General features: G+C 64.3%; 53 protein-coding genes and 2 pseudogenes (1 of these 55 only partly in view). 37 read left to right on the top strand and 18 right to left on the bottom strand.

Annotated elements, in window-relative coordinates; translation table 11 throughout:
• Both IVA96_RS05160 and IVA96_RS05155 read left to right on the top strand, forming a co-directional pair.
• A protein-coding gene (locus IVA96_RS05160) for a xanthine dehydrogenase family protein molybdopterin-binding subunit (protein WP_247415745.1) crosses the window boundary here: on the top strand, positions 1-1909 show its 3' portion. It extends 383 nt beyond the left edge of the window; only the last 1909 of its 2292 coding nucleotides appear in the window; its start codon lies beyond the left edge, outside the window; its stop codon occupies positions 1907-1909.
• Between the two features lie 59 nt (positions 1910-1968).
• A complete protein-coding gene (locus tag IVA96_RS05155; protein WP_247279544.1) occupies positions 1969-2433 on the top strand; it encodes an FKBP-type peptidyl-prolyl cis-trans isomerase in 465 nt (154 codons plus the stop codon).
• A 152-nt stretch (positions 2434-2585) separates the two neighbouring features.
• Here IVA96_RS05155 and IVA96_RS05150 read toward each other — a convergent pair whose 3' ends face one another.
• Positions 2586-2804 carry a CsbD family protein gene (locus IVA96_RS05150; RefSeq protein ID WP_247300961.1) on the bottom strand — a complete coding sequence of 73 codons (219 nt, stop codon included), beginning with the start codon at positions 2802-2804 and terminating at the stop codon, positions 2586-2588.
• Positions 2805-2931: 127 nt separating this feature from the next.
• Here IVA96_RS05150 and IVA96_RS05145 point away from each other — a divergent pair, with 127 nt between their 5' ends.
• The 3 genes from IVA96_RS05145 to IVA96_RS05135 all read left to right on the top strand — a co-directional run bounded on the left by IVA96_RS05145 (position 2932) and on the right by IVA96_RS05135 (position 4525).
• The gene (locus tag IVA96_RS05145; protein WP_247279546.1) at positions 2932-3444 is read left to right on the top strand and encodes a cupin domain-containing protein; all 513 of its coding nucleotides are present in this window, start codon (positions 2932-2934) and stop codon (positions 3442-3444) included.
• Positions 3445-3573: 129 nt separating this feature from the next.
• Positions 3574-4002, top strand: coding sequence for a VOC family protein (locus IVA96_RS05140; RefSeq protein ID WP_247415742.1), 429 nt, complete (start codon positions 3574-3576; stop codon positions 4000-4002).
• Between the two features lie 34 nt (positions 4003-4036).
• Entirely contained in the window at positions 4037-4525 is a 489-nt protein-coding gene (locus IVA96_RS05135; RefSeq protein ID WP_247415741.1) for a VOC family protein, read from the top strand.
• A 118-nt stretch (positions 4526-4643) separates the two neighbouring features.
• On the opposite strand, the gene IVA96_RS05130 is transcribed toward IVA96_RS05135, so the two are convergent.
• Positions 4644-5822, bottom strand: coding sequence for a hypothetical protein (locus IVA96_RS05130; protein WP_247415739.1), 1179 nt, complete (start codon positions 5820-5822; stop codon positions 4644-4646).
• A gap of 2 nt (positions 5823-5824) precedes the next feature.
• Positions 5825-6526: a FecR family protein gene (locus IVA96_RS05125; protein ID WP_249816463.1), complete on the bottom strand. Its 702-nt coding sequence runs from the start codon at positions 6524-6526 to the stop codon at positions 5825-5827.
• 199 nt (positions 6527-6725) lie between these two features.
• On the opposite strand from IVA96_RS05125, the gene IVA96_RS05120 reads away from it, so the two are divergent.
• Positions 6726-8006, top strand: a complete 1281-nt coding sequence (locus IVA96_RS05120; RefSeq protein WP_247415736.1) for a phospholipid carrier-dependent glycosyltransferase — start codon at positions 6726-6728, stop codon at positions 8004-8006.
• A gap of 57 nt (positions 8007-8063) precedes the next feature.
• Here IVA96_RS05120 and IVA96_RS05115 read toward each other — a convergent pair whose 3' ends face one another.
• Positions 8064-8702: an OmpA family protein gene (locus IVA96_RS05115; protein WP_247415734.1), complete on the bottom strand. Its 639-nt coding sequence runs from the start codon at positions 8700-8702 to the stop codon at positions 8064-8066.
• A gap of 373 nt (positions 8703-9075) precedes the next feature.
• On the opposite strand from IVA96_RS05115, the gene IVA96_RS05110 reads away from it, so the two are divergent.
• From IVA96_RS05110 to IVA96_RS05100, 3 genes are all read left to right on the top strand, one after another.
• Positions 9076-9312 (top strand): hypothetical protein, encoded by a 237-nt coding sequence (locus IVA96_RS05110; protein ID WP_247415731.1) that lies wholly within the window; start codon positions 9076-9078, stop codon positions 9310-9312.
• 119 nt (positions 9313-9431) lie between these two features.
• Positions 9432-9677, top strand: coding sequence for a hypothetical protein (locus IVA96_RS05105; RefSeq protein ID WP_247279554.1), 246 nt, complete (start codon positions 9432-9434; stop codon positions 9675-9677).
• Between the two features lie 104 nt (positions 9678-9781).
• A complete protein-coding gene (locus IVA96_RS05100; protein WP_247415729.1) occupies positions 9782-10948 on the top strand; it encodes a crosslink repair DNA glycosylase YcaQ family protein in 1167 nt (388 codons plus the stop codon).
• 3 nt (positions 10949-10951) lie between these two features.
• Here the strand turns inward: IVA96_RS05100 and IVA96_RS05095 are convergent, their stop codons facing one another.
• Together IVA96_RS05095 and IVA96_RS05090 are read right to left on the bottom strand one after the other, a co-directional pair.
• Positions 10952-11191 carry a zinc-binding dehydrogenase gene (locus tag IVA96_RS05095; protein ID WP_247415728.1) on the bottom strand — a complete coding sequence of 80 codons (240 nt, stop codon included), beginning with the start codon at positions 11189-11191 and terminating at the stop codon, positions 10952-10954.
• Between the two features lie 61 nt (positions 11192-11252).
• Positions 11253-12104: an oxidoreductase gene (locus tag IVA96_RS05090; protein WP_247415726.1), complete on the bottom strand. Its 852-nt coding sequence runs from the start codon at positions 12102-12104 to the stop codon at positions 11253-11255.
• Positions 12105-12145: 41 nt separating this feature from the next.
• Between IVA96_RS05090 and IVA96_RS05085 the strand changes: the two genes are divergently transcribed.
• Positions 12146-12772 (top strand): TetR/AcrR family transcriptional regulator, encoded by a 627-nt coding sequence (locus IVA96_RS05085; protein ID WP_247415723.1) that lies wholly within the window; start codon positions 12146-12148, stop codon positions 12770-12772.
• On the opposite strand, the gene IVA96_RS05080 is transcribed toward IVA96_RS05085, so the two are convergent.
• A complete protein-coding gene (locus IVA96_RS05080) occupies positions 12769-13203 on the bottom strand; it encodes a DUF2809 domain-containing protein (RefSeq protein ID WP_247415788.1) in 435 nt (144 codons plus the stop codon). The genes IVA96_RS05085 and IVA96_RS05080 overlap by 4 nt on opposite strands.
• 77 nt (positions 13204-13280) lie before the next feature.
• Here IVA96_RS05080 and IVA96_RS05075 point away from each other — a divergent pair, with 77 nt between their 5' ends.
• The 10 genes and pseudogenes from IVA96_RS05075 to IVA96_RS05030 all read left to right on the top strand — a co-directional run bounded on the left by IVA96_RS05075 (position 13281) and on the right by IVA96_RS05030 (position 27445).
• Positions 13281-14603: an MFS transporter gene (locus tag IVA96_RS05075; protein ID WP_247279559.1), complete on the top strand. Its 1323-nt coding sequence runs from the start codon at positions 13281-13283 to the stop codon at positions 14601-14603.
• Between the two features lie 280 nt (positions 14604-14883).
• Positions 14884-15990 carry an efflux RND transporter periplasmic adaptor subunit gene (locus IVA96_RS05070; RefSeq protein ID WP_247415721.1) on the top strand — a complete coding sequence of 369 codons (1107 nt, stop codon included), beginning with the start codon at positions 14884-14886 and terminating at the stop codon, positions 15988-15990.
• Between the two features lie 179 nt (positions 15991-16169).
• On the top strand, positions 16170-19307 hold the full coding sequence (locus IVA96_RS05065) for an efflux RND transporter permease subunit (RefSeq protein ID WP_247415719.1): 3138 nt from the start codon (positions 16170-16172) through the stop codon (positions 19305-19307).
• A gap of 34 nt (positions 19308-19341) precedes the next feature.
• Positions 19342-19941, top strand: a complete 600-nt coding sequence (locus IVA96_RS05060) for a TetR/AcrR family transcriptional regulator (protein WP_247415717.1) — start codon at positions 19342-19344, stop codon at positions 19939-19941.
• Positions 19942-20072: 131 nt separating this feature from the next.
• Complete coding sequence (locus tag IVA96_RS05055; protein ID WP_247415716.1) at positions 20073-20696, top strand: flavin reductase family protein; 624 nt, start codon at positions 20073-20075, stop codon at positions 20694-20696.
• A gap of 276 nt (positions 20697-20972) precedes the next feature.
• Positions 20973-23239: pseudogene (locus IVA96_RS05050) on the top strand (acyl-CoA dehydrogenase).
• Positions 23239-24522, top strand: coding sequence for an acetyl-CoA C-acetyltransferase (locus IVA96_RS05045; protein WP_247415714.1), 1284 nt, complete (start codon positions 23239-23241; stop codon positions 24520-24522). Before IVA96_RS05050 ends, IVA96_RS05045 begins: the two are co-directional and overlap by 1 nt.
• Positions 24523-24524: 2 nt before the next feature.
• The gene (locus IVA96_RS05040; protein WP_247415712.1) at positions 24525-26621 is read left to right on the top strand and encodes a 3-hydroxyacyl-CoA dehydrogenase NAD-binding domain-containing protein; all 2097 of its coding nucleotides are present in this window, start codon (positions 24525-24527) and stop codon (positions 26619-26621) included.
• Between the two features lie 7 nt (positions 26622-26628).
• Positions 26629-27039 carry an acyl-CoA thioesterase gene (locus IVA96_RS05035; protein WP_247332977.1) on the top strand — a complete coding sequence of 137 codons (411 nt, stop codon included), beginning with the start codon at positions 26629-26631 and terminating at the stop codon, positions 27037-27039.
• A gap of 214 nt (positions 27040-27253) precedes the next feature.
• Complete coding sequence (locus IVA96_RS05030; RefSeq protein ID WP_247415710.1) at positions 27254-27445, top strand: hypothetical protein; 192 nt, start codon at positions 27254-27256, stop codon at positions 27443-27445.
• Between the two features lie 229 nt (positions 27446-27674).
• Here IVA96_RS05030 and IVA96_RS05025 read toward each other — a convergent pair whose 3' ends face one another.
• Positions 27675-28127, bottom strand: a complete 453-nt coding sequence (locus IVA96_RS05025) for a nuclear transport factor 2 family protein (protein ID WP_247279569.1) — start codon at positions 28125-28127, stop codon at positions 27675-27677.
• 153 nt (positions 28128-28280) lie between these two features.
• Between IVA96_RS05025 and IVA96_RS05020 the strand changes: the two genes are divergently transcribed.
• Together IVA96_RS05020 and IVA96_RS05015 are read left to right on the top strand one after the other, a co-directional pair.
• Complete coding sequence (locus tag IVA96_RS05020) at positions 28281-28967, top strand: HAD-IA family hydrolase (RefSeq protein WP_247415708.1); 687 nt, start codon at positions 28281-28283, stop codon at positions 28965-28967.
• A gap of 87 nt (positions 28968-29054) precedes the next feature.
• Positions 29055-29903 (top strand): DeoR/GlpR family DNA-binding transcription regulator, encoded by an 849-nt coding sequence (locus tag IVA96_RS05015; protein WP_247300938.1) that lies wholly within the window; start codon positions 29055-29057, stop codon positions 29901-29903.
• On the opposite strand, the pseudogene IVA96_RS05010 reads toward IVA96_RS05015, so the two are convergent.
• Positions 29900-30019: pseudogene (locus tag IVA96_RS05010) on the bottom strand (VapC toxin family PIN domain ribonuclease); the annotation flags it as partial. The gene IVA96_RS05015 and the pseudogene IVA96_RS05010 sit on opposite strands and share 4 nt — an antisense overlap.
• Positions 30020-30183: 164 nt before the next feature.
• Between IVA96_RS05010 and glpD the strand changes: the two are divergent.
• The 7 genes from glpD (at position 30184) to IVA96_RS04975 (ending at position 37961) form a co-directional block, all read left to right on the top strand.
• A complete protein-coding gene (glpD, locus tag IVA96_RS05005) occupies positions 30184-31734 on the top strand; it encodes a glycerol-3-phosphate dehydrogenase (protein ID WP_247415706.1) in 1551 nt (516 codons plus the stop codon).
• Entirely contained in the window at positions 31731-32870 is a 1140-nt protein-coding gene (locus tag IVA96_RS05000; protein ID WP_247415702.1) for an ABC transporter ATP-binding protein, read from the top strand. The genes glpD and IVA96_RS05000 overlap by 4 nt, the downstream gene beginning before the upstream one ends.
• A gap of 12 nt (positions 32871-32882) precedes the next feature.
• On the top strand, positions 32883-33968 hold the full coding sequence (locus IVA96_RS04995; RefSeq protein ID WP_247415700.1) for an ABC transporter ATP-binding protein: 1086 nt from the start codon (positions 32883-32885) through the stop codon (positions 33966-33968).
• Positions 33968-34942 (top strand): sugar ABC transporter permease, encoded by a 975-nt coding sequence (locus IVA96_RS04990; protein WP_247415697.1) that lies wholly within the window; start codon positions 33968-33970, stop codon positions 34940-34942. Before IVA96_RS04995 ends, IVA96_RS04990 begins: the two co-directional genes overlap by 1 nt.
• Positions 34942-35748, top strand: a complete 807-nt coding sequence (locus IVA96_RS04985) for a carbohydrate ABC transporter permease (protein ID WP_247415694.1) — start codon at positions 34942-34944, stop codon at positions 35746-35748. Before IVA96_RS04990 ends, IVA96_RS04985 begins: the two co-directional genes overlap by 1 nt.
• Positions 35749-35758: 10 nt before the next feature.
• On the top strand, positions 35759-36088 hold the full coding sequence (locus IVA96_RS04980; RefSeq protein ID WP_247300933.1) for a DUF2160 domain-containing protein: 330 nt from the start codon (positions 35759-35761) through the stop codon (positions 36086-36088).
• Positions 36089-36218: 130 nt separating this feature from the next.
• Entirely contained in the window at positions 36219-37961 is a 1743-nt protein-coding gene (locus tag IVA96_RS04975; RefSeq protein ID WP_247415786.1) for an ABC transporter substrate-binding protein, read from the top strand.
• A gap of 224 nt (positions 37962-38185) precedes the next feature.
• Here IVA96_RS04975 and IVA96_RS04970 read toward each other — a convergent pair whose 3' ends face one another.
• From IVA96_RS04970 to IVA96_RS04960, 3 genes are all read right to left on the bottom strand, one after another.
• Positions 38186-39286, bottom strand: a complete 1101-nt coding sequence (locus IVA96_RS04970) for an alkene reductase (protein WP_247415691.1) — start codon at positions 39284-39286, stop codon at positions 38186-38188.
• 183 nt (positions 39287-39469) lie between these two features.
• Positions 39470-39973, bottom strand: coding sequence for a DUF1993 domain-containing protein (locus IVA96_RS04965; RefSeq protein ID WP_247415688.1), 504 nt, complete (start codon positions 39971-39973; stop codon positions 39470-39472).
• Between the two features lie 304 nt (positions 39974-40277).
• Positions 40278-41573, bottom strand: coding sequence for a lytic murein transglycosylase (locus tag IVA96_RS04960; protein ID WP_247415686.1), 1296 nt, complete (start codon positions 41571-41573; stop codon positions 40278-40280).
• A 184-nt stretch (positions 41574-41757) separates the two neighbouring features.
• On the opposite strand from IVA96_RS04960, the gene htpX reads away from it, so the two are divergent.
• Entirely contained in the window at positions 41758-42693 is a 936-nt protein-coding gene (gene htpX, locus IVA96_RS04955) for a zinc metalloprotease HtpX (protein ID WP_247415685.1), read from the top strand.
• 137 nt (positions 42694-42830) lie between these two features.
• Positions 42831-43472 (top strand): tetratricopeptide repeat protein, encoded by a 642-nt coding sequence (locus IVA96_RS04950; protein WP_247415682.1) that lies wholly within the window; start codon positions 42831-42833, stop codon positions 43470-43472.
• Positions 43473-43477: 5 nt separating this feature from the next.
• Here the strand turns inward: IVA96_RS04950 and IVA96_RS04945 are convergent, their stop codons facing one another.
• Entirely contained in the window at positions 43478-43831 is a 354-nt protein-coding gene (locus IVA96_RS04945; protein ID WP_247415680.1) for a hypothetical protein, read from the bottom strand.
• A 173-nt stretch (positions 43832-44004) separates the two neighbouring features.
• On the bottom strand, positions 44005-44811 hold the full coding sequence (locus IVA96_RS04940) for a hypothetical protein (protein ID WP_247415677.1): 807 nt from the start codon (positions 44809-44811) through the stop codon (positions 44005-44007).
• Between the two features lie 227 nt (positions 44812-45038).
• On the opposite strand from IVA96_RS04940, the gene IVA96_RS04935 reads away from it, so the two are divergent.
• The gene (locus IVA96_RS04935) at positions 45039-45332 is read left to right on the top strand and encodes an antibiotic biosynthesis monooxygenase (protein ID WP_247279589.1); all 294 of its coding nucleotides are present in this window, start codon (positions 45039-45041) and stop codon (positions 45330-45332) included.
• Positions 45333-45452: 120 nt separating this feature from the next.
• On the opposite strand, the gene IVA96_RS04930 is transcribed toward IVA96_RS04935, so the two are convergent.
• Complete coding sequence (locus IVA96_RS04930; RefSeq protein WP_247415675.1) at positions 45453-46916, bottom strand: short-chain fatty acyl-CoA regulator family protein; 1464 nt, start codon at positions 46914-46916, stop codon at positions 45453-45455.
• A gap of 225 nt (positions 46917-47141) precedes the next feature.
• Here IVA96_RS04930 and IVA96_RS04925 point away from each other — a divergent pair, with 225 nt between their 5' ends.
• The 3 genes from IVA96_RS04925 to IVA96_RS04915 all read left to right on the top strand — a co-directional run bounded on the left by IVA96_RS04925 (position 47142) and on the right by IVA96_RS04915 (position 49760).
• Entirely contained in the window at positions 47142-48773 is a 1632-nt protein-coding gene (locus IVA96_RS04925; RefSeq protein WP_247415673.1) for an isocitrate lyase, read from the top strand.
• A 29-nt stretch (positions 48774-48802) separates the two neighbouring features.
• Positions 48803-49012, top strand: coding sequence for a hypothetical protein (locus IVA96_RS04920; RefSeq protein ID WP_247279592.1), 210 nt, complete (start codon positions 48803-48805; stop codon positions 49010-49012).
• 196 nt (positions 49013-49208) lie between these two features.
• Positions 49209-49760 (top strand): hypothetical protein, encoded by a 552-nt coding sequence (locus tag IVA96_RS04915; RefSeq protein WP_247415671.1) that lies wholly within the window; start codon positions 49209-49211, stop codon positions 49758-49760.
• A 203-nt stretch (positions 49761-49963) separates the two neighbouring features.
• Here IVA96_RS04915 and IVA96_RS04910 read toward each other — a convergent pair whose 3' ends face one another.
• Positions 49964-50848, bottom strand: coding sequence for a metallophosphoesterase (locus IVA96_RS04910; RefSeq protein ID WP_247415668.1), 885 nt, complete (start codon positions 50846-50848; stop codon positions 49964-49966).
• A gap of 92 nt (positions 50849-50940) precedes the next feature.
• On the opposite strand from IVA96_RS04910, the gene IVA96_RS04905 reads away from it, so the two are divergent.
• Both IVA96_RS04905 and IVA96_RS04900 read left to right on the top strand, forming a co-directional pair.
• Complete coding sequence (locus IVA96_RS04905; protein ID WP_247415666.1) at positions 50941-51432, top strand: NUDIX domain-containing protein; 492 nt, start codon at positions 50941-50943, stop codon at positions 51430-51432.
• A gap of 149 nt (positions 51433-51581) precedes the next feature.
• Complete coding sequence (locus IVA96_RS04900) at positions 51582-52097, top strand: N-acetyltransferase (RefSeq protein ID WP_247415664.1); 516 nt, start codon at positions 51582-51584, stop codon at positions 52095-52097.
• A 117-nt stretch (positions 52098-52214) separates the two neighbouring features.
• Here IVA96_RS04900 and IVA96_RS04895 read toward each other — a convergent pair whose 3' ends face one another.
• Together IVA96_RS04895 and IVA96_RS04890 are read right to left on the bottom strand one after the other, a co-directional pair.
• Positions 52215-54581, bottom strand: coding sequence for a TonB-dependent receptor (locus IVA96_RS04895; RefSeq protein ID WP_247415662.1), 2367 nt, complete (start codon positions 54579-54581; stop codon positions 52215-52217).
• A 151-nt stretch (positions 54582-54732) separates the two neighbouring features.
• Positions 54733-55149 (bottom strand): DUF2946 family protein, encoded by a 417-nt coding sequence (locus tag IVA96_RS04890; protein WP_247415659.1) that lies wholly within the window; start codon positions 55147-55149, stop codon positions 54733-54735.
• Between the last annotated feature and the right edge of the window lie 315 nt (positions 55150-55464).

Raw genomic sequence — 55464 nt, 5'->3', positions numbered from 1 at the left:
CCGCGTCAAAGTCAGCTACACAGCCGCCGCGCCGAGCGCGACCTTCGACTCGCCCGGAACGACCATCGCGGCCGCGAAGGGACAGAATGCCCAATTCAAGGAAGACCCGAAGGTCGGCAACTTCGCAAAGGCGTTCGAAGAGGCCGAGGTCAAGCTGACCGCGTCCTACGACACCCCGACGCAGCATCACAATCCGATGGAGCTGTTCTCGACGAGCTGCGCCTGGATGGGCGACGAACTCGTCATCTACGAGCCGAGCCAATTCGTCTACGGCCTGAAATATGGCGTCGCCGAACAGCTCGGCATCGACGCCGACAAGGTCCGCGTGGTCAATCCCTATGTCGGCGGCGGCTTCGGCTCGCGCGGCTCGATGACGCCGCGCACCGCCATCATCGCCGCCATTGCGAAGCGCCTGAACCGGCCGATCAAGCTGGTCCCGACCCGCGACCAGGGCTTTACCATCACCACCTATCGCGCCGAGACCCGCCACGAGATCAAGCTGGGGGCGAGCCGTGATGGCAAGCTGCTGGCCTTAAAGCATGAGGGCGCCGAAATCTCTTCGCGCCCCGACGCCTATTGCGTCGGCGGCACCAAGACCACGACGCGGCTTTATGCCTGCCCGAATGTCGACAGCCTCGTCTCGATCGTGCGCGCGGACCGCAACACGCCCGGCTTCATGCGTTCTCCACCGGAGGTGCCGTATCTGTTTGCGCTGGAGAGCGCGATGGACGAGCTTGCGGTGAAATTGAACATGGATCCGGTCGAGCTCCGCCGTATCAATGGTACCACCGTTGAGCCGATTGGCGGCAAGCCCTACACGTCGCGCTCGCTGATGGCCTGTTTCGACGAGGCCGCCAAGGCGTTCGGCTGGGCGCAACGCTCGCCGCAGCCGAAATCGATGTCGGATGGCGACTGGCTGATCGGCTATGGCTGTGCCGCCACCTGCTATCCGACCCAGATGGGCCCGGCGGCCGCGCGCGTGCGCCTCCAGCGCGACGGCCGCACCCGGGTCGAGATCGCCGGCCACGAGATCGGGACCGGCGCCTACACTGTGATCGCCCAGACCGCCGCCGAGCGGCTCGGCGTGCCGCTCGAGAAGGTTGCGGTCTTCATCGGCGACAGCGATCTGCCGCCGGCGCCTGTTGCCGGGGGCTCGAATTCGACGGCCAGCACCTGCTCCGTGGTGATGACGGTCTGTGATCAGATCCGCCAGCGCCTGTTCAAGGCGGCGATGCCGAGCCAGAGCCTGACGGACAAGGCCAAGGAGACCGTGGGCATCGGCCAGACACCGGCCACACAGGCGGCGAAAGGTGACCGCCCGCTCGACCTCGAGAAGGCCTTCGACGCGCTCGGTGTCGGCGTCGTCGAGGAGTATGGCGAGTGGAAGCCGGATGCCGCGCCGCTGGATTCCTTCCGCGCCATGCACAGCGGGCAGGTGCGGCTCGTCGGCGGCCACGCCATGAAAGACCAGATCGCCTATGCGTTCGGTGCGGAGTTCGTCGAGGTCCGCGTCAACCGCTTCACGCACGAGATCCGCTGTCCTCGTCTGGTTGGTGCGTTCGCGGCAGGCCGCATCATGAATCCGCGCACCGCGCGCAGCCAGCTGATGGGCGGGCTGATCTGGGGCATGTCGTCGGCGCTGCTGGAGGCCACCGAGATCGACGAGCGCAACGCGCGCTACGTCAACGACAACTTCGCCGACTACCTCGTGCCCGTGAATGCGGACGTGCCCGGCGTTGAGGTCATCCTGCTCTCCGAGCAGGACGATCACATCAACCCGGCAGGCGTGAAGGGTCTCGGTGAGCTCGCCAATGTCGGCACCAATGCGGCGATCTGCAACGCGATCTATCACGCCACGGGCCAGCGCATCCGCAAGCTCCCGGTCCGGCTGGAAAATATCGAGGTGTAGGGGTGGAAACCTCACCGGCGTTGCGCTAGACACCTCCCGCCTCAAACGGAAGGTGCCTCATGCAGCGTTTCCAACGCGCGCTCCTCGCCCTGATGTCGGCGCTCGCGATCACCGTGATTGCCAGCGTGTCGCATTTCGTTTCCACCACGGCCTCGGCCCAGACCGCAGGAAAGACCATGACCACAGCTTCAGGCTTGCAGATCATCGACAGCGTCGCCGGCACTGGCGCTTCGCCCAAGGCGGGCCAGATCTGCGTGATGCACTATACCGGCTGGCTCTACGAGAACGGCCAGAAGGGCAAGAAATTCGACTCGTCCGTCGACCGCAACGAGCCGTTCGAATTCCCGATCGGCAAGGGCCGCGTCATTGCCGGCTGGGACGAGGGCGTCGCTTCGATGAAAGTCGGCGGCAAGCGCACGCTCATCATCCCGCCGCAACTCGGCTACGGCGCCCGCGGTGCCGGCGGCGTGATCCCGCCGAACGCGACGTTGATGTTCGACGTGGAATTGCTCGCGGTAAAGTGACGGCGCAGCCGTCATTCCGGGATGGTCCGAAGGAGCAGACCCGGAATCTCGAGATCTCGGGTTCGATGCTGCGGATCGCCCGGGATGGCTAAACAATGTAAACAAAAAGACCGGCCTTTCGGCCGGTCTTTTCGTTTTCAGGGATGCGCGCGCTACTCCGCGGCGCGCTTTGCCGCAGCGGCGGCACGATCCATTGCCTCCTTCGCGGCGTCCTTGGCATCGCCCATGGCCTGCTGGCCCTTGCCCTTCACTTCCTGGACTGCGCCTTCGCCCTTCATGCGATCGGAGCCAGTGGCTTCGCCGATGCCTTGCTTGGTCTTGCCGATTGCCTCGTTGGCATTGCCCTTGATCTTGTCGGTCGTGCTACCCATGAAACTCTCCTTCGGGTTTGCTCGCGACGACAACGTCTCATGACTATGAGGGTTCCGAATTTGCTGTGGCTCGCGGGCGTGGCTTTGGGTTAGTTTGCCGCGCAAGGAACCAACAGAAAGCAGTCCCATGACCGGCCATGACCACACGCATTCGCACCATGCACAGGATCACGAGGATCGCTGGAAACATGACGGCGTACGCGTCATCCCGGGCAACCAGCTCGATACGAATGTGCCATCGACCGCAGGCATGGACCGCGCGGCCGCGATCAATTTCGCGCGGGTTGGCGCCCAGAAATTGTGGGCGGGCACGGTGAGCATCAAGCCCGACGCCAAGACCGGCGCGCATCACCACGGCCATCTCGAAAGCGTCATCTATGTGGTGAAGGGCAAGGCCCGGATGCGCTGGGGCGAGCGTCTGCAATTCACCGCGGAGGCAGGCCCTGGCGATTTCATTTTCGTCCCGCCTTACGTCCCGCATCAGGAGATCAACGCCAGTCCCGACGAGGTGCTGGAATGCGTGCTGGTGCGCAGCGACGGCGAGGCGGTCGCAATCAATCTCGATATCGAGCCGGTCGAGAAGCCCGAAACCGTGCTGTGGATCGACCCCGTTCACCGCGATCCCAACGAGAAGAAGTAGGGCGCCCGAGGAGGAGCGAGGTTCGGAGCGACGGAACCTTGCAGGAGAAGGTCAAAAAATATTAGGAAGCCATGTCGGATGGCCGCCGGCTGGTCCGTCCTTGGGCGGAACCCCGCCAAGGAGCTTCCGATGCCCAAGATGATCTTCGTCAATCTGCCGGTGACCGACCTCAGGCGCGCCACTGCCTTCTACGAGGCGATCGGCGCGGTCAAGAATCCGCAATTCTGCGATGAGACAGCGAGCTGCATGGTCTTTTCCGAGACCATTTTCGCCATGCTGCTGACCCACGACAAATTCCGTCAGTTCACGCCGAAGCCGATCGCGGATGCCAGGACCTCGAACCAGGTCCTGTTCTGCCTATCCGCGGAGAGCCGCAGCGAGGTCGACGATATCGTCGGCAAGGCTGAGGCTGCGGGCGGGGTGGCCGATCCCGGTCCGAAGGACGAATACAGCTTCATGTACGGCCGCAGTTTCGAGGATCCTGATGGCCATATGTGGGGCGTGAACTGGATGGATCTCGCCGCGGCCCCCTTGCAGCCCGACATGGCGACTGCCTGATCCAAGCCCGCCAAGATCGAACAGGAGCATTCAAATGTCGAAGGTCACGCCCTGCCTGTGGTTCAACGGCGACGCTGAAGAAGCCGCCAATTTCTACGTCTCCCTGCTGCCCGATTCCAAGATCGTGCACGTCCAGCGCAACGTCTCCGATGGCCCCTCCGGCAAGCAGGGTTCGGTGCTCGTCATCGAGTTCACGCTCGGCGGACAGCGCTTGGTCGCGCTGAATGGCGGAATGAAAATGGAGTACACCCACGCGCTGTCGCTGATGATCGATTGCGATGACCAGGCCCAGGTCGACAGCGTCTGGAGCGCGGTCCTGGCGCATGGGGGCAAGGAAGAGCGGTGCGGCTGGGTCAGGGATCGCTGGGGCGTGGCTTGGCAGGTGGTGCCGAAAGTGATGTTCGAATTCCTGTCGAGCCCCGACAAGGCGGCGGCCGCCCGCGCCATGCAGGCCATGATGAAGATGGTGAAGCTCGATGTCGATGTTCTCCGTCGAGCGTTCGAGGGCAAGTCGGCGGCGTGAGGGCCGGACGGATGCCGTAGGGTGGGCAAAGGCGCATTCGCGCCGTGCCCACCAGCGTTCTCAAGGCGAGAGAAAAGCGGTGGGCGCACTTCGCTTCGCCCACCCTAGAGGCTGTGCCTCAATAACTAATCCGCAGCCCCACGCCGCCGTGGATGGTATTGCCGACCGGTTGCGGGCCCAGCGTGCCGTTGGCGAACAGATCCACGATCCAGCCCTTTTGCACGCGGAAGCCGAGGCGGCCGCCATATTCGAACCAGCCCTGGTTGCCCATGGTCGGAACCACCACGCCGTTGCCGGTCACGGTCGCCACGATGCCGCTGTGGCTCGCAAAGGACTGGACCCAGCCGCCGTTAATGTTGGCCTCAATGTTGCTGCCGTAGAGATGGGTCCACTGGCCGCCGATCTTGACCAGGCTGTTGCGGTCGGTGCCGGTCGCAATCGCGGCGTCGAACGGATTGAAAGCCACTGCGCCGTCGGTGTAGCCCGATACCCGCTGCCAGAGCTGCCAGACCTCGATGGAGGCCGCGACCTCGTCGCGCGGCGACAGGCGGCTCATCCAGCCGGCACGGCCATAGACGGCGTAGTTCGAGGCGTTGGTTGAGCTGGTCACGCTCACAGGCCCGAGGCTGGTGTCGTAGCTGCGTGTGTAGCGCGCCTTCTCCCAGGGCGTCAGGATCGTACCGACGTCGAAGAACGGGCGCGACGAGCCCCAGTCGGTGAAGTCATAACGTAGCGCGAAGGCACCGATCGGTGCGCTCGTGATCTTGTAGCCGCCTTCGTTGTAGTGCGTGTAGGCGATGCCGGCGAGCAGCGACAGATTGTTGGTCAGCTCCTTGCGGCCATGGATGCCGGCGGAGAACGAGCCGGCCGAGCCGAACGCGCTGATGCAGTCGCTGCAATTGACCTGCTCGTTGACGCCGAGCAGCACCGTGCCGAGCACACGGTTGGTGATCATCTGGTTGAAGCGCTGATTGGCGAGGCCACGAATCGAATTGCCGCTGGAATCCGCGCCGGTCGGTGTCGGGCTCGGAGCCGGATACGGGCTCGGAGCGGGCGCAGGATCGGGGCTCGGCGAGGGCGACGGATAGGGGCTCGGCGAGGGGGAGGGCGATGGTGATGGAGAATATGTGGGCGTTGGGGACGGTGAATAGGTCGGGTAAGGCGTCGGCTCACCGCATTCGGATCCGCACGCCGCCTGGGCTACAGCCGGTCGAATATCGAGCGCGACAAACGCAAGCGCAGCCAAGGTGGCCAGCGCGCCGGCGCGGACGAAGCGCTTGAAGCGGAGTTTCGCCATTGTCACCGCCCGCACAGCACGCCGTCGTCTTGGACGGCAGGTGTGATGGTCGGCGAGGCGGCGGCATATTGGTCGACCGCGCAAAGCCCGGCATTCGCGGCGCAGTTGGCGGCAAACGTCCAGGGCGGGGTGTTGGACTTGGTGATGCCGGCCTTGCCGCCGGTGGAGGTGATGATGGCGGTGTCGCCGGGCTGGGTGAGCTGCACGCACTGGGAGCTCTTCGTGCAGACGCTGGCCGCGCCGTCCTGAAGCACGACGACGGATCGGCCACGCTGCGAGAGGATGTCGAGCGTGGTGCCGCGTACGCCGATGGTTGCGAGCGGGGTCGTGATCTTGTAGGCGGTCTTGTCGGAGTGTCCGGTGACGAAGCGGAATGCGCCGGTGGTCATGCGGATCGCGACGTCGCGATAGCTGTGCTCGTCGTTGAAGACGGTGCGGTCGAGCTTCAGCGTCGCGCTCGGGCCCAGTGACAGATTGGTGCTGTCGGCCATGACGAAGCGCGCCGCGCTGTCGGCGCCGGTGCGCACGGTCTCGTCGCGCAGCATGCTGTCGCCGACATTGATGGGCGTGGTGCTCGCGGCCACGCGCACCACTTCGTTCTGGATCACGACGGCCTCGCCGACGCGCGTCTGCGCCTGAGCGCCAGGGCCAGCGCACAATGCGGTCGACAACAGAGAGGGGAAAAGCCAGAAACGCAAACTCATTTCGCAACCGATCGATGTGTCCCTGATCGTACCGGATCGCGCGCGCTTAAGATGTGGCGGAATTATCACAAGCGGCGTGGACCTGCGTTATGCTTAGTGACAGTTGCGGCAGAATGCGTTCAATGAAAACTGCGATCTCTTTTTTGTCCGCGGTGACGCCAATTTGCCACGCAAAACATCTCCACAGCCGACGCTCGAATTGTCCGCGGTTCCAACGGTGTCGCGGAGCGCAGTGATCGCTGTCGCGATTTTCCTGGTTGCTCATCTGGCGCTGCTGATCGGTCTTTCGACGCCGGAGAAGTTCGTCTTCGACGAAGTGCATTATGTGCCGGCGGCGCGGCAGATGCTGACGCCTGCGGCGTCGCAGCCGATGCTCAATCCGATGCACCCGCCGCTGGGGAAGGAGCTGATCGCCGCATCGATCGCAGCCTTCGGCGACAACGCGTTTGGCTGGCGCTATCCGGCGACCTTGTTCGGCGCGCTCGCGGTGGTCGCGATCTATCTGTGCGGCCTCGCGCTGTTCTCCGCGCAAGGGCCGGCGATGGCAGCCGCGCTGATCACTGGCAGCAACCAGATGCTCTACGTGCAGGCGCGCATCGCCATGCTCGACATCTTTGCGCTCGGCTTCGGCCTGCTCGCGACCGCCGCCTTCATGCATGGTTTTCGAAGAGAGCGGCCGCATGCGCTGTTCGCACTGGCGGGCGGCCTGTTCGGCTGTGCTGCGGCCTGCAAATGGAGCGGCCTGTTTCCACTGGCCGTCTGCGTTATGATCGTTGCGGTGATTCGCCTGATGCAGAGCTGGCACACGCTGTTCGCCGACGCCAAGCCGAGCGACTGGTATCGGCCCGATCTCTGGCCCGGCTTTCGGGTACAGCATGCCGCGCTATGCTTCGCCCTTCTGCCCGCGTTGACGTATCTTGCCGCTTTCGTTCCGCTGTACGGATTGTCGTTGCCGGATTTGGTCGAGGCGCAGCGGCGAATTTTCGCCGACAACACCACGACGGCGATCGCCGGCCACACCTATATGAGCGCGTGGCCATCCTGGCCGTTGCTCGCCCGCCCGGTCTGGTTCCTGTTCGACAAGACCGCGGAGGACAACGTCGCCGCGATCGTCTTCCTCGGCAATCCACTGGTGTTGTGGCCGGCGCTGCTCGCGCTCGCGGTCGTGCTGCGCGATTTCATCGTGGCGCGGCGCTGGGATGCGTTCCTGATCGCGGCGTTCTATTTCGGCCCTTGGCTCGCCTGGGCGCTGCTGCCACGCACGCTGGGCTTCATTTACTACTATCTGCCGGCCGCGACCGCGGCGTCGCTTGCGCTGGTCTATGTTCTGCGCCGGGACGGATTGCCGCGCTGGCTGCTGTGGGCCTATGTCGGCATCGCCGCCGCCGGCTTTGCAGTCCTGCTGCCGATCTCCGCGGCCTTTGTCGGCAGCTCAATGCGAACCTTCGGCCGATTGATGCTGTTCCAGAGCTGGATATAACATCGCCGCCTGCCGAGTTACAGCAGGCGGCGCGTTTCGTCACACGTAACTAGGAGATCATTTCGACGCGGTCTTGGTGTCCATGTTCACGACCTGGACGCGGCGGTTGACCGGGTCGGCGCCGTTGGCGGCATCCTTCAGCTTGGTCTCGCCGTAACCGACAGTGACGAGATCAGCGGCGTTCAGGCCGTAGTTCTGCACCAGGTACTTCTTGATGGTGTCGGCGCGCCGCTCGGAGAGCCCTTGATTGTACTCTTCGCCACCGGTCGTGTCGGTGTGGCCTGCGACCACAAAGGTTGAACCCTTGAGCGCCGGATCGGACAGCGCTTTGCCGAGCGCCTGCACCGATGCCACCGAGGTCTTGGCGATCTCGGCCGAGTTGTAGTCGAACTGGATCTCCAGATCGATCTTCGGCTTGGCGGCCGCGAGCTCGGCGATCTGCTCGCGCTCGCCGGTCGAGAGCGACCGGGTCGAGCGGTTGCGCACGGTGTTGAGGAACGTCGATTCCTTGGCCTGCGCGGTGGTATCGGCCGGTGGCCCAACGGACAGGCCGCGGGTCACCGGCTTCGGCTTCAATGCATCCAGGATCTGGCCCGCGGAGACGTTGTTGTCGCCGGCCAGCGCAAGGTTTGCCGTCATCAGGGCCGCCGAGAGAGTAATCGCCTTCAATCCAAAAAATTTATCGAAACGGGTCATTGTCGTATCCTCGCTGTTCCGCCTGATGGCGATTTGATGCTGCGAGCATAGGGAAGGTTCAAAGGCCCTGATGTGATCCTTGTCACATTCGAAATCACGAGCCGGAGGTCACAGTGTTCGTTCCGGCTTGCTCCGAACGAGCTCTCTGGCCGTTCCCGGCCATCCGCGTTTCGCCGATCGTCGCAAAGGCGTCGCCCCAAGGCCCGCCCACGAACAAGAATTCGTCCATATGCGCGCCTAGCAGGCTTTGATCATCCAACAATTCGTCCGCGAGGGAGGCGAGTTCCGTCCAGTGCCGAGGCCAAGTGACTACCAGCGTGACTACCAGTTCTATCGCAGCGGCCCGCCGGATCGGACAGTGTCCCTGAGCTCAATGCCAATCTATATCGGCGCGGCGATGATCGCGGTGGCGATCCTGCTGTCGACATTGATCACGGGGCTGACCTCCCGCTATGTCGGCCTGGAAGCGCCGACCGACGAGAACATGTGGCTGGTCGATCGTCTCACTGGCAGCGTCTATCGCTGCCAGTCGGAGGGGCGCGGCAAGGCGTCCTGCGAGCCGGACACTGCTACAGGCAGCCTCGGGGAGCGCCCAAAAGCCGCACGCTAAGGGGGGCTATCGCTGCGGCGCAGCAACGAAAATGTCTTCTCCCTGAAAACTTGTCGCTGAAGAATGGCTCTTGCGTTGGCCGGCACGACGCCGGTTTTGTTCTACGGAGGAGACATTCGATGAAGATGTTGCTTTCGGCTGTTGTGCTCGCGGTGTTCGCGGCCTCGCCGGCTTCTGCGGCAAAGATGCAACCCTGTACAGGGGAGGCTATCGGCAAATCGATGACCGCGATGGGAACCGTCGATTCGCCCGCCAAACAGGCGATGGCCAAGGAAATGGCTGCGGCCAACACCGAGATGAGCAAAGGCAATATGCGCGGCGCCTGCATGCATTACATGAAGGCGCAGAAGATGGGCGCGAAATAGTTTGAGCAGTTCGCTGACAAATCGCGCTGTCAGCAGATGGCAGCGCGGTTTTCTTTGCCTGTCTTGTTTGCCTCAGCGCGAATCCCGCTACATTGCATCCTGCAATGTCCCGCGCTCCCAAGCCTCTCCCTCTCTCGACGACACAGGCCCGGCAGATCTGGCTGCATGCCCAGCGGCTGGACGAGCGTACCCCGTTCGGCGAAGGCGCGCAGGCCGTCGCGCACGCGGTCGCTCATCTCGGCTATGTGCAGATCGACACCATCAACGTGATCGAGCGCTGCCACCACCACATCCTGTTCAGCCGCATCCCGTCCTACCGCCGCGCTGATCTTCGCCATGCCCAGAGCGTCGACCGAAGTGTGTTCGAATACTGGACGCATGCGCTGTCCTACGTGCCGGCGAGCGACTTCCGCTTCTTCCTGCCGGCGATGCGCGAGCACCGGCGCGAAGGGCACAAATGGTTCGACTCGGTGAAGCCGGCCGACACGCGCAAGGTGATGCGGCTGCTGCGCGCCGGTCCGCTCACGATCCGCGACATCGAGGACGACGTGCTCGTCGAGAAGGAACATTTGTGGCAGAGCCGCAAGCCGTCGAAGCGGGCCTTGCAACTTGCCTTCTATACCGGGGCTGTGACCATCAGCGAGCGCCAGGGCATGCTCAAGACCTATGAGCTGACGACGCGCCATTTTGGCTGGGACAAGCTGCCGAAGCCGGCCTCGCCCAAGGAGATCACGGCCTATCTGCTCGACCGCGCGCTGCGCTCACAGGGTGTGGTCAGTCTGGATTCGGTCTGCCATCTCGATGCGCCGCGCAAGAAGGCGGTGGCGGGGCTGATCGCCTCGCGCGTGCGCCGCGGCGAGCTCGTGCCTGTCGCGATCGACGGCGCGGGCAAGCAGGAGCATTGGGCGGTGCCTGCGGTGCTCGAGTCCACCGGCGCGGCGGCGTCGCCCGATCTCGTCCATATCCTGTCGCCGTTCGATCCGCTGATCATCCAGCGCAAGCGCACCAATCTCATCTTCGGCTACAACCATCTGTTCGAAGCCTATGTGCCGAAGGCCAAGCGCAAGCTCGGCTATTTCGCGCTGCCCGTGCTGGTCGGCGACGAGATCGTCGCCGCGCTTGATCTCAAGACGGACCGGCAGGCCAAGAAGCTCTTGATGCAGAAATGGACCTGGGTTGGCGAGGGCAAGAAGACTGCAGGCCGCAAGGAGTTCAAGCGCAAGATCGAGGACGAGCTCGACCGGTTCGAGCGGTTTCAGCTTGCGGAGTGAGCCTCACCTCATCTGGACAATGACTTTCCCCTTGGCCTTGCCCTTCGCAAGATAGCCAAGGGCGTCCTTTGCCCGCGCGAACGGAAATACCTTGTCGATCACCGGCCGAATGTGGCCCGCCGTGAGAATGTCCGAGATCTGCGAGAGCTGCCCCCCGTCCGGATGCACAAACAGGAATGAATATTCGACGCCGCGTTTTCCAGCGCCGCGAATGATCTTGCGGCTCAGCAGGCCGAACACCATGAAGAAGTTCATGCCTCGGGCACGGGCGAATGCAGCGCCGGGAGCGGCGGCGCGCGCGCCATCAAAAAGCTCGTGGGAGACGAGCGGACCGTGACGGCTGAGCCGCATCAAGCCGGAGGTCCTTTCGAATCCCGGCATCGACCAGGCCGGCGGGCGCAAACCTGCGTAGAAGTCGCAGGCGGTTCGCGAGCTTGCCGGCTGTGTATCGAATTTTCGGATGCGTCGCGTTTGCCGCCTTCAATACGGTGTCGGCGACCACATCCGGCGATTCGGCGGTTGCCATGACCTCGTTCACCCGCCTGCTCACGGCCGCGCGTGCTTCGCGATACTCGTCGAGCTTGACGTCCGGCTCGATGAAGTTCGCGTCGAACGGTGTCTTCGTGTAGGCGGGTTCGATGGTGGAGACCCTGATACCCCGCGTGCGCAGCTCGTGGTCAAGCGATTCCGAATAGCCTTCCACGGCGTGCTTGGTCGCCGCATAGAGCGCTCCATACGGCATCGGCAGAAAGCCAAGGACGGAGCTGATGTTGATGATGCGGCCGCTGCCCTGACGGCGCATCTGCGGCAGGACGGCGCGCGTCACCCGGATCAGCCCAAAGAAGTTCGTCTCGAAAATCGAGCGGGCCTGCTCGATCGAGCTCTCCTCCGCGCCGGCGGGGGCAACGCCGAATCCGGCGTTGTTCACGAGTAGATCGATGCGACCCTCGCGCCCGATCACCTCGCTGACGGCCGCTGTGACGGATTCGTCGCTGGTCACGTCGAGGGCCAGCATCTCGAAAGGCCGCTTGCCTGCCTGAACTCCGCGTCGGCTGGTGCCGTAAACTCTATAACCGGCTGTTGCGAGCCGCTGCGCGGTGGCTTCGCCGATGCCCGACGAGGCGCCTGTCACGAGAGCAATCTTTACCTTGGCCATGACTTTCTCCTGGTGATCGGCGCTGCGCCCGTCAGATTTTGATGACGATCGTAATGTTTGAATTAGATGACGATCGTAATTATAATTGTCAAGACCTCCGATTCGGGATTTCTGACATGCGTGTTTCCAAGGAGAAGGCGGCCGACAACCGCGAGCGAATTCTAACGGCGGCCTCACGCCTGATCCGGGAGCGCGGGATCTCCGGCGTCAGCGTCGACGCGCTGACCGAAGCCGCCGGCATGACGCATGGCGGCCTTTACAGCCAATTTGGCTCCAAGGAGCGGCTTATCGAAGAGGCGGTCGTCGAAGCGATCGTCTCCAAAGGACGCGAACTCCGTGAAACCACCACGGTCGGCGATTATGTTTCCGAATATCTCTCGGTGGCGCACCGGGATGAACCGGGAAGCGGCTGCCCCTTTGCTGCCCTGTGCTCTGAAATGCACCGCCAGAGCCAAGGCGCGCGAGAGCGATTTACCGCCGGCGTGAGGGGCATGATCGGATGGCTCAGCGCCCGCATGGGAGCGGGGGCCGGCCAACGCAAGCGCGATGGGGACGCGATCGTGACTCTGGCCTCTCTGGTCGGAGCGGTTGTACTCGCCCGCGCTGTGAGCGATTCCAAATTGTCAGACGAGATTCTCCGCGCCACCAGGAAGAGGCTGGCTGGCTAGCCTTTGCCTAGGCTGCGCGTTTCCGCAAGCCGATCCAGCCAGACGCCGAACACAATGCCGATCACGTAAGCCGCCAAATTCCATAACGAGAAGATGCGCCCGAGCAGCAGCGCGCCCGCGGTGGTCAGGCGGAACGCGTCAAGCCAAGGGGTATGCACCAGGCGGGAGAATTCCACGACGACCGCGATCACGACCGCGATAGCTGCCATCAGCATCCGCGTCAGCCGTGGCAGCAAAAGACCGACCAGCAGAAACACCATCGTCGCCCACAACAGCGAGCCGCCGTACTTCACGGCGAAGGCGGGCAGGCCGAGCGGAAAGCCGTACCAGCGCAGAGACGGCCCGCAGACGATCACCGCAAACGCGAGGCCGGCGCGGATCAGCGATGTCCGCAGCAGCGCAACGCGTTTATCCGGCTGCGCTCCGTGCATTGCTCGCTCCATTGACTCTTTGCCCGCGATGCTCAAAACCGCCTCTTAGCTACAAAAGCAACAACACGGGGGAAGCCATGAGCCAGACCACGACCTATGCCGGTTCCGTCGGCGCAGCCAAGTCGGAAATCGAGACCTCGACCATCCGCACTATCTCGTGGCGCCTGATTCCGTTCCTGGTGCTGGCCTACTTCTTCTCCTATCTCGATCGCGTCAATCTCGGTTTCGCCGCGCTGACCATGAATGCGGAGCTGAAGTTCACGCCGCTGATCTTCTCCTGGGGCGCCGGCATCTTCTTCATCGGCTACTTCATCTTCGAGGTGCCGAGCAACCTCGCGCTGGAAAAATTCGGTGCCAGCCGCTGGATCGCCCGCATCATGGTGACCTGGGGCATCATCTCTGCGCTGATGGCGGCGGTCAGCGGCGTCACGAGCTTCTATGTCCTGCGCTTCCTGCTCGGCGTCGCCGAGGCCGGCTTCTTCCCGGGTATCATCCTCTATCTCACCTATTGGTATCCGGCCGAATATCGCGCCCGCTTTCTCGCGGCCTTCGCCATCGCCGTTCCGGTCTCGACCGTGATCGGCGCGCCGGTCTCGGGCCTCCTGCTCGGGCTCGACGGCCTGATGGGGCTGAAGGGCTGGCAATGGCTGTTCATCATTGAAGGCATTCCTTCCGTGCTGCTCGGCATCGTCACCTGGTTTTATCTCACCGACAGGCCGGAGAAGGCGAATTGGCTCTCGGCCGAGCAGAAAGCCTGGCTCAAGGCCAAGCTCGATTCTGAGATCGCAATCAAGCAGGCGGTGAAGCATCCCTCGCTCGGCCAGGCGTTGTCGTCGCCGAAGGTGATCGCGCTCAGCCTGATCTATTTCGGCTTCGTCGGCGCGCTCTATGGCATGCAGTTCTGGCTGCCGCAGATCGTCAAGGCGTTCGGCCTCACCAACGCGCAGACCGGCTTCGTCACCGCGATTCCCTATCTGTTCGGCACCATCGCGATGGTGCTGTGGGCGCGGCATTCGGATGCGACACGCGAGCGCGTGATGCATGTCGGCGCGCCGCTGCTGCTCACCGCCGTTGCGCTCGGCATCTCCTCTTATCTCACCGATCCAGCCCTCACGATGGTTGTGCTGACGGTGGCGGCCATTGGGGTGTTCTGCTGCTTTGGCGTGTTCTGGACCTTGCCGACCGCCTGGCTGTCCGGCACCGCGGCGGCCGGCGCGATCGCCCTGATCAACTCGGTCGGCAACCTCGCCGGCTTCGGCGGGCCCTATCTGATCGGCTGGGTCAAGGAAGCCACTGGCCAAACCTCAAGCGGCCTGCTCGTGCTCGCCGTCTTGCCGCTGATCGCCGGCCTCCTGGTCTTCGTCGGCGGCCATGACAGCAAGCACGAGTTCGCCGAATAGGAGCGGTGAGGGAGCCTCTGCGGTGTGGGCAAAGACGTGCTCTTCGCACGCCGTGCCGATCTCCCCGCTTTTGTGACTGTCGTGGTGGCACGCGTCGGCCTTCGCTCTTCGAGCTACGGCGGACATCTCGCATTGTCCGCCCTACCATCGCACCTTCCTCACAATGGGATCAATCCTTACCACCCCTTCACGATCACGGATTCCTGATGACTGACGATTATTGACTTTTGTCAGTGATTAATCGACATTCTTCTCATTCGAGATGCAGGAGTGTCCTTCGATGTTCGTCCGGTCGGTTTTGTCCAGCTATTCCAGGCTGTTGGCAGGTGTGTCGCTGGCCCTGATGGCCGCCGCACTGGCTGGGTGCAATGACACCGTCGCCGAAAAGGCCGAGCCGCCGCGGCCGGTTCTGGTCGCAACGGCCCATTATGACGCCGAGACGCCGGAGCGGAGCTTCGTCGGGACCATTCGGCCGCGGATCGAGAGCGATCTCGGTTTTCGCGTCGCCGGCAAGGTCGCAAAGCGCCTGGTCGAGGTCGGCCAGACCGTCGAAATCGGACAGCCGCTGGCGACCCTCGACGAGGTCGATCTGAAGCTCCAGGCCGAGCAGGCCGTTGCCGAGCTGAGCGCCGCGACCGGCGTGCTGGCCCAGGCCGCCGCTGCCGAGCAGCGCGCCAAGGACCTGAAGGCCAAGGGCTGGACCACCGACGCCCAGCTCGACCAGAGTCGCGCCGCCGCCGACGAGGCCCGTGCGCGCCTGAATCGGGCCGAGCGCTCGGTCGAACTGACCAAGAATTCCCTTTCCTACGCGACGCTCAACGCCGACGCCCGTGGCGTCGTCACCGCAACGCTGATCGAGCCCGGCCAGGTGGTCGCCGCGGGCCAGGCCTCGATCCGTGTCGCCCGCTTTGCCGAAAAGGAAGCGGTCGTCGCCATCCCTGAGACGCTGGTCGGACGCGCCAAATCGGGCGCCGCCAGCGTCACTCTTTGGTCCGAGCCGAACAAGAAGCACACGGCCAAGCTGCGCGAGATCGCGCCGGCGGCCGATCCGGCCACCCGCACCTATCTGGCAAAATTCTCGCTGCCCGAGGCCGACGACAAGGTCGCGCTCGGCATGACCGCGACGCTGACGCTGTCGGACGCCGCCACCGAGCGCGTCGCCCGGCTGCCGCTGTCGGCGTTGTTCAACGAAGGCGGCAAGCCGTCCTTCTACGTCGTCGACGACAACGGCGCGATTACGCTGAGGCCGGTGACGGTGAAGTCCTACGAGAGCAACGACGTCGTCATCACCGGTGGTGTCGAAGAGGGCGCCAAGATCGTCGCCCTTGGCGTGCAGAAGCTCGATCCGAGCCAGAGGGTGCGGATTGTGTCGTCGCTGTCCTTCTAACGAACGTTTACGAGTTCCTCATTGCGAGGTGAGTTTCGGCCCGAGCGCAAATGCAAGGGCTGAAGCGGCGAAGCGATCCAGAACCTGCCCAGCCCCCTGGATTGCTTCGCTGCCTCGCGATGAGGCCTTCAATAGAGCGGCTGTCGTTTTTGCAACTGGATCGTCTTTCGGAGAGTGCGATGAAGCGCTTCAACCTTTCGGCCTGGGCCGTCAGCCATCCGACGCTGGTGCTCTTCCTGATGATCGTGCTCGGCGTCGCCGGCTTCTTCTCCTATGAGAAGCTCGGCCGTGCCGAGGATCCGTTCTTCACGGTGAAGGTGGTCAACGTCTCCGTGATGTGGCCGGGAGCGACCGCGCAGGAGATGCAGACCCAGGTCGCCGATCCCATCGAGAAGAAGATCCAGGAGCTGCCCTATTTCGAGAAGGTGCAGACCTATTCCAAGCCCGCCTTCACCGCGCTCCAGGTGACGTTCCGCGACAGCACCCCGCCGAAGGACGTGCCCTATCTCTTCTACCTCCTGCGCAAGAAGCTGGTCGACGTGCAGGGTCAGCTGCCGTCCGGCATCCTCGGGCCCGTCGTCAACGACGAATTCTCCGACGTCGATTCCATCCTCTACATGATGACCGGCGACGGCGCCGACTATGCTCAGCTCAAGAAGGTCTCGGAAGGATTCCGTCAGCGCCTCCTGAAGGTGCCCGGCGTGACCAAGGTCGACGTCTACGGCAATCAGGACGAACGCATCTTCGTCGAGTTCAGCCACGCCAAGCTCGCCACCCTCGGCATCACGCCGCAGGCGCTATTCGATTCGCTCGCCAAGCAGAACAACGTGACGCCGGCCGGCACAGTCGAGACCTCGTCGCAGCGCGTGCCGCTGCGCGTCACCGGCGCGCTCGACGGCGCCAAGGCCGTGGCCGAGACGCCGGTCGAGAGCAACGGCCGCGTCTTCCGTCTCGGCGACATCGCCACCGTCACCCATGGCTATGTCGATCCGCCGAGCTTCGTCGTCCGCCAGGAAGGCAAGCCCGCGATCGGCATCGGCGTCGTCACCGCCAAGGGCGCCAACATCCTCGACCTCGGCAAGGAGGTCGAGAAGGCGACCAGCGAATTCATGAAGGCCGTGCCGCAGGGCATCGACGTCAGGCTGATTGCCGACCAGCCCAAGGTGGTCGAGCACGCCGTCGGCGAGTTCGTGCACTCCTTCATGGAGGCGCTCGTCATCGTGCTGTTCGTCTCATTTTTGGCACTGGGCTGGCGCACCGGCATCGTGGTCGCGCTGTCCGTGCCGCTGGTGCTCGGCATCGTCTTCATTGTCATGAACACGATGTCGCTCGACCTGCACCGCATCACGCTCGGTGCGCTGATCATCGCGCTCGGTCTGCTCGTCGACGACGCCATCATCGCAGTCGAAATGATGGTGGTGAAGATGGAGCAGGGCTGGGATCGCATGCGCGCGGCGTCCTTTGCCTGGGAATCAACTGCGTTTCCGATGCTCACGGGAACGCTGGTCACGGCCGCTGGCTTCCTCCCCATCGGCTTTGCCAATTCCGCGGTCGGCGAATATGCCGGCAGCATCTTCTGGATCGTGGCGATCGCGCTGGTCGCCTCCTGGTTCGTGGCGGTGATCTTCACGCCCTATATCGGCGCCATGCTGCTGCCGGAGACGAAGGTCCACCACAATCACGATCCGCACGCGGTCTACGAGACCCGCATGTACCGCGGCCTGCGCGCCATCGTGCAATGGTGCGTCAACCACCGCATCACCGTGGTGGTCGCGACCGTCGGAATCTTCGTCGCCTCGGTCGTCGGATTCGGCCATGTCCAGCAGCAGTTCTTCCCGCTGTCGGAGCGCCCTGAGCTGTTCCTCCAGCTCCGCCTGCCGGAGGGCACCGCCTTCAGCGTCACTGAGAAGGCGGTGAAGAAGGCCGAGACCCTGCTGAAGGACGACAAGGACATCGAGACCTATACCGCCTATGTCGGCCAGGGTTCGCCGCGCTTCTGGCTCGGCCTCAATCCGCAGCTGCCGAACGAGGCCTTTGCCGAGGTTGTCATCGTCGCCAAGGGCGTCGAGGCGCGCGAACGCGTCAAAGCCAAGATCGAAAACGCGGCTGCCGAGGGCTTCCTGTCCGAGGCGCGCGTGCGCGTCGACCGCTTCAATTTCGGTCCGCCGGTCGGTTTCCCGGTCCAGTTCCGCGTGATCGGCCCCGACGCCAACAAGGTGCGCGAGATCGCCTACCAGGTCCGCGACGTCATGCGGCAGAACAAGAGCGTCAAGGACGTCCAGCTCGACTGGAACGAGCAGTCGCCTTACCTCAAGCTCGTCGTCGACCAGGACCGTGCCCGCGCCATGGGCCTGACCCCGCAGGACGTCTCGCAGGCGCTGGCGATGCTGATCTCGGGCGCGCAGGTCACGACCGTGCGTGATGGCATCGAGAAGGTCGGCGTGGTCGCCCGCGCGGTGCCGTCCGAACGCCTCGACCTCGGCGGCGTCGGCGACCTGACCATTACCTCGCGCAACGGCGTTGCCGTGCCGCTGCAGCAGATCGCCAAGATCGAATATGCCCACGAGGAGCCGATCTTGTGGCGGCGCAACCGCGACATGGCGATCACCGTGCGCTCCGACGTGGTCGACGGCGTGCAGGCGCCCGACGTCACCAACCAGATCACGCCGAAGCTGAAGGCGATCAAGGACCACCTCGAGCCGGCCTACCGGATCGAGCCGGGCGGCGCCTTCGAGGAATCCGCCAAGGGCAACGCCTCGATCTTCATTCTCTTCCCGCTGATGGTGATGGTGATGCTGACGCTCTTGATGTTCCAGCTTCAGAGCTTCTCGCGCCTGATCCTGGTGTTCCTGACGGCGCCACTCGGCATCGTCGGCGCCTCCCTCGGGCTCAACGTCGCCAATGCCCCGTTCGGCTTCGTGGCGCTGCTCGGCCTGATCGCGCTTGCCGGCATGATCATGCGCAACACCGTCATCCTCGTCGACCAGATCGAGACCGACGTCTCGCACGGCCTGACCCGGCGCGAGGCGATTGTCGAGGCCACCGTCCGCCGCGCCCGACCGGTGGTGCTGACGGCGCTCGCCGCGATTCTCGCCATGATCCCGCTGTCGCGCTCGGCCTTCTGGGGCCCGATGGCGATCACCATCATGGGCGGCTTGTTCGTCGCGACCTTCCTCACGCTCTTGTACCTGCCGGGCCTCTATGCGCTTTGGTTCAGGAAGAGCCTGGATGAGGCTGGTACTCCCGAGCAGCCTGCCGCGCCGCAGCATGGGAGCGGTGAGCCACGCGCAATTCCGCTTGCTGAAGCGGCTGAATAAGTGAGATGAAGTGCTGACTGACGAGTCCTGACAGATGACACTGATTACGGAACATATCGAAGGCGACACCCGGGATCGTATCCTCGAGGTGGCCGAGCGGCTGTTCCGCCAGATCGGTTACCAGAAGACCACGGTCGGAGACATCGCCAAAGAACTGCGGATGAGCCCCGCCAATGTCTATCGCTTCTTCGAATCGAAGAAGGCGATCCATCAGGCGGTGGCCCGCTCGCTGATGGGCGAGGTTGAGCTGGAGGCGCAGCGGATCGTGGCGCGGCCCGGTCCGGTGCTGGAGCGCTTCCGCGAGCTGCTCACCACCATCCATCGCATGAACACCGAGCGCTATGTCGGCGACAATAAGCTGCATGAGATGGTCGAAATCGCCATGCAGGAGGACTGGGACGTCTGCGTCACCCACATGGAATGTATCGCCGGAATGATCGGCCAGATGATCGGGCAGGGCGTCGCCACCGGCGAGTTCGAGGCACCGGACCTGCAATTGGCCGCGCTCTGCTCCTGCACCGCAATGATGCGCTTCTTCCATCCCCAGATGATCGCCCAGTGCGCCACCAAGCCGGGCCCGACCATCGACCAGATGATCGATTTCGTCATCGCGGGATTGTCGCCGCGGCACTGACGGGGCGGTGGCTTTCCTCCTATAAGCAGCTTCGCGCCACCCTAACGGAGGGATGGCGGCAAGGACGGACCAACACACTCCGTCTTGCGGCATTGCTTCGTTCCGCTCGCAAGACGGGAAGGAAACAGAGCGTGACCGCGAAAGACCCCTACTTCTACGAGCCCTCCAAAGGCCACGGCCTCAAGCACGATCCCTTCAACGCTATTATCGCGCCGCGGCCGATCGGCTGGATCTCCTCGCGCGACGCCAGGGGCCACGTCAACCTCGCACCCTACAGCTTCTTCAATGCGTTCTGTTATGTGCCGCCAATCATCGGCTTCTCCTCCACGAATTGGAAGGACACGGTCGAGAACATCCAGCAGACCGGCGAATTCGTCTGGAATCTCGCCACGATGGATCTGGCGAAGCACATGAACGCAACCGCCGCGCATGTCGCGCCCGAGGTCGACGAGTTCGAGGTCGCGGGTCTGACCGCCGTCCCCGGCAACCTAGTCAACGTGCCGCGCGTCGGCGAGAGCCCGGTCGCCTTCGAATGCAAGGTCTCCGACATCGTTCGTCTCAAGGGCGCCAACGGCAAGGAGGCTGACGCCTGGCTGACGCTCGGCGAGGTCGTCGCCGTCCACATCGACAAGGCCATGATCAAGGACGGCGTCTACCAGACCGCCGCCGCCCGCCCTATCGTCCGCGCGGGGCGCCGCGGCGACTATTTCGAGATCAAGCCGGAAAACATGTTCGAGATGGTCCGGCCGGATTAGGCCGGGCTGCTGCTCTACACAGGCCATTCCGCGGCGTCGCCAGACGCGAATCAATTCGTCCACCAACGCTGCCGCACGACCGCGCTTGCACGTCGCCCCGGAATGACTCTGGCGAGACGTTCAGCCCATCTCCCACCCCGGAACCGGCACCGCGCCCAGGCCGTTATGGCCCTGGGCGGCCGCTCGGCCGCGTCAATTTCGCAGGCGAAGCGTTCGCCTCGGCCAGCCAGTTTCCGCTAAAATGCCCGATAACCGCGCCGATGCATGAGGTCAGCCATGAGCTTCCGCCGCGACACTCTGACAAAGCCGATCTTCACTCTCGCGCGCGGCGTGCTGCCGGCGATGTCCGATACCGAGCGCGAGGCGCTGGAGGCCGGTGACGTCTGGTGGGACGCCGATCTCTTCACCGGCAATCCCGATTGGTCGAAGCTGCTGAAGGTCCCGCAGGCAACGCTGACCGCGGAGGAGCAGGCCTTCCTCAATGGCCCCGTCGACGAGCTCTGCGCCATGCTCGACGAGTGGAAGATCTTCTGGGAATGGCGCGACCTGCCGCAGGACGTCTGGCACTTCGTCAAGCGCGAAAAGTTCTTCGGCATGATCATTCCGAAGGAATTCGGTGGGCTCGGCTTTTCGCCGTATGCGCATTCCGAAGTCGTGCGAAAAATCTCGACCCGTTCGATCGCGACCGCCGTCACGGTGATGGTGCCGAACTCGCTCGGCCCCGGCGAGCTCTTGATGCGCTTCGGCACCAGGGAGCAGCAGCAGCGCTGGCTGCCGCGCCTCGCCGATGGTCGCGACATTCCCTGCTTCGGCCTCACCAGCCCGGAGGCCGGCTCCGATGCCGCCTCGATGGTCGACACCGGCATCATCTGCAAGGGGGAGTTCGAGGACCGCGAGGTGATCGGCCTTCGTCTCAACTGGCACAAGCGCTACATCACGCTCGGCCCCGTCGCGACGTTGCTCGGTCTCGCCTTCAAGGCCTATGATCCCGATCACCTCGTCGGCGATCAGGAAGAGCTCGGAATCACGGTGGCGCTGATCCCGACTAATCTGCCCGGCGTCGAGATCGGTCACCGCCATCTGCCGTCGATGCAAGTGTTCCAGAATGGCCCGAACCGGGGCCGCGACGTCTTCATCCCGCTCGATTACGTCATCGGCGGCGAAGCTCGGCTGGGGCAGGGCTGGAAGATGCTGATGACCGCGCTCGCCGCCGGGCGCGGCATCTCGCTGCCGTCGCTGTCGGCCGCCGGCGCCGCCTTTGCGGCGCGCAGCACCGGTGCCTATGCTCGCATCCGCGAGCAGTTCGGCATCTCCATTTCCAAGTTCGAGGGCGTCGAGGAGCCGCTCGCGCGCATCGTCGCGACCGCCTATCAGCTCGATGCGGCGCGGCGGCTGACCTGCGCGGCGCTCAATGCCGGCATTCATCCTGCCGTCATCTCCGGCATCATGAAGCTGCATGCGACCGAACGCATGCGCACTGCGATCGACGACGCCATGGACATCCACGGCGGCAAGGCCGTGATCGATGGTCCGCAGAACTATCTCGGCAATCTGCATCGCGCCGTGCCGGTCGCATCACGGTCGAGGGCGCCAACATTCTCACGCGCAATCTCATCGTGTTCGGGCAGGGTGCTATCCGCGCGCATCCCTATCTGCTCGGCGAGATGAATGCGCTCGCCGACACCGACCGCGAGCGCGGCCTCGCCGCGTTCGACAAGGCTTTCTGGAAGCACGTCGGCCACAGCTTCCGCACATTGCTTCGCGCCTTTGGCCGAAGCTGGACGTTCGGCGCCTTCGCACCGGCGCCTGATGCGGGCGATGCCACGCCGTTCTATCGCCAGCTCTCGCGCTACTCTGCCGCCTTCGCGCTCTGCGCCGATCTGGCGCTGCTGACGCTCGGCGGCGCGCTCAAGCGCAAGGAGATGCTGTCGGCGCGGTTCGGCGACATTTTGTCCGAGCTGTATCTGCTCTCGGCCGCGCTGAAGCGCTGGCAGGACGAGGGCCGTCAGAAGGAGGATTTCGCCGCGCTGGAATGGTGCATGGCGACGGGCTTCCGGACCATCGAGAACCGGCTCGCGGAAATTCTGGCCAATCTGCCGAACCGCTTCGTCGCAGCCTTCCTCAAGCTCGTGGTCCAGCCGTTCGGCGCACGCGTGCTCGGCCCGTCGGACCGCGTCGCCCATCAATGCGCAAGCCTCGTCCTGGAGCCGTCGGCGGCGCGCGAGCGTCTCACGCCCGATCTCGCCTTTGTCGATGATGACGGCGGCTTTGCCCGGCTCGAGCGCGCGTTCAAGCTGGTTGCAGAAACCGATGCGATCGCCAGGCGCGTGCGCGCCGCGCCCGTCCGCGACTGGAAGGACGCGGTCGCCAAGGGTGTGATCACGCAAGCCGAGGGCGAGCAGCTCGCCGCGGCCCGCGAAGCCGTCAACGAAGTGATCGAGGTCGATGACTTTGCGCCTGAGGCGCTGTCACCGATTTACAAGAAATCCGGCGACGTGCATCAGTTCTTCCAGGAACTCGGTGAACAGAGGGCGGCGAGCTGATGGCACGACCGGTTTTCATCATCGACGGCAGCCGGACGCCGTTTCTGAAGGCGCGCTCGGGCCCCGGCCCGTTCACGCCGGTGGATCTCGCTGTGCAATGCGGCCGGCCGCTGCTGGCGCGCCAGCCGTTCGCCCCGACTGACTTCGACCAGGTCATCCTCGGCTGCGTCAACGTGATCGCGGACGAGATGAACCCGGCCCGTGTCGCCGCGCTGCGGCTCGGCATGGGCGAGGACATGGTTGCCTTCACGGTACAGATCAATTGCGGCTCCGGCATGCAGTCGATCGACACTGCCTATCGCTACATCCGCGAAGGCCATGCCGACATGATCCTGGCCGGTGGAACCGAGGCGCTGAGCCACGCGCCGCTGGTCTGGCCGAATTCCGGCGTGCGCTGGTTCGCCGGGCTCGCCACCGCCAAGGGCGTTGCCGCGAAGCTCGCCGCAGCCTTCAAGCTGCGCCCAAGCTATCTCAAGCCGGTCATCGGCCTCGAGCGCGGACTGACCGATCCCGTCACCGATTTGAACATGGGCCAGACCGCCGAGGTCGTCGGTCATCTCTTTGGCATCACGCGCGCGCAGTCTGATGCCTACGCGGCCGAGAGCCATCGCCGCCTTGCGCATGCGCAGGCCGAAGGTTTTCTGAAGGGCGAGGTTGAGACCGCGTTCTCCCGGGATGGCAAGTTCTTCGACCATGACGACGGCGTACGCCCGGACTCGACGGCCGAGACGCTTGCAAAGCTCCGGCCGGTGTTCGAGCGCCCATGGGGACAGGTGACCGCCGGCAATTCCTCGCAGATCACCGATGGCGCCTCCTGGGTGATCCTGGCCTCCGACGCCGCGGTCGCCAAGCACAAGCTAACCCCTAAAGCTGTCATCGTCGACAGCAATTGGGCCGCGCTCGATCCTAGCATCATGGGGCTCGGCCCGGTGATCTCGGCGACGCCGCTGCTCCAGCGCAACGGCCTCAGCATCAACGACGTCGAGACCTTGGAATTGAACGAGGCTTTCGCCACGCAGGTGCTCGGCTGTCTCGCCGCCTGGAACGACGATAAATTCTGTCGCGAGATTTTGGGCCTCGACGGCGCAGCCGGCGAGATCGCCCGCGAAAGACTAAACGTCGACGGTGGCGCGATCTCGCTCGGTCATCCCGTCGGCACCTCCGGCAACCGGATCGTGCTGCATCTCGTCAACGCCATGAAGCGGCTTGGCACGCGGCGCGGCGTTGCCACCGAATGCATCGGCGGCGGGCTCGGCGGCGCCATGCTGATCGAGGCGCTGTGACCATGGATTCCAAGATCATGACCGCGCTTGGCGACCGCGTGCTGGAGCTCGGGCCCAAGCCTGGGACAGACAGTCCCTACAAGCACTTCAAGCTGACGCGCGATGCCGATGGTGTCGCCTGGCTGCTGTTCGACCGCGCCGAGGCGAGCGCCAACACGCTGTCCTCGGATGTGATGGAGGAGTTCGATGCCGTGCTTGCGGCGATCGAGACCGAGCGTCCCGCCGGCCTCGTGATCCGCTCGGCAAAGCCGTCCGGCTTCATTGCCGGCGCCGACGTCAACGAATTTCGCGGCGCGTCCGATCCTGAGATGGTGGAGACACGCATCCGGTCCGCGCATGCCGTAGTCGATCACCTGGAAGCGTTGAGGTTGCCGACGGTGGCGGTCATCCACGGCTTCTGCCTCGGCGGCGGGCTCGAGGTCGCGCTCGCCTGCCAGGCGCGCATCGCCATCGAGGGGGCGCGCTTCGGCTTCCCGGAGGTGATGCTCGGCCTTCATCCAGGCCTCGGCGGCACCGCGCGCTTCACCGCGCTGGTCAATCCGATCCAGTCGATGGCCCTGATGCTGACCGGCCGCACCATCGATGCGCGCCGCGCCAGATCGCTCGGCCTTGTCGACACCGTCACGCAGGAGCGCCACGTCCACAATGCCGTGAAGGATGCGCTGTTCGGACGTCTGAAGCGGGCGCGGCCGGGCTTGCTGGTTCGCGCGGCGAATGTCGGCCTCGTGCGCGGGCTGCTCGCCAAACGCATGCGCTCGCAGGCGGCGAAGGCGGCATCTCGTGAGCACTATCCGGCGCCCTACACGCTGATCGATCTCTGGGAGACCCATGGCGGCAGCAAGGCCGCGATGCTGAAAGCCGAACAGGCCTCGTTCGCCAAGCTGATGGTGACGCCGACCGCGCAGAACCTGATCCGGGTCTTCTTCCTGCGCGAGCAGATGAAGAAGGCGGCGGGCAGCGGCAATGCCGTCAAGCATGTCCATGTCATCGGCGCCGGCGCCATGGGCGGTGACATCGCGGCCTGGTGCGCGGGACAGGGGATGCGCGTCTCGCTGGCCGACGTGAAGCCGGAGCCGATCGCCGGCGCGGTGAAGCGCGCGGCCGAACTCTACGGCAAGATCATTCGCAAGCCGACCGACGTGCACGACGCACTCGATCGCCTCATTCCTGACATGGACGGAGAGGGCGCATGCAACGCCGATCTCATCATCGAGGCCGTGCCGGAGAAGCTCGAGCTGAAGCAGAAGGTCTATGCCGGCCTCGAGCCGCGGATGAAGCCCGGCGCGATTCTTGCGACCAACACGTCGAGCATTCCGCTACAGGACCTGCGAACGACGCTGGCGCGGCCGGATCGGCTGGTCGGCCTGCATTTCTTCAATCCGGTGTCGCGGCTGCAACTGGTCGAGGTCGTCAGCCATGACGGCAACGACCCGCAAGTGCTGAAAGAGGCGCTCGCCTTCGTCGGGGCGATTGACCGCCTGCCGCTGCCCGTGAAGAGCTCGCCCGGCTTCCTCGTCAATCGCGCGCTGACGCCCTACATGCTGGAAGCCATGGTGATGCTGGACGAGAAGATCGACCAGCGCCTGATCGACGCCGCGGCCGAGCAGTTCGGCATGCCGATGGGACCGATCGAGCTGGCCGACCAGGTCGGGCTCGACATCTGTCTCGATGTCGGCGACATGCTGCGCACCAAGTTCGGCGATCTGCTGCCGCCGACGCCGGCCTGGCTGCGCGAGAAGGTGGCCAAGGGCGAGCTCGGCCGCAAGACCGGCAAGGGCTTTTATGTCTGGAAGGACGGCAAGGCGGAGAAGGCACAGCTTCCCGAGACCGGTCCGCGCGTCACCGACCAGATGATCGACCGCCTGGTGTTGCCGATGTCCAACGTCTGCGTCGCTGCCCTGCGCGAAGGCGTTGTCGACGACGCCGACGCGGTCGACGGCGCCATGATCTTCGGCACCGGCTATGCACCCTTCCGTGGCGATCCGTTGAACTATGCGCGCACGCGCGGTGTGGAAAATGTCTTGTCCAGCTTGCGCGCACTGGCCGAGCGATTCGGCGAGCGCTTTGCGCCCCATCCGGGCTGGAACAGTTTCAAGTGAGAGAGATATGAGTGAACACGCCACCACCGGGCCGCGCGGGGATCTCTGCATCCGTACTCTGGCGATGCCCGCCGACACCAACGCGAATGGCGACATCTTCGGTGGCTGGCTGCTCAGCCAGATGGATGTGGGCGGCGGCGTGTTCGCCTCGAAAGTCGCGAAGTCGCGCACGGTGACCGTCGCGATCGAAGCGATGAATTTTCGCAAAGCGGTCTATGTCGGTGATCTCGTATCCGTCTACGCCAATCTCGTACGGGTGGGCCGCACCTCGCTCACCGTGCATCTGGAAGCCTGGGCGCTGCGGCGCGGCGAGGAGCATCCGTTCCTCGTCACCGACGGCAATTTTACCTACGTCTCGATCGACGAGCACGGCCGCCCGCAGGCGGTTCGCGCGACCGACACGACAATCGCGACGTAATCGCGCGCGACGCTCTGCCTCATCTCACGAACACGTGGCAAACGCGGCGCGACTAAGTCATCGCGTCGCGTCTTCGCCAAGAACCAGTCATAAAACGGATGAGGTCCCAGCGTACTCAATTGCGTGTCGATTCGGGGTGGAAACGGCCTCAAATGCCCGGGGAACCTTTGGGCAGGAATGCCGTTATTTGCCCGCACTGAGGAATCCACGGGCCATGCCGGACAGCTACATCATCGAAGTCAATTCGCAGACCGCAGGTATCGTCGTTCGTTCTCAGGGAGGCTACTGTTTCTTCGCCTCATCCGACCGCTTCAACCGCCTCGAAGGTCAACTCTTCCGCAATGCGCGCGAAGCCGAGCGCGCCGCGCGCAAGCTTGTGAACGGCGAGTTGAAGGAGGCGGCGTAAGCGCCTGGAGCTGGTAATTTTGACGCGCGAAGCGTGGTCGGAAATTTTTACCGCCCACACCGCTGCTCCTCCTTTCTCCTTGCGGGAGAAGGTGGTGCGAAGCGCCGGATCAGGATCGGCTCCGCAAACGCAGAAGTGGGAGGTTCGTTTCGTGAATGGAGACCCCTCTCCCGTCTCGCCGCTTCGCCGCGAGCCACCCTCTCCCGCAAGGGAGAGGGTTGGAACGTCATCACAACTTTGTCGCCGCCCGCGACAGCAGCTTCCACTCGTCGCCCTGCTTCTGCCAGTTCATCAGGATGTGGAGGTTGGTCGATACTTTCTTCCCATCGGCCGCCATCTCCTGTTCGCCGAGCCAGTGGAAGCGCACGATCGCGGCGGGACCGACGACCTTGATGGTCGGGTCCTTGTATTCGATCGAGAGGAATTTCGACTTGCCGTCGGTCGCATTGGTGATGAAGGTCGCCTTGTCCTCGACCTTGCCGCTGGAATGGCTGTAGCTGAGCTCCTCCGCGCAGAGTGCGCCGAGCGCCTTAGGATCCGCTGCGATCTGGGCGAGGCGGAAGGCCTCCACCTTCTTCGCCACGGCCTCTTCGTCCGCTGAAGCGGCCAGTGCCGGTGCCGCGAGAGCAAGCGCAGAGACGGCGAGAGTCGATAGAGCCAAATCGCGTCGGTTGATCATCATCGTTTCCTCCTTTTTGATCTTGCCACGAGTGTTGCAGCCGCGCGCGACTTTGTCGAGTGCCGCATTGTCGTGATGTGGACGCGTCATTGCGCAATCGAGACCGTATTGATACGTCTTTCGCATTGATGCGCCACGCACTTGGGAAGTACGGAAATGATCGAGGCCAAAAGGCAAGCGATGGGCAGGGCGTTACTGTTCGACATTGACGGGACGCTGGCCGATACGGATCCGCTTCATCGCGAAGCCTTTCACCGCGTGTTCGCCCCGCGCGGCCATGTGGTGGACGATGAGCGCTTCAAGCGCGAGCTTCAGGGCTTTTCCAATGTGTCGATCGGGGAGCGATTTCTGCCGGACGAATCGCCGGAACGGCGCCTCGCAATCCTCGGCGAGAAGGAGGCGATCTTTCGTGATCTGGTGGCCGGGCAGATCGTGCCGATACCGGGGCTGATGGCGCTGCTCGACCGTGCGGATGCCGCCGGCATTCCCATGGTGGCCGTGACCAACGCGCCGCGCCTCAACGCCGAGCTGCTGCTCTCGGGCCTCGGCATCACCGAGCGGTTCAAGGCAATCGTGATCGGCGACGAGCTGCCGCACGGCAAGCCGCATCCGCTGCCCTATCAGGAAGGACTGCGTTTCGTCGGCGCCAGCGCAGAGGCGTCGATCGCGTTCGAGGACTCACGCTCCGGCGTGCAATCGGCCGCGGCGGCCGGCATCCCGACCATCGGCATGCGCACCACCCTCAGCCATGCAGACCTTGTTGCCGCGGGCGCGGTCGCGTCCGCGCGCGCCTACGACGATCCGGAGCTGCTCGCGCGCCTAGCCGCCGCGATGGCGTGTTGAGGCAGTCCGTTAACCGTGATCGTCTCCCGCATTGACCGAACGCGCGAACCGCCGCACCATGCATCGTTCTGATTTGAGGCTCTTGCCGTGACCGGACTGACCCATCGCCAAGCCGAAATCCTCAACCTCGCGCGGGCCTCAGGCCGCGTCATGGTCGAGGAACTCGCGCGCCGGTTCGAGGTGTCGGCGCAGACCATCCGCAAGGATCTCAACGATCTCTGCGAGCGGAGATCGCTGACCCGCATCCATGGCGGCGCCATCATCGCCTCGGGCGTTGAAAATCTCGCCTACGAGGCGCGCCGCTTCGTCGCCGCCGACGAGAAGAAGGCGATCGGCGCTGCTGCCGCCTCGCTGATCCCGAACGGCTGCTCGCTCTTCATCAACATCGGCACCACGACGGAGGAGGTCGCGAGCGCGCTGACCTCGCACGAGGATCTGCTCGTCATCACCAACAATCTCAACGTCGCCATGCTGCTCTACCGCCATCCCCGCATCGAGGTGGTGGTCGCCGGCGGCACGGTGCGGCGCGCCGACGGCGCGGTGGTCGGCTCGACCGCGACGCAGCTGATCGGCCAGTTCAAGGTCGATTACGCCATCATCGGGGCGTCCGCGATCGATGAAGAGGGCGCCCTGCTCGACTTCGACTATCGCGAGGTGCAGGTGGCGCAGGCGATCATCGCCAATGCTCGAAGCGTCATGCTGGTCGCCGATTCCACAAAGCTCCGCCGCAGCGCGCCGGTGCGGATCGCCCACATCAGTCAAATCCAGACCTTCGTCACCGACCAGGAACTGCCCGAGCGCCTCGCCACCATCTGCCACAGCAAGGGCATCGAGGTGGTCGAAGCGATGCCGAAGGAGGCGAGGGAGATCGATGAGACACAGGCCGATGCGCAGGATGCCGCGCCTGAAGCGGTGCCAGTGGTGCGGTTGCGCTAAGATTTAGGTGCGCTCCACGGGTTCAGCAGCGTCACGCCCGTAGGTTCGAAATCTTCCACATTGCGCGTAACAACCGTTAAGCCGTGAACAAGTGCGGTCGCACCAATAAGGGCGTCGTGCCCCTAATTTGTCCGTTCTCCTGTCGATTCCCCGCTCCATCGTCGTTGAAGGAGTTCCTCTTTCACTTCCCCTCGCTTCTCTTTCATCTTGCTTTCGTTTCAGGGTGTGATCTAATCAAAAGCGAAAGTTGCCGCTTCGATGAACGGGCGGTTGCCGGGGGATGCGTCTGTTGGAGCGTATTTTCGACCTCGCCATCATCGGAGGCGGTGTGAATGGCTGCGGCATCGCGCGCGACGCGGTGGGCCGCGGCAACACGGTTTTCCTGTGCGAAATGAACGATTTGGCGAGCGGGACGTCGTCCTGGTCGACCAAGCTGGTGCATGGCGGGCTGCGCTATCTCGAATATTACGAGTTTCGCCTGGTCCGAGAAGCCTTGATCGAACGCGAGATCCTCTGGGGCATCGCGCCCCACATCATCCGCCCGCTGAGATTCGTCCTGCCGCATCACGCCGGCCTGCGCCCGGCCTGGCTGCTGCGCCTCGGCCTTTTCCTTTATGACCACATCGGCGGCCGTCACCTGCTGCCCGCGACCCGCTCGGTCGATCTCCGGCGTGACGAGGTCGGCCGCCCGCTAATCCCGAACCGCTACAGCCGCGCGTTCGAATATTCGGACTGCTTCGTCGACGACGCCCGTCTCGTCGTGCTCAACGCGCGCGACGCCGCCGACAAGGGCGCCGAGATCCGCACCCGCACCCGCGCCACCGAGATTCGCCAGTCCGACGGCGTCTGGACCGTCGGCATGGTCAACACGCTGACCGGCGAGCGCTCGTCGATCCAGGCGCGCGCGCTGGTCAATGCCGGCGGTCCCTGGGTCGAGGACGTGCTCGGCCGCGGCGCCGGCCTCAATGCGAAGGCCAAGGTGCGTCTGGTGCAGGGCTCGCACATCGTGGTGAAGAAGCTCTACGACCACGACCGCGCCTACATGTTCCAGAACGCCGACGGCCGCATCATCTTCGTGATTCCGTACCAGGACGATTTCACGCTGATCGGCACCACCGACCGCGACTATGATGGCGATCCCGCTAAGGTGAAGGCGACAGCCGAGGAGATTCAATATCTCTGCACGGCGGCGAGCGAATACCTGGCAAAGCCGGTGACGCCCGACGACGTGGTCTGGACCTATTCCGGCGTACGCCCGCTCTATGACGACGGCGCCAGCGAGGCCAAGGCCGCGACCCGCGACTACGTGTTCGAGCTCGATACGCCCGGCGGCGTGCCGCTGCTGTCGATCTATGGCGGCAAGATCACGACCTACCGCCGACTCGCCGAAGAGGCGCTGGAACGGCTGGCGCCCTATCTTCGCAGCGCGAAAGCGCGCGAGGGTTGGACCGGCAAATGGCCGCTGCCCGGCGGCGACATGAACGTATCCGACATCGACGGCCTGATCGCCGAGCTCCAGCGCGGCTATCCCTTCCTCAGCCATGAGCATGCGCGGCGCCTCGCCCGCGCCTATGGCACCCGTGCCATCAAGCTGCTCGGCGATGCGAAATCGACCGCCGATCTCGGCCGGTCCTTTGGTGCGACGCTGACCGAGCGCGAGGTCCGCTATCTCATGGCGAATGAATGGGCGGTCACCGCCGAGGACGTCGTCTGGCGCCGGTCCAAGCTCGGCCTGCGACTATCTGCCGACGAGATCGCCGCGCTTGACGACTGGATCAGGGCCCACGCCGTGCCGCAAACTCCCCTGCTGGAAGCAGGAGGACGCTCATGACAGTGACGCTCGACCACGTGACCCGGACTGTCGAGGGCGTCCCGCACATCCGCGACGTCTCGCTGACGCTCGAGAGCGGTACCCTCAACGTACTGCTCGGCCCGACGTTATCGGGCAAGACCTCGATCATGCGGCTGCTCGCCGGCCTCGACAAGCCGACCACGGGCAGGGTGCTGGTGGGCGGCAAGGACGTCACCGGCGCCGACGTGCGCCAACGTTCGGTCGCGATGGTCTATCAGCAATTCATCAATTACCCCTCGCTCACGGTCTATGAGAACATCGCCTCGCCCCTGCGCGTGCAGGGCAAGCCGCGCGATGAGATCAAGGCGCGTGTCGCGGAGGCTGCAAAGCTGCTCCGCCTCGAGCCGTTCCTGAAGCGAACTCCGCTCCAACTCTCGGGCGGCCAGCAGCAGCGTACCGCGATTGCGCGCGCGCTGGTCAAGGGCGCCGATCTCGTGCTGCTCGACGAGCCGCTCGCCAATCTCGACTACAAACTCCGCGAGGAGCTGCGCGCCGAGCTGCCGCGCATCTTCGAGGCCTCCGGCGCGATCTTCGTCTACGCCACCACCGAGCCGACCGAGGCGCTGCTGTTAGGTGGCAGCACCGTGTGCATGTGGGAGGGCCAGGCGCTCCAGATGGGCGAGACATCCAACGTCTACCGCCGCCCGCAGACGCTGCGCGTCGCGCAGGTGTTTTCGGATCCGCCGCTCAATCTCGTCGGTATCGAGAAGAGAAATGGCTTCGTGCAATATGCCGGCGGCACGGCCTCGCCGGCCTCGGGGCTCTATGCTGGCCTTGCTGACGGCGCCTATCGCGTCGGCTTCCGCGCGCATCAGCTCGGGCTTGCCAATGGCGAGGCCGACCGCCACGCCTTCCACGCCACGGTGACGGTGACCGAGATCACCGGTTCGGAGAGTTTCGTGCATCTGACCCGCGAGGGTTCGAACTGGGTGGCGGTCCTGCACGGCGTGCACGAGTTCGAGCCGGGCCAGACCCTGGACGCCGTGCTCGATCCCAATGATGTCTTCGTGTTCGATGCGGCCGACCGTCTGGTCGCCGCACCTGGCATAGCGTTTTCAAGCGAAGTGCGTAGCGGTTCGCGTGAAGAAAACGTATCAAACAGAAAAAGCTCCTGAGGGAGATGCGCCATGGCCCGCATTGACCTCCTCGATCTCGCGCACTCCTATGGCGGCAATGATGCGCCGCCGGAAAGCTTTGCGCTGAAGCCTGTGACCATGACCTGGCGGCAGGGCGGCGCCTATGCACTGCTCGGGCCGTCCGGCTGCGGCAAGACCACGCTGCTCAACGTCATCTCCGGCATCATCACGCCCTCGCGCGGAAAGATCATGTTCGACGGGGTGGACATCACACCATTGTCAACCCAGAAGCGCAACATCGCCCAGGTGTTCCAGTTTCCGGTGATCTACGACACCATGACGGTGGGGCAGAACCTGGCGTTTCCGCTGAAGAACCGCGGCGTGCCGAAGGCCGAGATCGACAGGCGCGTCGCGGAGATCGGCCGCCTGCTCGATCTCGAACCCTATCTGAACCGCAAGGCGACGCGGCTCACGGCCGACGCCAAGCAGAAGATCTCGCTCGGCCGCGGTCTGGTCCGCTCCGACGTCGCCGCGGTGCTGTTCGACGAGCCGCTGACCGTGATCGATCCCGAGCTGAAATGGCAGCTCCGCTCCAAGCTGAAGGCGCTGCATCGCGAGCTCGACCTCACGATGATTTACGTCACCCATGACCAGACCGAGGCGCTGACCTTCGCCGACACCGTCGTCGTCATGCATGACGGCCGCGTGGTGCAGAGTGGCACGCCGGCCGAACTGTTCGACAAGCCTGCCCATACGTTCGTCGGCTACTTCATCGGCTCGCCTGGCATGAACATCCTGCCGGCGGAGGTGAGGGGACGCGAGGCGCGGATCGGTGGGCACGTCATCGCGCTCAACCGCAGCTACGACAATTTGCCTTCGGGCGCCAAGATCGAGATCGGTGTCCGCCCCGAATTCGTCGAGGTCGTCCCGCCCGCGCCCGGTCTGTTCACCGCGAAGATCGAGCGCATCGACGATCTCGGCCGCATCCGTTTCGCGCGGGCGCGGCTCGGCGACGCAAAGCTCGCCGCGCGCGCCCCCGGCGGATTCACCAGCCCGGACGGCAACGCGGGGCTGAAATTCGATCCGTCGCATGTCCACGTCTATGCCGACAGCCTTCTGGTGGAGGGAGCCGCCTGATGGACAAGATCGTCAACCAAAAAGCCTGGTTCCTGGTGCTGCCGGTGTTCCTGGTGGTCGCCTTCTCGGCGGTGCTGCCGCTGATGACGGTGGTGAACTATTCGATGCAGGACACCTTCGGCAACAACCAGTTCTTCTGGAACGGTGTCGGCTGGTTCAAGGAGCTGCTCGATCCCTCGACCGATCTCAGCGGCCGCTTTCTCGCTTCGCTCGGCCGCAATCTGTTTTTCTCGCTGGTGATCCTCGCCATCGAGGTGCCGCTTGGCATCGTCGTCGCGCTGTCGATGCCGCGCGAGGGCTGGACGGTTGCGGCCTGCCTCGTCATCCTCGCGCTGCCGCTGCTGATTCCGTGGAACGTGGTCGGCACGATCTGGCAGATCTTCGGCCGCCCCGACATCGGCCTGCTCGGCTATGCTCTCAACGCCGCGGGCTTCGACTACAATTACGTCTCCAACGACATCGACGCCTGGGTCACGGTCATCGTGATGGATGTTTGGCACTGGACCAGCCTCGTTGCGCTGCTCTGTTACGCCGGTCTGAAGTCGATTCCCGAAGCCTATTACCAGGCCGCCCAGATCGACGGCGCCTCGCGCTGGGCCGTTTTCAAGGCGATCCAGCTGCCGAAGATGAACCGCGTGCTCTTGATCGCGGTGCTGCTGCGCTTCATGGACAGCTTCATGATCTATACCGAGCCCTTCGTCGTCACCGGCGGCGGGCCGGGCAACTCGACGACCTTCGTGTCGATCGAGCTGGTCAAGATCGCGCTCGGCCAGTTTGACCTCGGAAAGGCCGCCGCGCTGTCGCTGGTCTACAATCTGATCATCCTGATCGTCTGCTGGATCTTCTATACCGTCATGACCAATGCCGGCGTCGAACGCAAAGTCCAGGCAGAGAGCGAGCCGGCGATTGAGTCCAAGCCGTCGGCCCGGCCCAAGCCCGTGCCCGCGCTTAAGCCAAAGGAAGGAGTGGCCTGATGCATCCGATCCCCGGCCGCCGCCTCATCATGGGGCTGTTCCTGATCTTTCTGCTGCTGCCGATCTACTGGCTCGTCAACATGAGCTTCAAGACCAACAGCGAGATCGTCTCGACAATGACGCTGTGGCCGCATACCCCGACGCTCCAGCACTACAAGCGCATCTTCACCGACGAGAGCTGGTACTCCGGCTACATCAACTCGCTGGAATACGTCGTCCTCAACACCGTCATCTCGATCGCGGTGGCGCTGCCGGCGGCCTACGCCTTCTCGCGCTACCGCTTCCTCGGCGACAAGCACCTGTTCTTCTGGCTGTTGTCGAACCGCATGGCGCCGGCCGCGGTTTATGCGCTGCCGTTCTTCAACCTCTATTCGGCGATCGGCCTGTTCGATACGCCCTGGGCGGTCGCGCTCGCGCACTGCATCTTCAACGTTCCGCTGGCGGTGTGGATCCTGGAAGGCTTCGTCTCCGGCGTGCCGCGCGAGATCGACGAGACCGCCTTCCTCGACGGCTATTCCTTCCCACGCTTCTTCATCAAGATCCTGGTGCCGCTGATTGCGAGCGGCATCGGCGTCGCCGCCTTCTTCTGCTTCATGTTCTCATGGGTCGAGCTCTTGCTCGCGCGCACGCTGACCTCGGTGCAGACCAAGCCCATCGCCGCCATCATGACGCGCACGGTGTCGGCCGCCGGCATGGATTGGGGCCTGCTGGCCGCCGCCGGCGTGCTCACCATCATTCCGGGCGCGCTCGTGATCTGGTTCGTCCGCAACTATATCGCGCGCGGTTTCGCGCTTGGCCGGGTCTAGGGAGGCTCATATGGAATCCATTGCATGGATGGCCTGGACGTTGCCGACCGCGATCTTCTTCGCAGCGCTCGCCTGCACGCTGGCAGTGATGACGTGGCTTGCCGCGGTCTATCCCGAGGCCGAGCGCGTCGGCGTGCTCAGCATTCCGACCACGCGCGGCGACCGCCTGTTCATCTCGCTGATCGCGGCCGCCGTCATTCACCTCGTGTGGATCGGCCTCGTCGGCACCGATGCGATCGCCACGCTGCCGGTCGGCGAGGAAGGTTTTGAGATTTCGAGCCTGTGGCTCGCAAGCGGAATTTCGCTGGTCATGGCCGCGCTTATTTTTCGCACGGTCTGAAGCTGGCGAAGGGACGGCCAGATCCGGGACCAACCCGGGCCTGTATAAAAGTTTGTCGCTGCAACGGAGGAATAACATGCGGCAGTTTAGGAGAAGGAAAGGTCCATTGACCAGGAATAGCTTTATGACCATGTCCAGCGTCGCCGCGATTATTGCGGTGTCGTTCGCCGTCTCGGCGCCAGTTCGCGCCGCCGACGACGCCGTAATCCAGAAGTGGATGGCGGAATTCCAGCCCTCGACGCTGTCGAAGGAAGACCAGAAGAAGGAGCTGGAGTGGTTTGCCAAGGCCGCCGAGCCCTTCAAGAACATGGAGATCAACGTCGTCTCCGAGACCATCACGACACACGAATATGAAGCGCAGACGCTGGCCAAGGCGTTCTCCGAGATCACCGGCATCAAGCTCAAGCACGACCTCATCCAGGAGGGTGACGTCGTCGAGAAGCTCCAGACCCAGATGCAGTCCGGCAAGAACGTCTATGACGGCTGGATCAACGATAGCGACCTGATCGGCACGCATTTCCGTTACGGCCAGACCATCGTGCTGTCGGACTACATGGCCGGCGAGGGCAAGGACGTCACCGATCCCATGCTCGACGTCAATGACTTCATCGGCAAGTCATTCACCACCGGGCCGGACGGCAAGCTCTATCAGCTTCCCGACCAGCAGTTCGCCAACCTCTACTGGTTCCGCTACGACTGGTTCACCAACCCCGACTACAAGGCCAAGTTCAAGGCCAAGTATGGCTACGAGCTCGGCGTGCCCGTGAACTGGTCCGCCTATGAGGACATCGCCGAGTTCTTCACCAACGACATCAAGGAGATCAACGGCGTCAAGGTCTACGGCCATATGGACTATGGCAAGAAGGACCCCTCGCTCGGATGGCGCTTCACCGACGCCTGGCTGTCGATGGCCGGCAACGGTGACAAGGGCATTCCGAACGGCCTGCCGGTCGACGAATGGGGCATCCGCATGGAAGGCTGCCGTCCGGTCGGCTCGTCGGTGGAACGTGGTGGCGACACCAACGGTCCAGCCGCGGTCTACTCGATCACCAAGTATCTCGAGTGGCTGAAGAAGTACGCGCCGCCGCAGGCGCAGGGCATGACGTTCTCCGAAGCTGGCCCGGTGCCGGCGCAGGGCAATATCGCCCAGCAGATCTTCTGGTACACCGCCTTCACCGCCGACATGGTGAAGCCGGGTCTACCGGTCGTGAATGCGGACGGTACGCCGAAGTGGCGCATGGCTCCCTCGCCGCACGGTTCCTACTGGAAGGAAGGCATGAAGCTCGGCTACCAGGACGCCGGCTCCGCGACGCTGCTGAAGTCGACTCCGCCGGACCGCCGCAAGGCAGCCTGGCTCTATCTCCAGTTCATCGTCTCCAAGTCGGTGAGCCTGAAGAAGAGCCATGTCGGTCTCACCTTCATCCGTGAGTCCGACATCTGGGATAAGTCCTTTACGGAACGTGCGCCGAAGCTCGGCGGCTTGATCGAGTTCTACCGCTCGCCCGCCCGCGTGCAGTGGACCCCGACCGGCAACAACGTGCCCGACTATCCGAAGCTCGCGCAGCTCTGGTGGCAGAACATCGGCGATGCGTCGTCCGGTGCCAAGACGCCGCAGCAGGCGATGGATGCCCTTGCGGCCGCCCAGGACTCCGTGATGGAGCGCCTCGAGAAGTCCGGCGTGCAGGGCGCCTGCGGTCCCAAGCTGCACAAGAAGGAATCGGCCGAATACTGGTTCGCCAAGGCCCAGAAGGACGGCACGATTGCTCCCCAGCGCAAGCTCGCCAACGAGAAGCCGAAGGGCGAGACGGTCGACTACGACACCCTGATTAAGTCGTGGCCGGCCACTCCGCCCAAGCGCGCGGAAGCGAAGTAAGCAGCGTCTCATAACAACGAAGGCCGGGAGCAATCCCGGCCTTTTTCTTTTTGGTGAGTTGGGCTCACTGCCTCCGCACCGTCACTGCGAGCCACCGGGTCCGCGCGAAGCGCGGCCCGATGACAGGCTCCGCGAAGCAAGCCGGAGTCTTTCCGCGGAGGCAGTCTGGATTGCTTCGTCGCTTCGCTCCTCGCCATGATGGAGAATGGGGCTACGGCGCAGCCTTACTCCGCCAGCTCAGCCGCGAGCGTCGGATAGTCCGTGTATCCTTTCGCGCCGCCGCCGTAGAACGTGGTCTTGTCCCAGTCGTTCAGGGCCGCGCCCTGCTTCAGCCGTTCGACCAGGTCGGGGTTGGAGATGAACGGCTTGCCGAAGGCGATGAGATCGGCCGCATTCGCGTCCAGCACCTTGTTCGCGAGATCGAAGCCGTAGCCGTTATTGGCGATATAGGCGCCCGAAAAGCGCTTGCGCAAGGACGCATAGTCGAACGGTGCGAAGTCCCGCGGTCCGCCGGTGGCGCCTTCGACGACGTGGAGATAGACCAGCTTGAGCGCGCTGAGACCGTCGACGATGTGATCGAACAGAGCTTGCGGATTGCTGTCGGAGATGTCGTTGGCAGGCGTCACCGGTGAGATGCGAATGCCGGTGCGATCGCTGCCGGCTTCAGCCGCGACGGCTCTGGAGACCTCAAGCATCAACCGCGCACGGTTCTCGATGGAGCCACCATAGGCGTCGGTTCGCTTGTTGGCGCCGTCCTTGGCGAACTGATCGAGCAGATAGCCGTTGGCGCCGTGGATCTCGACGCCGTCGAAGCCGGCTTCGAGCGCATTCTTCGCGGCGCGCTTGAAGTCGTCGATGATCCCAGGAATTTCGGACAAATCGAGCGCGCGCGGCTCGGAGACGTCGGCGAAGCCGCCGTTGACGAAGGTCTTGCCCTTGGCGCGGATTGCGCTCGGCGCCACGGGGGCTGCGCCATTCGCCTGGAGGTCGACATGCGAGATGCGGCCGACATGCCAGAGTTGGATGAAGATCTTGCCGCCGCGCTCATGGACGCGGTCGGTGACCTTGCGCCAGCCGGCCACCTGGTCTTTGGAATAGATGCCGGGCGTGTCCTGGTAGCCCTGGCCCTGCTGCGAGACATGGCTCGCTTCGGTGATCAGGAGCCCCGCGGAAGCGCGCTGGCCGTAATAATCGGCCGCGAGCGGACCAGGTACGAACGTGCCGGGCGCAGCACGGTTGCGCGTCAGCGGCGCCATCACCAGGCGATTGGCCAGCGTGATCGGGCCGAGCTTGTAGGAGGCAAACAATTTGGTCGGACGGCTCATGGGAATGCTTCCAGGCAATGAGAGGTCACGAACACTTGTGCATCGCGATAACAGGCGCAAGGGAGGAGCCATACGGAAAGTGCAGGCGAGCTGCGCGGCGAGCTCTGCGCAGCATGAATCATGTGCAAATTCGGCCGCGGCGGCAGGTTCGACCTCCTGCCGCAGCCGCTTGCATTGTCGAGGTTAGTTCGCGCCGAGGAAATCGCGCTTGCCGATCTCGACGCCGTTGTGGCGCAAAATGCCATGGGCGGTCGTGGCGTGGAAATAGAAGTTCGGCAGCGAAAACGAGCTCAGGAATTGCTGGCCCTTCATGGTGATGGATTTGTCCGGACCGGCCGGGAAGGTGACGTCCTTGACGTCGGCACCTTCGAACTGCTCGGGCTTTAACGACTTCACGTAGTCGATGGTCTTGGCCAGCCGCTGCTTCAGCTCTGCGAAGCTGATCTCGGTGTCGGACGTTGCGGGCACCTCGCTATGGGTGAGCCGGGCACAGCCCTTGGCGGCGAAATCGCTGACGAGCTGGACCTGCTTCGACAGCGGCAGCATGTCCGGAAAGAGGCGTGATCCGAGCAGGACGCTGGGGTCGATCTTTTTGGCCGCGCAATGTGCCTCCGCCTTGGCGAGCAGGCCGGTGAGGCTGTTCAGGATTTGCAAATAGGCGGGGACGACGGCGTCGTAGAAGGACATGTGATGCTCGCTTCAATGGGAGGGAATCTCAGGAGAAAACCTGAGCGACTCACATGGGAACGTCATGGAAAAATACAATCGCGGAAGCAGCTTGTGCGATGCGAAAATTCTCCTTCGATGGCTCGTGGTGCTGTAGCCGCCACACCTCTCGCTGTCATGCCGCGCGAAGGCGGGCGATCCCGTACGCCGAGACGATTGTGATTGGGCAGAGGCGCTGCGCGTACTGGATGCCCGGCCGGAGCCTGTTATCGGGCTCGCCGAAAACGAGACCCGGTGGCGGGGCATGACGGCGAGTTAGGCTCGCTTATCTCACCATGCCCGCCGGCTGCGCCTGCGCCGTGCCGCCGCGCATGCGGGCCAAGAGCTCCGTGGTCGGCCAGGAATCGGCCGGCAGACCGTGCTTGATCTGCATCGCCTTGACGGCCGCGCGGCTCTGCTGGCCCAGCACGCCATCGATCTTGCCGACATTGAAGCCGGCACGCACCAGGAGCTGCTGCAATTCCTTGAGCTCGTTGAACGGCAGCTGCGCCACCGGCGCCGTTGGCTTGCGCAGCGGCGGGGCGCCAGCGATGCGCGAGGCGAGATAGCCTGCCGTGGTCGAGTAGATCAGCGAGTTATTCCATTCGGTATAAGCCGCGAAATTCGGGTATGCCATGAACGCCGGCCCAAAGCGTCCCATCGGCAGCAGCACGGAGGCGGCGAGATTGTCGTTCGGCAGCGGGCGTCCGTCAGGGTAGGTGACCCCGAGCTGCGCCCATGTCGAGCGCGGCTCCCGCACGTTGAGATCGGTCTTGTCCCACGGCAGGTTTGGCGGCACCTTGATCTCCTCCAGCCACGGCTCGCCGCGCCGCCACTTCAATCCGTTGGCGATGTAATTCGCGGTCGAGCCGATCACGTCGGCTCCCGAGCGCAACAGGTCGCGCCGCCCGTCGCCGTCATAGTCGACGGCGTAGTTGACGTAATGCACGGGCAGGAACTGCGTCTGCCCGAGCTCACCGGCCCAGGAGCCGATCATCTCGTCGGGATGCAAATCGCCGCGGTCGATGATCTTCAGCGCGGCGATGGTCTCGTTGACGAACATCTCCGAGCGGCGGCAATCATAGGCGAGCGACACCAGCGATTTCAGCGTCGGCAGGTTGCCCATGTTGGCGCCGAAATCGCTCTCCAACCCCCAGAACGCGGCGATGACGGCCGGCGGCACGCCATATTCCTTCTCGGCGCGCGCGAATGCGGCCGCGTATTGCTTGATGTGCTGCTGGCCGTTCTGCATGCGATAGGGCGCGGCCATGCGGACGGCAAATTCGGTGAAGAGCTGGCCAAACACACGCTGGCCGCGGTCACGGTTGACGATGCCCTGGTCGTAGATGAGATACGGCGAAGCCTCCGCGATCGTGCGCTGCGATACGCCCGCAGCCATCGCCTGTTGCTTCACGTCGGCCAGGAAGCGATCGAAGCTCGCGCCATTATGGCACGACGCCGCGCGCGGCGAGGGAGCCTTCGGCACTGCGGGCTTGGCGGGAGGTGGGGCGAACTGGGCGAAGGCGCAAGAGGAGTAGGCGGCGAGAGCAATGGTCGCGATCGCATATCGGGTCAGGAGCATGAGGTTTCCGGAGGGGAGAGGCGCTTGAATTCTTGATGAAGTTTAATGGAACGTTCGCGCTCAAACCAGTGCCGCGGCTCCGCGACGCACCTTGAAACCTTGCGCCCGGGGCGGGGTCATCCCTACCTCATGCCTGCCGGCTTGCTGGCGTCTCCAGCGCCCGCGGCCGCGCCAGGAGACGGCCATGAACTATCTTCGTACCGCAATGCTGCTCGCAGGCCTTACTGCCCTGTTCATGGGCGTGGGCTATCTGATCGGCGGTGCCTCGGGCGCCATGATCGCGCTTGTCATTGCCGCAGCGACCAATCTCTTCACCTACTGGAACTCCGACCGCATGGTGCTCTCGATGTACGGCGCCCATGAGGTCGACCGTGCCAGCGCGCCGGAGCTGGTCGGCCTCGTCGCCGAGCTTGCGGGCCGCGCCGGCCTGCCGATGCCGCGCGTGTTCCTGATGGACGAGCCGCAGCCTAACGCGTTCGCGACCGGCCGCAACCCGGAGAACGCCGCGGTGGCCGTCACCACCGGCCTGGTGAACCAGCTCAGCCGCGAGGAGCTCGCCGGCGTGATCGCGCACGAGCTGGCGCATATCAAACATCACGACACGCTTCTGATGACGATCACCGCGACGATCGCCGGCGCGATCTCCATGCTGGCGCAGTTCGGCATGTTTTTCGGCGGCAATCGCGACAACAACAACGGTCTGGGCATCGTCGGCTCGATCCTGATGTTGATCCTTGCCCCGCTCGGCGCCATGCTGGTGCAGATGGCGATCAGCCGCACCCGCGAATATGCCGCCGACAATCTCGGTGCGCGCATCGTGGGACAGCCGATGTGGCTGGCGTCCGCGTTGGTGAAGATCGAGGGCGCCGCGCATCAGGTGCCGAACTTCGAGGCGGAGCGGAATCCCGCGACCGCGCACATGTTCATCATCAATCCGCTGTCGGGCCACGGCGTCGACAATCTGTTCGCCACGCATCCCTCGACCCAGAACCGCATCGCGGCGCTTCAACAGCTCGCGGCCGAACTCGGCGCGCGGTCAGCGCCGTCGCTCGGCGCCAACGAGAACTATCCGCCGCGAAGCCCGTGGGGCCGCTCCTCTTCGCGCGGTCCTTGGGGCTGATGCGGCACCGGCTGGAAATTGCGCTCTGTTTTGTGACCTGGCGCACACAGGATCCCCGGCGCCGGTGTTAACATCCCGGCGAGACCACTTCTTCGAAAGGGGATGCGTGACCGGCCCTCTGCCGGCCACCGTCGAAGATGACCAGAGCTGCCGTACCATTGCTGATCGTCCTTTGCGTGCTTATTGGGCTGTCCACGCACATGGTCGTCAATTGCGGCGACGAGGACGATCCCGACATCTGCTCGGCCGTGATCGGCTTCTCGCCGCTGCGCGGCTCCCTGATCGCGTTCGCCTATGAGGGGCGCGGACGGATCGCGCTGCGCCATGGCGACTTCAGGCGGGCGATCGCCGATTTCGATGAGGCCATCCATCTCAATCCCAACCGCGCCTCACTCTATCGGGACCGGGCGCTGGCGCGCCGGCAGAACGGCGATCTGGAGCTTGCGATTGCGGATTATGACGAGGCGATCGCGCATGACCCCAAGCTCGCCGCGCCCTATCACCAGCGCGGTCTCGCGCTCGCCGCCAAAGGCGATCTCGACCGCGCCATCCTGAGCTACAACACGGCGGTCCGCCTCGACCCCTCGGACGCGCAGGCCCGCCTCGACCGCGGCTTTGCGTTCCTCGCCCGCGGCCAGACCGACGACGCACGTGCCGATTTCGAGGCCGCGCTGGCGCTGCCGCCCGGCAAGGACGGCCGCACCCATGAGGCGGCACGTGCCAAGCTCGCCGAGCTTGCCAGCGCCGAGCCGACCCGGCTCGCCGCGCCGAGAAGGTGAGCTGATTACTTCGCCTTCTTGGCTTTGGCCTTCTTCGCCTTCGCAGTCTTCTTCACCGGCTTCTCCTTCGCCGTCCTCTCCACCTTTGCCGCGACCGGCGTGCTGGCGGCGAGGCGCATGGCGCGGGCGTAGCTGTCGGCGACGTTGTCCGCGGACATCTGCAGGCGCTTGGCGGCGGCGGTGGCCTGCTCCAAGGTGGCCTTGGCCATCATCTTGAAGCGGTCGCTGGTCTCCTTGCCCTTGGCCTTGGCGGCAAGGCCGTTGAAGCGATCCCGCCGCTCCTTGGCGCGGGTCATCAGGCCCGTATGCAGCTGTCTGGCCAGTTGCCGGATCACGACATCCAGGTCGGCGTCCGCCATGTTGTTCTATCCCCTTCGAAAACAATATCGGTGCGGGCGGGACTATGCAGATCGGCCCCCACCTTGGCAATTCCCGCTGAGCCGCCATCCGCAGCTTCCGGTTTACAAAACAAAAAAGCCGCGCATTTTGCGCGGCTCTGATGTCATCTGGCGCAGGAAGCGCGTCGTCAGCCTCACTTCAGCGAGGCGACCGGACCGCTTGGGGCTGCAGGGTCGGGGTCGAAGCCGAATACGCCGACCAGGTATTTGTAATAGTCCGGCAACTTTTCCTTGAGCGCCTCGCGAGACTTCGGATCGTGGAATTCGCTCTTGCCGGCCAGGAAGATGCTCGCGGTCACCGCAAAGAACTCCATGGGATTCTTCATCGCATAGGATTCCCTGGGCAGCAGGTCCTTGGACTTGGTGAGGGCGTAATAGGCGATCACGCCCTTATTGGCGTAGCCGTCCGGCAACAGCCGCGCGTGATAGGCATGCAGGAGCTCGTGCAGCAGCACAGCCTCCTTTTCGTAGCGCATCATGTCGGGCCGCAGCATGATCACGCCGAGCCCCGAATCGACCGCGAGATCGACGGCATTCGGATTGGTCCAGCGCTGCTTGTCGGGATCCCAGACCGTCAGCATCCGGGGAGCGCTGCGCTGGATGTCCGGCGTGACCCTGCCGTAGCAGGCGGTCGCGGCACCTTCGTCGAGGCAGGCCAGCTCGCTCGCGACGATCGAAACGGTGTGGAAGAAGCGCAGCACGCGCGGCGACAGGCCGACGCCTTCGACGACGTCGATCTGGCTCTTCAGATTGCTGGTGAGCTTGTCGACATCCTTGCGGTCGCGATTCTCGGACAAGTCGAACATGTAGCCGCGGTAGCTCTGGAAGCCCGGCGGCAGCGGCTGCGCTGCGTCAGTCGACGCATCGAGCGATCCGGCAATGGATGGATTGACGAAGAGCGCGCCGACGATGGTTGCGGTCAGCAGCAACGCAATGCGCATGATGAACCCCCTGATCTCACCTCGCCCGGCATGATAAGCCACCGTCGTTCGCGAAACGTGAGTGGGGCAAGACTAAGGCACCGATGTTGAGGCGTGCTTAATCCTTGGTTGCAGATCGCGGCGACGGATTAGCGCGGGGTTAACCAAGCGTGGATCGGCGGCGCGCTTCGGCGTAACACCCACTCCGGGCACCAGGCCCTTACATCAGTAGCCGGAAGGAGGATGTCATGTATGCCGCCATCCGTCAGGCCAAGGCGAAAAGCGGGAGCGCTGAAGAGCTGGCGCGCCGCATCAAGGACGGCGCCGTCCCGATCATCAGCGACGTCGATGGTTTCCGCGCTTATTACGTCGTCTATGCCGGCGACGACACGGTGACCGCGATCTCGATCTTCGACAAGTTCGAACAGGCGGAGGAGGCGAATCGGCGCGCGATCGCCTGGATCGAGAAGGATCTGGCTCCGCTGCTCGCGGGACATGCGAGCGCTGCGGCCGGGCCGGTGATCGTGCATACGCTGGCGTAGGCGGCGGGGCGCGTTAGAGCTCTATCTTCAACTGTCATGCCCCGCCTTCGCGGGCGACGACAGCGAGGACGTGGCGCGCGCCATTGGCCAAATGCACCCTGCGCCCCACTGCTCCCGGCTTCACAATTCCCGTGCATTCGAGAAGGCGAAACTCGACACCCGCCGCGTCGTCTCATCCAGGATCAGGGTGCGCGTGATCGGCGGCTCGGCACGCTGGGCGCAGTTTTCGCGCTCACAGAGACGGCAGTTGACGCCGATCGGCGTGCCCTCGGTCTTCTCCAGGTCGATGCCCGCAGCGTAGGTCAGGCGCGCGGCGTGACGGATCTCGCAGCCGAGGCCGATGGCGAAGCGCGGTTGCGGCAGCGGGTGCGGCGCGACGGGGCGGCGCACCATCTGCGCGATCGAGAAATAGCGCGTGCCGTCGGGAAGCTCGATCACCTGCTTGAGCAGGCGGTCCGGCGTGTCGAAGGTCGAGTGCACGTTCCACAAGGGGCAGGTGCCGCCGAATTTGGAGAACGGGAACGTGCCGGAGGAGAAGCGCTTCGAGACGTTGCCGGCATTGTCGACGCGCAAGAGAAAGAAAGGAATGCCGCGCGCATTGGGCCGCTGCAAAGTGGTGAGCCGGTGGCAGACCTGCTCGAAACCGGAATTGAAGCGCTGCGCCAGCACGTGGATGTCGTAATTGAGCGCCTCGGCCGCGGCGAGGAATGCCGGGTAGGGCATCATGACAGCGGCAGCAAAGTAATTGCCGAGCGTGATGCGGAACAGCCGCCGCGGCGCGTCGTCGAGCGGGCCGGATCGGCCGATGATAGTCTCGAAATGCTGCGCGCATTCACCTAAGCCGAGCTGGAAGGCGAGCTGGAACGCACGGCCGGGCGGGTCGACCAGCTCGGAGATCAGGAGCTGGCGGCGGTGGCGATCGAACCGCCGCAGCGTCTCGCGCATCACGTCGACGGGCATGATGCGGGTCTGGATCGAATGCTTTTCGCGCAAGCGCGCGGCCAGCGCCGCGTAGAGCCCTTCGGCCGGCACGTTCAGCTCATCGCGAAGGTTTTCCGCGGCCTGCTCCAGCTCCGGGAAATAGTTGCGATTGGCCTCGATCAGCTCGCGTACGCGCTCGACCGGATTGGCCTCATAACGCGTGCCGACGTCGCGGTCGGCCATTTGCGCGGCCGCCAGCGTCTCGCCCTGGCGCGCTTCGGTATAGGCGGCATAGAGCCGTTGCAGCGCATGAGTCACGCCGGGGCAAAGCTCGGCGAGGTCGCGCAGCTCCTGCTTGGGCACGTCGATCTGGCGGAACAAGGGATCGGAGAAGATTTCGTTGAGCTCGGCGAAGAAGCGGTCCTCATCGGCAGTGGCGAGGTCGCGCAGGTCGAGGTCATAGGTCTCGGCCAGCCGCAGCAGGATCTGCGCGGTCACCGGGCGCTGGTTGCGCTCGATCAGGTTGACATAGCTCGGCGAGATCGAGAGCCCCTCGGCGATCTGGGTCTGCGACAGCCCCAATTGCTGCCGAATCCTCCGAAAGCGCGGACCGACGAACAGTTTCTTCCCGGAGAACAGTTTCTTCCCGGAATCAACGGGCATTTCTCAGGACTCCGTAGGCATCAAGGACAGTCTTAGTGACCTATAGTTTACAAAATTTACAAAGTAACATGTAATACATGTTCTTTATGTTACATTACATCACCAATAAGAAACAAGCCATCTATACGAAGTTTCTGTTTTCGCGTTTAGCTCCTGACACGCATTTCGCAATGCATTGTCAAGAATGTCGATGGCTCGCCCATCGACAGCGAAAGGATCAGGCACATGAACTATCAACCCCGCGGCATCAGCACCCTCCTGCGCCCGGCTTCGTATCAGAGCGAGATCGAGGCGGCTCAGGCGCTCCTTGAGACCCAGCCGACCTGGAACGGGGTGAAGGCCGAAGCCGTCGCGCGCATGCGCCTGCAAAACCGTTTCAAGACCGGCCTCGATATCGCCCGCTACACCGCCGCGCTGATGCGGGCCGACATGGCCGCCTATGACAGCGACCCGACCAAGTACACCCAGTCGCTCGGCTGCTGGCACGGCTTCATCGCGCAGCAGAAGCTGATCTCGGTCAAGAAGCACTTTGGCAAGACCGATCGCACCTACCTGTATTTGTCGGGCTGGATGATCGCCGCGCTGCGCTCCGAGTTCGGCCCGCTGCCTGACCAGTCGATGCACGAGAAGACCTCGGTGCCCGCCCTGATCGAGGAACTCTACACCTTCCTGCGCCAGGCCGACTCGCGCGAGCTCAATGACATCTTCCGCGCGCTCGACAAGGCCCGCAAGGAAGGCGACAAGGTCAGGGAGAAGGAGCTGATCGAGAAGATCGACAACTTCCAGACCCATGTCGTGCCCGTCATCGCCGACATCGACGCCGGCTTCGGCAATGCGGAGGCGACCTATCTACTCGCCAAGAAGATGATCGAAGCGGGCGCCTGCGCGCTCCAGATCGAGAACCAGGTCTCCGACGAGAAGCAGTGCGGCCACCAGGACGGCAAGGTCACCGTGCCGCATGACGTCTTCCTCGCGAAGATCCGCGCCTGCCGCCACGCCTTCCTCGAGCTCGGCGTGGAAGACGGCGTCGTCGTGACCCGCACCGACTCGCTCGGCGCCGGCTTGACGCAGCAGATCGCCGTCAGCCACAGGCCCGGCGACATCGGCGACCAGTACAACAGCTTCCTGGATTGCGAGGAAGTGACGGCGGAGAACGCCAGGAACGGCGACGTCATCATCAACCGCAACGGCAAGATGATGCGTCCGAAGCGGCTGCCCTCCAATCTCTACCAGTTCCGCCCGGGCACCGGCGAAGACCGCTGCGTGCTGGACTGTATCACCTCGCTTCAGAACGGCGCCGACCTGCTCTGGATCGAGACCGAGAAGCCGCATATCGAGCAGATCGCCAAGATGGTCGACCGCATCCGCAAGGTGGTTCCGAACGCGAAGCTGGCCTACAACAACTCGCCGTCCTTCAACTGGACCCTCAACTTCCGTTGGCAGGTCTACGATGCGATGAAGGAAGCCGGCAAGGACGTCAGCCAGTACAACCGTGCCGAGCTGATGAAGGCGGAATATGACGACACGCCGCTGGCGAAGGAAGCCGACGAGCGCATCCGCACCTTCCAGGCGGATTCGGCCAAGCGTGCCGGCATCTTCCACCATCTGATCACGTTGCCGACCTATCACACGGCGGCGCTGTCGACCGACAATCTGGCGCGGGAATACTTCGGCGAGCAGGGCATGCTCGGCTACGTCAAGAACGTCCAGCGCGCCGAGATCCGTCAGGGCATCGCCTGCGTGAAGCATCAGAACATGGCCGGCTCCGATATCGGCGACGACCACAAGGAGTACTTCGCCGGCGAAGCTGCCCTGAAGGCGGGCGGCGCCCACAACACGATGAACCAGTTCGGCTAACGCATCACGCACTTCGACAGGAGACTGACATGACCAAAGGCAGCAATTTCTGGGTGATCGGCGGCGAGTTCGGTTCGATGAACTTCCACAAGCTCGTGGAAGGCTCGGCCCAGGTCAAAGGTCCGTTCAAGACCCGCAAGGAAGCCGAGGACTGCTGGCGCGAGGTGTCGGAAGAGAGCCGCTACAAGGCCGGCGTCCGCTTCTCCATCGTGGAAGAGCCTTCGCGGGTCTCAGCCTAAGGATTCCGGCTGCCGATCGAACTAAGAAGACGTCCAAGGACGGATGGTCCCATCCAGGCCTTAGCCTGGGTGGGATCGTCTGTTTTTGGCACAGGTGAAACGTCTGTGGGCGCCGTAAGTATCTGGAATTGTGGACCCTTTGCGGGCGCTGTGGTTGCTGATAGGTTAACTCCCGTGTTTGAGGACGAGGCCGACAATGTCAGAGCCCGAAACCAGCGGGATTCATCCCAGCCAGCCGCGCCCGGTGCGGCTGCGCGATGCACTGTTGCGCGCCCGGATCGAGGCCGCCGACCGGACCGGCGTGGTCGTCGACCTCAGGGATGCCGAGGTGGCCCGGCTGGAGATCCTCAACGACGCGCTCGATCCTCTGTTCGCGCAGGTGCCGGAGCAGATCGACCTGTTCGACCACGGCATCAGCCAGGGCGATACGCCGAGGCTCTGGATCGACGTCGTCGCCCACATCTTGATGGGGCGTGACAAGCGGATGTACCGCTTCGTCCAGGACACCCGCTTCGGCCGCATCGTGCTCGCTGAATCGCACGACACCGCCGTTATCGTCGACGCCGTCACCGACTATGTCGCGCGCCGCATGATCGAGCGTGAGCGCGCGATGGTGGTGCCGCCCGAGCCGAAGCCCGCCGCCGAGCCGCCACGCCGCTCGCGCGTGTGGCCGTTCCTGTTCGGCTTCATCCTCGGCGCCGCGGCGCTGTTCGGCCTCGCCGTAGTAGCGGCCTTGCGGAGCTGGTGAGGACAATTCTCGTAGCCCGGATCGAGCGAAGCGCAATCCGGGATACCTATCGCGACAGATGCACTGCCCCGGATTACCATCCGGGCTACCAAGCGGGGCCGGTGAATTTCTCTTCGCCGTCATTGCGAGCGAAGCGAAGCAATCCAGAGTCCCTCCGCGGAAAGATTCCTGGATTGCTTCGCTTCGCTCGCAATGACGGCGAACTAGATCAACCGCGCATGCTTGATCTGCCCGATCTGAAATCCAGCGCCCAGGCTCCGCACCGTCTGCTCGCAGCGCCAGCCGGCATTGTCCTTTTCGATTGTGAACAGGTTATACGCCGCCGCCGGGTAACGTCCGTGCGCGAGCGCCGAGGCGGAAGGCACGCCGAGTGCGGGAATGTTGCCGTTCGGGCCCTCGAACCACATCGTCGAATGAATGTGGTCGTGCCCGTGCAGAATCAGCTCGACCCCGTGCCGTTTCAACAGTGCCAGCAGCTCGGCCGCGTCCGTCATCCGCTTCTGGCGCGCGACGGATCTCAGCGGATGGTGCACCAGCAGCACGCGGAAGACGTCTTCCGCCGCGAGCCGCTCGAGGACCTCTGCTAGGGCCGCGAGCTGATCGCGCCCGAGCGTGCCCGTCGCCATCAGCGGCAGGGTCGGCACCGCCGTGGACAGGCTGATCAGCGCGAGCGGTCCGCGCCGGCGCACGGCGGGGAAGGCTACGGTATCGGGCATATCCGCGGCGATGTAGTGCAGGAACGTCTCGCCGAAGCGATGGCGCGTCGCGCTGACATAGGCGTCGTGATTGCCGGGAATCGCGGTGACGCGGTCGGGCGGACCGACGCTTTCGAGCCAGGCCAGGGCCGGCGCGAACTCGGCTTCCAGCGCGAGGTTGACGAGATCGCCCGTCACGGCGATGTGGTCGGGCGCCTGGGCCTTCATATCGGCGACCAGCGCGTCGAGCACCTCGCGGCGCTGGTATTTGTGCCGGTTGCGCGTCCAGTTGATGTAGCCGAGCGCGCGCTTGCCCGCGAGCTCGATCAGCCGCGGCTTCGGCAGTGGCGGCAGATGCGGGTCGGACAGATGGGCGAGCGTGAAGGGGGCCATGGCGCGCGATTGCCTCGCTATTGCTCCGCTGTAATGGCAAGGTCGCAGCCAGCGCGCAAGCGCGGCTCGAAACGGGGCGTCAAGAAGGACTGATGCGAGAACGTCTGAACAGCATTCGACGACAATGCGAGCCGCTGCTGCGGCGTCTCTTCCATGCCTATTTCCTGCTGGTTCGCGGCATGACGCTCGGCGTCCGCGCCGTGGTGCTGGACGCCGACAACCGGGTGTTTCTGGTCAGGCACAGCTACGTCACCGGATGGTACCTGCCCGGCGGCGGCGTCGACTTCGGCGAGACCATGGCGCAGGCGCTGCGGCGCGAACTCAAGGAGGAGGGCGACATTGATCTCACCGGGGACGCCATGCTGCACGGCATCTTCCTCAACAGCCACGTCTCCCGCCGCGACCACGTCGCCGTCTACGTCGTCAGGCAGTTCAGCCAGGACCGCCTGCCCGGACCGAACCGCGAGATCGTCGAATGCGGGTTCTTCGCGATCACGGCGCTGCCCGAGGGGACCACGCCCGGCACACGGCTGCGGATCGCCGAAGTGCTGGACGGCAAGCCGCTGATTGCGACGTGGCGATGAGGGCGGCCCGTGCTGGTGCGTGAGGGTTGTCGTTCAACGGTGCAAACCGGCGAGCCAGAACACCTCTCCCGTCGACGCTGAAAAAGGAACTGAGCATCTTTGCTGCCCGATGGACCGCGCAGCGTTCAGGTGCTATCCCGCGCGCTGACATGAGCGATCTCTCACTCACCATCCTTCCCGAGGCCGCCGGCGACGCTCAGGCGATCGAACGGCTGCACGAACGCACCTTCGGCCCCGGCCGCTTCGTGCTCAGCGCGTACCGCATCCGCGAGCATGTCGACCATCTGCTCGAATTGTCCTTCACCGCGCGCATCGGGACGCTGCTGGTCGGCTCGGTCAGGCAGTTGCCGATTCTGATCGGCGACACGCCGGCGCTGCTGCTGGGGCCGCTCACCGTCGAGCCGCCGTTCCGCGACCGCGGCATCGGCCGTCTCCTGATGGAGCGCGCGCTGAAGGACGCCAAGGAAAAAGGCCACGCCATCGTGCTCCTGGTCGGCGACGAACCCTATTACAGCCGCGTCGGCTTCAAGCCGGTGGCAAAGGGCCGCGTCACCATGCCGGGCCCGGTTGACCCCGCCCGCATTCTGGTGTTCGAGCTCGTCGACGGCGCCTTCGAAGGCGTATCGGGGCGGGTTGCGCCGGACTGGAGCAAGGCGAGGGGGTAGGTGCTACGACGCTGTGAATGGGAGGCGCAGCGGCGGTGCCCATACTTGATCATTGTGACGGCGTGAACAAGCCGGGCGAGGTCAGCCGGGGCCGCTGTGGGCCCCGACTGTATGAGCTTAGAACTTGAAGTTCGCGAATGCCCGCACGCCAATGCCGGGCATCAGCACCTCGTCCTTGGTGTAGGAAACCGAGTTGCGGATGTTCTCGTTGAGGAGATTGTTGCCGACGATGCCGGCCATCATTTCGCGCGCGCCGAACCAGTTGCGGTCGAGCTTGGTCTTGTAGCTGACCTCGGCTTTCAGCAAATTGTAGCCCGCTGTCGGCGTCTCCGCGATCACCGCGACGTTGTTCTGCGCGAAGGCGTGCAGCAGGTTGACGCGCATCAGCCAGTTGTCGTCGCGCCAGAATACGCCGCCGCCCATTCTGAGCGGCGGAATCCGCGGCACGTTGGTGCCGTCGCTGAAGGTGGCGCGGACGAAGTCGAGTTGGTTCTCGATGCCCCAGATGCCGCCCTGGAAGGCGCCGACGTCGAGCTGCGACTGGAATTCGCCACCGCGGAAATTGGCATTGCGTTGCGAATAGACCGCCTGGTTCAGCTCGCCATCTGGTCCCCCGCAGGACGCAAAGTCGTCATCGCAGGACACGCCGGTGAGGCGGCGATAGATGAAATTGTCGAAATGCGTGTAGTAGACCGTCGCCTCGAACCGGAACGGCCCCGTCGCCCTGCGCACGCCGAGCTCGATCGATTTCGCGGTCTCGATGGTGAGGTTCGGATTACCGATGTCGAACGTCGCGGTCGCGTCATGGCCGCCGCGTGAAAACAGCTCGGCAGCCTTCGGCGCGCGCTCGACATATTGCGCGGTGAGGCTGCCGACCATGCCACCCGGCAGGTCCTGCAGCAGACCGATGCTGCCGCTCTTCGGCGTGAAGGACGGATTGCGCGCGATCGCCGTCTGCGGCGTGCCGTCGGGCAGGTAATCGGCGGGGAAATCAGGCGTCGTGCCGTGCAGCTCGACATGCTCGATGCGGCCGGCGATCTGTGCCCGCGTCGCCTCCGTGAACTTGAACTCGTTGAAGGCGTAACCAGCAACGCGCGTGCTGTTGTTGGGGTCCCAAAGGCCGTTGAACAGCGTGCCGGGATTGTCGGGGCTCGGCGCACTCAATTCCTGATGTCCGACCTGGAAGCCGAGCGCCGTCGTCACCTCGGCGAAGCGGGCATTGAACGGCATCAGCTGCACCTCGGTGCGGATCTCCTGCTCCTTGTTGGTGAAGGTCTGGCGCACGCCGTCGCTGTTGGGGTCGCCGGGATCGGCAAGGCCGATCTCGTTGTGCCGGTAGTCGGTCGCGCCGGCCCAGAAGCGGACCGCGTCGATCGCGGCCGCGTCGGGGTGGTACTCGCCTTTGACATTGATCTTGGTCTGGTGTGCGTCGATCCGCGTGTTGTGGTCGGCGCCGTCGATGCCGGGGATGTGGTAGAGCGAGTCGTTCTGCGTGATCGATGCGCCGATATAGCCGCCCTGGAAGAAGTAGGAGCCGCCGATCGAGGCGCCGTCCGAGCGCGTCGCCGAGTTGGGCTGACGGCCGTTCACCGGGCGCGACTGGTCGGTCAGATAGGGATAGCTCGGGATATAATAGTCGGACGTCGTGCGGCCATAGGCGTCAGCATGGAATGCAAAATTGCCGCCGCCGGTGTCGAGCAGCACGCCGCTTTCGACGCCGCGATCGACAGAGCTGAAGGCGGTGCGCGTCTCGGCGGTGACGCAAGGAGCGGTCGCGGCGCTCGCGAGCGGGGCCTTGGTCGGCATGCCATAGGTTTGGAATGAGGGCGCGCAAGCAGGCATCGCGTCCGGAATCCGGTTGTTGGTGGCGCTGACGACGCCGCCGATCGAGGTCGAGCCGTAGCGCAGCGCCGCCGGCCCGCGCACCACTTCGATCTGGTTGGTGGCGAGCGGATCGATCGGGACGAAATGGTCCTCACCGAGATCGGAGGCGCCGCCGGCATTGGTGCCGTTCTCGACGATGCCGACGCGGTTGACGTCGAGACCCCTGATGATCGGCCGGCTGGAGGCGCCGGGTGCGAAGCTCGAGCCGGTGATGCCGGGCTTGGAGAACAGGAGATCGCCGAGCTGGCCGCCGCCCTCGCGGCGGATCTCCTCGTTCGGCACCACGGTGACGGTAGCGAACTGGTTGGCCACAACAGGCAGCACGCCCTGCTGCGGCGCGGCGGGCGCGGACGCCGCGGGCGTCGCTTCCGCCGTTTGTTGGCGGCTGCGCACTCGCGCGGTCCGCGTGCCGCGGCCTGCGGTGCGGGAGGGCACCACCGCTCTGCGCACGATCGGGCTCGGCGCCGTCACGGTGACGGCGGGAATCTCGGTCGATGACTTGTCCTCGGCCGACTGGGCCAAGGCTGGTGTGGCGGCGGCACCGAGCAGGAGCAGGCTTGCTCCGCCAAGACGCTGCGCGCGTCGCGATTGTAATGACATGGTCCTGATTCCACTCAGGCGCCGTCCGCATGATTGTATTGTCTGCTGATCGGAGGCGGCCTGCCGTCGCGGTGCGACGGAATTCGACTTCAACTTCTCCCCAGGCATTCGCCGACATTTAGCGAGGCTGGGCGTGATCAAGCGTTGGAGGTCAGGACGCGGGAGGGGCGCGGGGCTGGAATGCCGTGCCGGCCGATTTCAGATGGATGAATTCGGCGCCGGTGGTGCGGTGGAGCAGTTCGATCGCTTGCGGCAGCAGCAGCACGGGCGGCGTCGCGAACACAATTGTGCCCGCCATCGCGACGACGGCGCAGATCGCGCAATTGTCCTCGCCCGGATGCTCGCGGTCGGGACCGGCCGGCGATTGCGTCTGGACTGCGGCGCGGCCCATCGCAGCAGCGCCCTTGGCGCTGTCCTTGGCGCCGTCGGTCTGCTGGAGCGAGGATTGAGCGAGGGGCGCGGCCCGCGCGAACCAGTGGCTGTGGCCGAACGTCAGCGCGAACTGCACCAGCATCGCGAACAACGCGAGCCGGGCAGCATGCCTCACATTCGACCGAAACCATTTCATCCGAAAGCGCCCCACACCGCGCGGCCAATCCCCTGCCATCGCGACGTTACAATGTAACATCGCCCGATCGGACGGTGGAGTCAACGCCGGCCGGATCGGCGCACGCAGGGCCGCGAGCCGATGTGTCGTTCCGGCAACTAGAGTGGGATGGAATTTTAGTTGAACTGCGCGCCCAGAACTCGAAGCACCTCTCCCCGCGGGGGAGAGGTGAACCCGGGTCCAAACCGGCTACATGGGTAACAGACTAGACCGGCGACATGGGTAACAGGTCAACTATTCGGCAAGGAGGGCTTGCCGATGGCTTGGAAGGAGACC

This window comes from Bradyrhizobium sp. 159 (genome assembly GCF_023073795.1).
Classification (GTDB): Bacteria; Pseudomonadota; Alphaproteobacteria; order Rhizobiales; family Xanthobacteraceae; genus Bradyrhizobium.
The sequence above is the reverse complement of the archived record's forward strand: the minus strand, read 5'-3'. Positions and strand labels throughout refer to the sequence as shown.

Bases quoted from the DNA above. Each gene is read 5' to 3' on its own strand.
- IVA96_RS04960 (WP_247415686.1), bottom strand. From the start codon at position 41,573: ATGCTCCTGACCCGATATGCGATCGCGACCATTGCTCTCGCCGCCTAC.
- IVA96_RS05040 (WP_247415712.1), top strand. From the start codon at position 24,525: ATGGATTCCAAGATCATGACCGCGCTTGGCGACCGCGTGCTGGAGCTC.
- IVA96_RS05030 (WP_247415710.1), top strand. From the start codon at position 27,254: ATGCCGGACAGCTACATCATCGAAGTCAATTCGCAGACCGCAGGTATC.
- IVA96_RS05110 (WP_247415731.1), top strand. From the start codon at position 9,076: ATGCCAATCTATATCGGCGCGGCGATGATCGCGGTGGCGATCCTGCTG.
- IVA96_RS04940 (WP_247415677.1), bottom strand. From the start codon at position 44,811: ATGCGCATTGCGTTGCTGCTGACCGCAACCATCGTCGGCGCGCTCTTC.
- IVA96_RS05095 (WP_247415728.1), bottom strand. From the start codon at position 11,191: ATGGTGTTCGGCCTGCTGAGCCGCAAGATCATTCGCGGCGCTGGAAAA.
- IVA96_RS04915 (WP_247415671.1), top strand. From the start codon at position 49,209: ATGTCAGAGCCCGAAACCAGCGGGATTCATCCCAGCCAGCCGCGCCCG.
- IVA96_RS04975 (WP_247415786.1), top strand. From the start codon at position 36,219: ATGTCCAGCGTCGCCGCGATTATTGCGGTGTCGTTCGCCGTCTCGGCG.
- IVA96_RS05070 (WP_247415721.1), top strand. From the start codon at position 14,884: ATGTTCGTCCGGTCGGTTTTGTCCAGCTATTCCAGGCTGTTGGCAGGT.
- glpD (WP_247415706.1), top strand. From the start codon at position 30,184: ATGCGTCTGTTGGAGCGTATTTTCGACCTCGCCATCATCGGAGGCGGT.
- IVA96_RS05045 (WP_247415714.1), top strand. From the start codon at position 23,239: ATGGCACGACCGGTTTTCATCATCGACGGCAGCCGGACGCCGTTTCTG.
- IVA96_RS05100 (WP_247415729.1), top strand. From the start codon at position 9,782: ATGTCCCGCGCTCCCAAGCCTCTCCCTCTCTCGACGACACAGGCCCGG.
- IVA96_RS05130 (WP_247415739.1), bottom strand. From the start codon at position 5,822: ATGGCGAAACTCCGCTTCAAGCGCTTCGTCCGCGCCGGCGCGCTGGCC.
- IVA96_RS04890 (WP_247415659.1), bottom strand. From the start codon at position 55,149: ATGAAATGGTTTCGGTCGAATGTGAGGCATGCTGCCCGGCTCGCGTTG.
- IVA96_RS05075 (WP_247279559.1), top strand. From the start codon at position 13,281: ATGAGCCAGACCACGACCTATGCCGGTTCCGTCGGCGCAGCCAAGTCG.
- IVA96_RS04980 (WP_247300933.1), top strand. From the start codon at position 35,759: ATGGAATCCATTGCATGGATGGCCTGGACGTTGCCGACCGCGATCTTC.
- IVA96_RS05150 (WP_247300961.1), bottom strand. From the start codon at position 2,804: ATGGGTAGCACGACCGACAAGATCAAGGGCAATGCCAACGAGGCAATC.
- IVA96_RS04930 (WP_247415675.1), bottom strand. From the start codon at position 46,916: ATGCCCGTTGATTCCGGGAAGAAACTGTTCTCCGGGAAGAAACTGTTC.
- IVA96_RS04935 (WP_247279589.1), top strand. From the start codon at position 45,039: ATGTATGCCGCCATCCGTCAGGCCAAGGCGAAAAGCGGGAGCGCTGAA.
- IVA96_RS05155 (WP_247279544.1), top strand. From the start codon at position 1,969: ATGCAGCGTTTCCAACGCGCGCTCCTCGCCCTGATGTCGGCGCTCGCG.
- IVA96_RS04905 (WP_247415666.1), top strand. From the start codon at position 50,941: ATGCGAGAACGTCTGAACAGCATTCGACGACAATGCGAGCCGCTGCTG.
- IVA96_RS05090 (WP_247415726.1), bottom strand. From the start codon at position 12,104: ATGGCCAAGGTAAAGATTGCTCTCGTGACAGGCGCCTCGTCGGGCATC.
- IVA96_RS04950 (WP_247415682.1), top strand. From the start codon at position 42,831: ATGACCAGAGCTGCCGTACCATTGCTGATCGTCCTTTGCGTGCTTATT.
- IVA96_RS04910 (WP_247415668.1), bottom strand. From the start codon at position 50,848: ATGGCCCCCTTCACGCTCGCCCATCTGTCCGACCCGCATCTGCCGCCA.
- IVA96_RS04995 (WP_247415700.1), top strand. From the start codon at position 32,883: ATGGCCCGCATTGACCTCCTCGATCTCGCGCACTCCTATGGCGGCAAT.
- IVA96_RS05020 (WP_247415708.1), top strand. From the start codon at position 28,281: ATGATCGAGGCCAAAAGGCAAGCGATGGGCAGGGCGTTACTGTTCGAC.
- IVA96_RS05025 (WP_247279569.1), bottom strand. From the start codon at position 28,127: ATGATGATCAACCGACGCGATTTGGCTCTATCGACTCTCGCCGTCTCT.
- IVA96_RS04895 (WP_247415662.1), bottom strand. From the start codon at position 54,581: ATGTCATTACAATCGCGACGCGCGCAGCGTCTTGGCGGAGCAAGCCTG.
- IVA96_RS05140 (WP_247415742.1), top strand. From the start codon at position 3,574: ATGCCCAAGATGATCTTCGTCAATCTGCCGGTGACCGACCTCAGGCGC.
- IVA96_RS05135 (WP_247415741.1), top strand. From the start codon at position 4,037: ATGTCGAAGGTCACGCCCTGCCTGTGGTTCAACGGCGACGCTGAAGAA.
- htpX (WP_247415685.1), top strand. From the start codon at position 41,758: ATGAACTATCTTCGTACCGCAATGCTGCTCGCAGGCCTTACTGCCCTG.
- IVA96_RS04970 (WP_247415691.1), bottom strand. From the start codon at position 39,286: ATGAGCCGTCCGACCAAATTGTTTGCCTCCTACAAGCTCGGCCCGATC.
- IVA96_RS05035 (WP_247332977.1), top strand. From the start codon at position 26,629: ATGAGTGAACACGCCACCACCGGGCCGCGCGGGGATCTCTGCATCCGT.
- IVA96_RS05085 (WP_247415723.1), top strand. From the start codon at position 12,146: ATGACGATCGTAATGTTTGAATTAGATGACGATCGTAATTATAATTGT.
- IVA96_RS04990 (WP_247415697.1), top strand. From the start codon at position 33,968: ATGGACAAGATCGTCAACCAAAAAGCCTGGTTCCTGGTGCTGCCGGTG.
- IVA96_RS05105 (WP_247279554.1), top strand. From the start codon at position 9,432: ATGAAGATGTTGCTTTCGGCTGTTGTGCTCGCGGTGTTCGCGGCCTCG.
- IVA96_RS04900 (WP_247415664.1), top strand. From the start codon at position 51,582: ATGAGCGATCTCTCACTCACCATCCTTCCCGAGGCCGCCGGCGACGCT.
- IVA96_RS05000 (WP_247415702.1), top strand. From the start codon at position 31,731: ATGACAGTGACGCTCGACCACGTGACCCGGACTGTCGAGGGCGTCCCG.
- IVA96_RS04985 (WP_247415694.1), top strand. From the start codon at position 34,942: ATGCATCCGATCCCCGGCCGCCGCCTCATCATGGGGCTGTTCCTGATC.
- IVA96_RS05115 (WP_247415734.1), bottom strand. From the start codon at position 8,702: ATGACCCGTTTCGATAAATTTTTTGGATTGAAGGCGATTACTCTCTCG.
- IVA96_RS04965 (WP_247415688.1), bottom strand. From the start codon at position 39,973: ATGTCCTTCTACGACGCCGTCGTCCCCGCCTATTTGCAAATCCTGAAC.
- IVA96_RS04920 (WP_247279592.1), top strand. From the start codon at position 48,803: ATGACCAAAGGCAGCAATTTCTGGGTGATCGGCGGCGAGTTCGGTTCG.
- IVA96_RS05065 (WP_247415719.1), top strand. From the start codon at position 16,170: ATGAAGCGCTTCAACCTTTCGGCCTGGGCCGTCAGCCATCCGACGCTG.
- IVA96_RS05125 (WP_249816463.1), bottom strand. From the start codon at position 6,526: ATGAGTTTGCGTTTCTGGCTTTTCCCCTCTCTGTTGTCGACCGCATTG.
- IVA96_RS05080 (WP_247415788.1), bottom strand. From the start codon at position 13,203: ATGCACGGAGCGCAGCCGGATAAACGCGTTGCGCTGCTGCGGACATCG.
- IVA96_RS05060 (WP_247415717.1), top strand. From the start codon at position 19,342: ATGACACTGATTACGGAACATATCGAAGGCGACACCCGGGATCGTATC.
- IVA96_RS04925 (WP_247415673.1), top strand. From the start codon at position 47,142: ATGAACTATCAACCCCGCGGCATCAGCACCCTCCTGCGCCCGGCTTCG.
- IVA96_RS05145 (WP_247279546.1), top strand. From the start codon at position 2,932: ATGACCGGCCATGACCACACGCATTCGCACCATGCACAGGATCACGAG.
- IVA96_RS04945 (WP_247415680.1), bottom strand. From the start codon at position 43,831: ATGGCGGACGCCGACCTGGATGTCGTGATCCGGCAACTGGCCAGACAG.